Origin of the sequence: Saprospira grandis (assembly GCF_027594745.1) — a bacterium.
Taxonomy (GTDB): Bacteria; Bacteroidota; Bacteroidia; order Chitinophagales; family Saprospiraceae; genus Saprospira; species Saprospira grandis.
This window is the reverse complement of the sequence record NZ_CP110854.1, coordinates 1,652,501-1,710,171: the sequence shown is the minus strand read 5'-3', so window position 1 is coordinate 1,710,171 and position 57,671 is coordinate 1,652,501. Positions and strand designations below refer to the sequence as shown.

Sequence of the window (57,671 nt, the reverse complement as noted above, 5' to 3'; positions counted from 1 at the left end):
CGCCTTTTTTAGCATCTTTTCGCTCATGCTTTTAGGGCCCTTTCTCGATATTCTGTTTAAGGAGGAAATGCCTAGCCTGCCCGCCCAAGATCCTACGGCAAGTTGGAGCGATCAGTGGGTAATTTTCTTCAATCGGGAATTGATTATGTATATGCAGGAGCATGGGCGACCCGCGGCCCTTTTTTGGGTTTGTGGGATCATGATTGGGGCCTTCTTTTTTAAGAATATATTCCGCTATTTGGCCCTTTTTGTCATGGCCCCCGTAAGAAACGGCATCGAAAGAGATTTGCGGCAGGCCGTTTTTGGCCAATTGATGAGTTTGCCGCTTTCTTACTTTTCGCAAGAGCGCAAAGGCGATTTGATGTCGAGACTCAGCTCGGATGTCAAAGAGCTACAATGGAGCGTGCTGCGTTCGGTAGAAACTTTGGTCCGCTCGCCCCTCACCTTAATTGGTTCGGTAGGTGTGATGCTCTATATCAGTCCAGAACTAACGGGTTTTTCTTTTGGGCTTTTCCTTTTTGTGGGCCTTATTATTGGCCAATTGGGTAAGGTGTTGCGGAAAAACTCGGCCAAGGCGCAGGCCAGTCTGGGCCGCATCCTCTCTCAAATAGAAGAGAGCATTGGGGGCTTAAGAGTGATTCAAGCTTTTGGGGCCGAGGGCTTTCAGCGAGAGCGCTTTGCCGAAGAAAATAGCTATTATCTGAATGTGAGCAATCGGATTCAGTGGCGCAAGGACCTCTCTTCTCCGCTAACCGAATTTTTGGGCATTTGCGTCATTGCGGCCCTTTTGCTCTATGGTGGACATCTGGTTTTTGATGGCGCCTTTGATGCCTCCACCTTTGTGATGTTCATCTTGATGTTTTACAATATCATTGATCCCGCCAAATCCTTTGCCACCGCCCTTTATGATGTGCAAAAGGGCCGAGCTGCAGCCGATCGCCTCAACCAAATCCTCAAAGCGCCCAGAGAAATTGATGAGCAGCCCAATGCCTTGCCCATTAGTGAGCTCAAAGAAGCTATAGAGGTAAAGAACATTCAGTTTGGTTATGAAAAGGACCAAAAAGTATTGGATGGAGTGAGTTTTCGCTTAGAAAAAGGGAAAACCATCGCCTTGGTGGGCGTATCGGGTTCTGGAAAATCAACCATTGCCGATTTACTTCCCCGTTTTTATGAGCCCCAAGCTGGCGAAATCCTTTTGGATGGCGAGCCTCTTTCGGCTTACCGCTTACAAGATTTGCGGGCCTTGTTTGGGATGGTTTCTCAGGATGCCATTCTCTTTAATGATACCATATATAACAATATCGTTTTTGGTCTGCCCGATGTAACAAAAGAGCAAGTAGAAGCGGCGGCCAAAATTGCCTTTGCCCACGACTTCATTATGGAGCAAGAAGAGGGCTATCAAACCAATATTGGGGACCGAGGCATGAAGCTCAGTGGGGGACAGCGGCAACGGCTGACCATTGCTCGAGCGGTACTGCGCAACCCACAGGTTCTGATTTTGGATGAGGCCAGCTCGGCCCTAGATGCCGAATCGGAACAGGCTGTACAAAAAGCCCTAGATGAGCTCATGCAAGAGCGCACCGCCCTGCTTATTGCACACCGCCTGTCTACGGTCCAACAAGCCGATGAAATCTTAGTCATGCAAGAAGGCAAAATTGTAGAAAGAGGAAGCCCCGCGGCCTTAGTGGCCCAAAATGGGGTTTATGCGAAGTTGGTGGCCTTGCAGCGTTTGTAGCCCCCCATTTTCATAGTTCTTAAATAAGTTCTATTGAAAAATAGCCTCAAAAGTCGTAATATAGCAGCGTTCTTTGCGAAAAAGCTGAGCAACAGCTTCCTTTCCAACCTTATAATTACCATTTAAGCTATGCAAGAAGATATAGATTTAGCCCTAGAAGCTGCCGAAGAAGGCATGCAAAACAGTATTGTCCACTTTCAGCGTGAACTCCTCAAGATTCGCTCAGGAAAAGCTACCCCTCAAATGGTAGCCGACGTAAAAGTAGAGTACTACGGTATGCCCACCCCACTCAACCAAGTGGCTGGGATCAAAACAACCGATGCTCGTACCCTCGTTATCCAACCCTTTGAAAAGAAAATGGTCTCTGTGGTAGAGCAAGCTCTCTATGCCGCTAATTTGGGAATTACTCCTCAAAGCGATGGAGAGGTGGTCCGTATGGTCGTGCCACCACTTACCGAAGAACGCCGTAAGCAATTGGTCAAGCAAGCTTCTGGCTTTGCAGAAGATGCCAAAGTGAGTATCCGCAACGCCCGCCGCGATGCCATCCAAGAGGTAAAAGCCGCCGTTAAAGAAGGCTATCCCGAAGATGCTGGGAAACGCAGCGAGCAAACGGTCCAAGACCTAACCGATAAGTATAGCAAGCAGGTGGATAGCATCTTTGCTAAAAAAGAAGAAGAACTCATGACGGTTTAATTCCCTCAAGAGCCTAAAGCAAAAAGAGCAACTGTTTTTCAGTTGCTCTTTTTTTGTGACCAAAATCGCCATTTGGGTCTATAAGAGACAAAAAACTAAATCGCTTTTGTATCTTGATAGTCCATTTCAAAATTGCATACTATGCCAAATACATTTACCTATTTGCTCAAGCGTCTCTGGGATGAGATTACCCGCTTGTTTAGCTTGCATCTGGATACCGATGAAGCCGGAACCACCGAGAACGTGAAAAAGAGCATCGAATTTAGAGGAGGAAACCTTTGGGCCCTCATTTTTGCCTGCTTGATCGCTTCTATCGGACTCAATACCAACTCTACGGCAGTAGTCATCGGGGCCATGCTTATCTCGCCCCTTATGGGCCCGATTGTCGGGGTGGGCTTTTCCGTGGCAACCAATGATTTCGGTACGCTCAAATATTCTTTGCGCAACCTGGTCCTGATGATTGTCCTCAGTATCGGTGCCGCAGCTTTCTACTTTTTGCTCTCTCCCCTCAAAGAACCTACCGCCGAGCTGATCGCCAGAACGCAACCCTCCCTCTATGATGTGCTGATTGCCGTTTTGGGTGGGGTGGTCGGTATTGTGGCTAGCTCTCGCCGCGACCGAGGTAATGCTATTCCAGGGGTGGCTATCGCTACCGCCCTTATGCCTCCGCTTTGTACAGCGGGCTACGGCTTGGCCACCCTGCAAGTGGAGTTCTTTATGGGCGCCTTTTATCTCTTCTTTATCAACTCTATTTTTATTGCCCTGACGACCATGATTGTCGTGCGCTCTTTGCAGTTTCCCCAAATTGAGTTCCTCGATAAGAAGCGGGAAAAACAAATGAAATGGGCCATTTTACTCATCGTTGTGGTGACCGTAGTGCCCAGTGTCTTTACGGCTATTCATGTGGTCAATGAGGCGATTTTTACCCGCCGAGTTAAAGACTTTGTTAGCGAAAACCTCATGATGATGGAGAAAAGTGAGGTCCTGCAATATAAGGCCAAGTACGCTAGCGATTCCTCGGTCATTGAGGTGATTATGTTTGGTGAAGAACTTAGCGATGAACGCATTGCAGAGTTTAGCCGAAAACTGAAAAACTATGAGCTAGAACATACCTTTCTCGATATCCATCAGTCTACCGAAAAACGCCCAACTGATCTCCCTCAACAAAATTTTGATGTGAGTAAATATGAGGAGATTTATCGCCGAAAAACCGAGGAGATCGAAAGCCGAGAAAGCCAAATCCGTGAACTAAGAGAGGAGATCGCCCGCATGAAGGCGGCCCAACATCCTATCCATAAGGCCAATCTGGACAATATTTCTCGCAAAATTGCAGCCCTCTATCCCGACATTGAGGCCATCGGCCTAAGTGAGGTGGTCAAAAGTAGCCAACTCCAAGATTCTGTCATTACAGATACCCTGCCCACGGCCCTCATCCACTGGAAAAATAGCCGCCAAGCCGATAAATACACCCAAAATTTAAGCAAATATCTGCAACTAGAATTGGGCTTAGATACCGTAGAGGTGGTAAATTATTAGGATTTGGGGCCTCCGCCTCGCTTCGCTCGTCGGCGCTACGTTTACTCCCTTTGGTCGTCGAACTGGCGCCTCTTCGAGGCTGGTTGTCGCAGCTCGCTGCTCGCTCGGCCCTGCGCAAAAAAACAAGTTTTTTGCTTGGTCTGGCCTGACGGCCACTGCTGCACATCGCTAGGCTGTTTGTCTGCAGCCTAAAGGCCGCAGCCATTCTTGTTGGACCTAGGTATTTCTTGTCGCAGCGGCTTAAAAGCCCCTGCTTTTTTAGCGGAAGGAGCTGGCTGTGCTGTTCCTAAATTGGCTGCTGGTTTCAACCTGCAGCCCATGGCCGAAGGCCAAATGGCCTAGGGGCCTGAAAGGGTGCCGCGTAGCGGCAGACCCAGGGCGAAATGAAATGAGCCCGCAGGGCCGAGCAGACCTGCGAGCCCGGCAAGGGCCCGGCCGCCGAAGGTGGCAGGCCCCAAAATAACAGCAGTTTGGAAAAACAAGCGCTTCTGATGCTTGTAGCTAGGTAAATGTTTTCTATGCGCCGCTTTTTTCTTAATATTGAGCTCATCTATAGCAAAACTGGCTGTAGATGAGCTTTTTTATGATTTGATTGACTTGATGATATGGCAAAAAAGAAAAAACAACAACCGCCTAAAAAGGCGCCCAAAGTCCAGCCAGCCCCCAAAGTAGAGGCGAAAACTGCGGCTAAAGCTGGCTTTTGGCTAAAGACCAATTGGCAAGTTTACCTTTTATTTATTGTCTCTTTTCTGCTTTATGCCAATACCTTGGGCCACCAATATGCCGTAGATGATAGCATTGTAATTCAGAAAAATCAGTTTACTCGCCTTGGCCTAAAAGGGATGTCGGGCATTTGGGGAGAAGATACTTTTGTAGGCTTTTTTGGTGGCAAACGGAATTTGGTGGCAGGGGGCCGTTATCGCCCATTTACCCTGGCCACCTTTGCCCTAGAAATGCAGTTGTTTGGGAAGCCGGCCAAGGATGCGCAGGGCAATCTGCTCAAAGACGAAAAAGGTCGACAGCTCTATGATGGGAATCCCGAAATTAGCCATGCTATCAATGCCATTTTATACGGTTTGTTGGTGGTGGTCCTTTTTCTCTGGATCATGGCCCTTTTTGATCCTCAAATCAAGGATAAAAAGCTGTTGCATTTTCTGGCTTTTGCCACGGCCCTGCTCTTTGCCGCCCACCCCTTGCATACCGAGGCCGTAGCCAACATTAAGGGCCGAGATGAAATTATGGTGACCCTAGGCGCTATTTTGGCGGCCTATTGGAGCCTTAAAGCCGTGGACCAGCCCAAAAAGCGCTTTCTCTATGCCGGCGGAGCAATTTTGGCCTTTTTTGTGGCCCTCTTTTCTAAGGAAAGTGCCATCCCCTTTATCGTTTTGATCCCGCTTTCGTTCTACTTCTTCCGTAAGCAATTGGGCTTCGACAAATTATTGATATGGACGGTTCCCTTTGTGGTGGCCGCCGCCGTTTTTTGGTTTGGCATGCGCAATCCCGCCATTGGTTGGGATGGCAAAACAGAGCCCGCCGTCGAACTAATGAATGATCCCTACCTCAAATTGGCGCCCGCCCCCGATGGCAAAACGCAGGTATATGTCCCCTTTAGCGATTCAGAACGCTATGGAACGGTGCTCTATACCTGGGGCGAATATGTCCGTCTTTTGGTGCTTCCACATCCATTGACCAATGATTATTATCCTAAGCATATCCGTGGGGCCAAAAATGAAATTCCAACTCTAACAGATCCTTGGGTACTCCTGATTTTATTGTTCCATATTGCTTTGGCCGTTTGGGCCTTTATGGGTTTGCTCAAGCGAAAACCCTACGCCTTTGCGCTGATCTTTTATGCGGCTACTTTTTCGGTGGTCTCCAATTTGTTCTTCCCCATTGGGACCAATATGGCCGAGCGCTTTATGTTTATGCCTTCTATCGGCTTTAGTTTGTTATCCGCCTTGGGGATTTTGGCCCTCTTGCGCAGCATGCCTGACAATAAAGAAGAGGTGAAAAACTATTCTATGGGACTTTGGAGCCTGCTCTTTGTTTCGGCCCTCTATGCCTATAAAACCATAGACCGAAATCCGGCCTGGTATGATGATTATACCCTCTTTACTACCGATATAGAGGTTTCGCCCAATAGCGCTAAGCTCAACAATGCGGTTTCTGGGGTGTTACAAGAACGCATTCAAGACCCCAAAATGCCCGCCGCCGAAAAAATGCGCATCTTGCAAAAGGCCCAAGGCCATGCGGCCAAGGCAATCGAGCTGCACCCCAGCTATACCAATGCTTGGCTGTTGCAAGGCAATGCCTTTATTTATATGGGCGAATTGAAGGAGCAACAGAATGCGGCCCAAGAAGCCCTAAAACTCTTCGATCAGGCCATTGCCTGCTTCAATCAGGTCAAGGTCTATCGGCCCGATCATCCCGATGTAAATAATAACATGACCGTTGCGCATCGAGATAAGGCCAGAGTATTGGGCCAGCGACTGAATAAACTGCAGGAGGCCGTCAATGAACTACAAAAGGCCTATACCCTCAGCAATGGCCAAGACTTTGAAACCCTCCGTCTGATGGGCATTGCCTATGGCATTGGTGAACAACCTCAGTTGGCGGCCCGCTATTTTGAGGAGGCCCTGGCCATTATGCCCAACAATATTGCGATCCTCTACAACTTAGAAGCGGCCTATACTCAATTAGCCGAAAATGGGGGAGGAGCTGCCGCCCAGCAAAAGGCCCAAGAATATGGCCGCCGCTGGAAAGCCATTAACCCCAATTACGATCCTAGAAAAACACAGTAATGAAAAATATTTTGGCCCAAAGGCCCCCTATACATCAGATCCGCCAGTTGCCTCTGCCCGCTCCCGAGCGGCAAGAACTGGCCAATGGCCTCATTTTGCACGAGCTGCAAATGGGCAGCCAAGAGGTCCTCAAAATCGAATGGCTATTTCAGGCGGGCCGCTGGTTTGAAGAACATAAGTTGCAGGCCCGAGCTACTGCCGCCCTGCTCAAGGCAGGGGCTGGCCAACGCACAGCCGATGAACTAGCCGATTTCTTTGATTTTTATGGGGCTAAGCTCAAGATTTCTGACGATTTCGATGGTTTGAGTATTCGCCTCTATTGCTTGTCTAAACATTTGCCCAAATTGCTGCCGGCGGTCATGGATTTGCTCCTAGATCCTCAGTTTGAACAAGAAGAACTGGACCAATTTAAGCAGTTGAGCAAGCAAAGACTACGCATTCAGCTCCAACGAAATGAGTTGCAAGCCTATCGCATCTTTACCGAAAAGCTTTTTGGTAGCGAACATCCCTATGGCTATAATAGCGAGGCGGAAGATTATAAATTGCTTAATCGAGAGCTGCTCTTGGCCCATCATCGCCGCTGCTTTTTGGCCAATAATTGCCAAGTGATTGTTAGCGGAAAAACCGATGCAGCAAGCATGGATTTGCTCAAAACAGAGCTAAGCCGCCTGCCTCAAGGGCCAAGCCCAGAGGGTTCTTCCTTGCTTTTGCCCCCAGCCGAAATGGGCGTCTTTCACTATCCCGCCATCAAGGCCGAAAGCCAACAGGCCTCTATCCGCATTGGCCGCCGAGCCCTTTCGCAAAAGTCGGCAGATTATGCGGCCTTCCATTTTACCAATACGCTTTTGGGCGGCTATTATGGCGCCCGCCTGATGCAAAATCTTCGAGAAGATAAGGGCTATACCTATAGCGTCTACTCGGCGGAGGAGCTGATGCGGCATGCCGGCTATTTCTATATTTATACGGATGTGGCCAAGGAGGTGAAAACCGCGGCTTTGACCGAGATTTATAAGGAAATAGAACGACTACAAGAGGAGCCCGTAGCCGAGGAAGAGATGCAGATGCTCAAAAATTACTCACTCGGAATGTTTCTCTCCGCTACAGATGGGGTGTTCAATCTCTCAGAAGTCTGGAAAGAGCTGATTTTATCGGGCCTAGACGCTAGTTTCTACAACCAATTGGTAGAGGCTACCCTAGCTATGCCCGCCTCCGAGGTGATGCGCATTGCCCAAACTTATCTCCAAAAAGAACAACTTACTGAGGTGGTTTTTGGCTAGTTTTTTTTGGGGCCTCCGCAGCAAAGCTGCGGCGCTACGGTTACTCCCTTTGGTCGTCGAACTGCGGACTAAAGTCCTTGTTGTCAGGGCTCGCTACTCGCTCGGCCCTGCGGCCTAACGGCCTAGGTCTGCGGCTTCGCCGCCCCCTTTCGCATCGCTAGGCCTGCGGCGGCTTCGCCGCCTATCTGTCTTTTTCCTAGCTTAAGGTTCTTCTTCGGCGAGTCTGTTTAAAGTTTTGTAAGGGCTCTTATACTAGTAGTCGGGCTGAAGCTGATTATAGCTATGGGCTGAAGCCCATGGTTGCGGGTCTATGCAAACTAGCGGGCTAAAGCCCTTGTTTGCTGCTGGGGCTTGGGTTCATTTTCTTGTTTAGTGAATAGCCTTAGGAGTTGAAAAGCGAACAAGGACTTTAGTCCGTCCGTTCGCTCAGTCAATAACCCTGGGCTTCAGCCCAGGGCCCCAAATACCTTCTTGTTACTTAAGAACTTGTCCCTATGCGCCCTTAGAAGGATAAAACTATTTATAGCGGCTAAAGGCGGTTACTCCTCCTTATGATAATGGTCATCCCAGTTTTTTACCTCAGGTTCTTTGAGTTCGCCCAAGCTAGCGGCTACAGAAGTGGCCACCATGGCATCTCCAGTAACATTGGCCACCGTTCTACACATATCGAGGGGGCGGTCAATAGCGAAGATGAGGGCAATACCTGCAGAGGGGACCCCAATAGACTCAAGGACCACCACCAGCATGAGCATACCCGCACCGGGCACGGCAGCGGAGCCAATAGAGGCGAGGGTAGCGGTCATCACAATGCTTAGTTGGGCGCCCAAAGTGAGCTCATAGCCGAGCACTTGAGCAATAAATACGGCGGCAACGGCTTGGTACAAACTGGTCCCATCCATATTGATGGTAGCGCCAACGGGCAAAACAAAACTACTGACCTCCTTGCTCACGCCAATATGCTCTTCTACTCGCTCCATGGTAACGGGGAGAGTAGCAGCACTAGAGCTGGTCGAGAAGGCAAGTAATTGGGCGGGGAGAATATTTTTAGTAAAAAAGCTAGGCGACTTTTTGGCAAAGAGCATAACCAGCAGCACATCAATAGCAATAAGGCTAGCTAGGCCAAGGACCACCGTTAGGGCGTACCAAATCAGGGCGTAGAAAATCTCGGCATCGGGGGCTTCGGCCACAAGAGAGGCCATAAGGGCCAAAACGCCATAGGGAGCGCCCAACATAATGAGGTCAATCAGTTTGAGGACCACCTCATTGGCCCCATCAAAAAAGGCCTTGACGGGTTCGGCTTTTTTGGGGTCGATTAGGATAATGCCGATGCCAAAGAAAATGACAAAGAAAATCGTTTGCAGCATCAGCCCATTATTAGAGAGGGCCACAAAGATATTGGAAGGGACCAGATCAATTAGGGCTTGGAGAGGGCCCTTGCCTTTTTCGGCGGCGGCGGCCATAATCTTGCTATCGGCATCGCCTTTAAACTGGGCCAAAAGGCCGTCTCGGGTGGCTTCAGAAACGCCGCCGCCGGGCTCAATCAGATTGACCATAATCAGGCCGATGCTCACGGCGATAATGGTGGTACAAACATAAAAGAGGATGGTACGGCCGCCCATGCGGGAGAGCTTAGAAATATCTTGGAGATCGGCCACCCCTTTAATGAGCGAAGTGACAATAAGAGGGACCGCAATCATTTTGAGCAGGTTAATAAAAATGGTCCCAAAGGGTTTGATCCAGTTTTGGATAAAGATGGCGGCGGTATTCTCCCCATTTTCTAGGGTGGTTCCAAATTGCAGGGCGATGACTGCTAGGACAATACCGGCTAACATGCCTAATAAAATTTGCCAGTGTAGGGCTAGTTTTTTCATGTAGATAATTTTTTTTGGGCAAAATTGCAGCTTGCAAACAAAAAGGCCTGAGCATCCTTGTATCTTTTGAGTAATTTTGTCTTAATGAATGTGGAGAGACTTTGTTTTGGGCCAGGCGTTTATTGGCCTAGCGCTGTGGAGGGGTGGCCGTCAGGCCAGACCGAGCTTTTTTGAGCAAAGCGAAAAAAAGCGAAGGGCCGAGCAGACCTGCGAGCCCCGCAACATAGCGCCGCAGCTTGCTGCGGAGGCCCCAAAAAATAAATAAAGTCTGTCGATAAATTAAATTCTTTTTTTCATGATGCGTCTTTTGCTACTTTTTTCTGCTTTGAGTTGGGGGCTAAATGCCCAGCTGCTGCAAGATAAATTTGCAGAGGTTTATCCCGAACGGCCCTATTCTGTAGTGGCTTTGCAAGAGGCTGGTGGCTACAATGACCTATCTGTTTGGTTGGCTATCAATGAGTTGGACAGCAGTTTGTCTTTGGGGGCTTTGGGCAAGGAAGTGCAGGCGGCCTATCAGTTGGAGCGGCATATCCTTCGGGATGGCCGGCCCTACAAAAGTACCTATTATTTGCCAACGGGCGATAAGGAGCGTCGTTTGGACTACTACTATCGGCAGGGGCAAATTTTGGCCATTGATGAATTCGAGTTTGACAGTTTGCAGGAGGAGCAGTTGGTGTATTTGCACAGCTTTTTGTACAAAAAAGACTCGGTTCCTTTGCAAAAAGTGACGGAATATAAGCAGGAGCGGCAGTTTCGGCAACTCTTTGTTTATGACTTTGATGAGCAGGGGCGTTTGTTGCGGCAAAAAGTGGAGGATGTAGGACAAATGAGGGACCTCAATGCCATGCAGTCCATTTGGCCCAATAAAAGCTTACTTTTGTACAGCTATGAGCAAGAGGCCGAATTGGCTCGTCTTTATCATGAGCAACATCGTTTAGTATATAGAGAGCGGGCCCAGCTGAATGAAGAGGGCCAAGTATTGACAAAAACTAGGAAAGACCGAAGGAATCGACTAATTTGGGATGAAAATTACCAGTATAGTAGTCAACGGCTCGCCAAAAAAGAACGCTATCGCTTTAATGCGAATGGCGATCGGCAATTGGAGGAGCGCATTTTCTATGAATACGAGGGGCCAGCAGGGCTATTATCTCGTAAAATTGTAGAAAAAGAAGGGCGACAATACGTCTATGATTTTCAATATTCTATTAGCGAATAGAACGCAGTCCGTTCACAGTAAGAAAGACAGATGAGTACATCTTCCAACCATATTCCAAAAACCCAAGAAGAACTAAAAGCCGAATGGGAGCTGATTCAGCAGGCGCAGCAACAGCCCCGGGCATTTGGGCCACTGTATAGGCGTTATCATGAACCCATTTTTCGCTTCATTTATAAGCGGACGGGGGATGAGAGCTTGAGCGCAGACCTCTGCTCTCAGGTATTTCTAAAAGCCATGCAAAATCTGGGCAGCTATGAGTTTAGAGGCTTAGCTTTTGGGGCCTGGCTGTACCGCTTGGCCAGCAATGAAATTGCCCAGTTTTTTAGAAAAAACCGCCGACATAGAGTGGTGCACATTGAAGAACAACAACTGCAGCTGTTGCAAGACGAAATGGAGATTGAGGATAAAGTCGGTCTAGAATTTCGCTACAAGCAGATGCAAGAAATTATTGAGCAACTCAAGGCCGAGGAGGTCCAAATATTGGAGCTTCGCTTCTTCGAGTCGCGCCCATTCAAGGAAGTAGGAGAGATCTTAGATATTACCGAAAACAATGCAAAAGTGAAGGTGTATCGGCTCTTACAGAAAATGAAAAAAATGCTCAAAAAGCTGGCATAGACCACTAATATAAACTAACTGTCATGAATAACAATTACAAAATTGAACGCGATTTACCTCCGCTTAGCAGCGAGAAAATTGCTCAGTACCAAGACTTTGAGGCCCTGATGGGGCAGTTTGAAGCGCAAACTGGGCAAGCTGAAAAACCGCAGGCAGCAGAGGAGCCCAAGGCCAAAACGCCAGCCGCTATCCGCTATGGATTGGGGGCGGCTATGGCTATTCTCTTGGCCATTTTGACCTGGTGGATGCTGCCTAAAGAAAGCGCAAAAAATCAGGACGTACTCAACTTTTTGCCCGAATATGAAGCTTATGCCACAGCTTTGCCGCCTCAGCTAGAGGCCCAGCAGGGCGAGCTCCCGCAAGACCTTCGCTGCCGCATTATCCAAACGCCTTTGGCGAGCTATCAGGCGGGTTTGCTGCCTTTGGCCCAAGAATCAGGCGATTTTGTTTGGCAAAAAGCCGTTTGGCAATTGCAAACGGAGGCCGAAAATTTACAGCTTTTTTGGTCCGAAAAAGGCAGTTTGGCCCTCTATCGCTTTAATGCCGCCGACCAAAGTTGGCAACCTATGGCTACTGCCGAAACGGCAGCCTTGCAGGCCCAAATTGAAGCGGAGTTCCCCTTGCCCAAAAAGCCTTTGGCTCCCGAAAAACTCAAGGAGAATATGCAGGTCTTTAATGTAGACCTAGATGCGCAGGAGTTTCCAACTTTGGCCCAATATAAGGAGCTGCTCTGGGTGGCCCCTAAATCTAAAATTAAGGGCGAATGGTTTGAGATGAACTGGACGGATATCAGTATCCAAAAACAGGACGAATTGCACTACCAATTGCAACTCAAAAATAAGGACCAAAAGCTGTCTCTAGCGGTGCAGCCCCTCATTCCTTACACCCAAGCTAGCCAGGCGCGCTACCAAAAGGAGTTGGCCCAATATGAAGAAAAATTGGCGGCTCAAAAAGAGCAAAGAGCCCTAGCCCTGGCCAAGGCAGAACAGCAGCTGATCCAAGAGTCAGGCAGCTGGGCTTATGGCCAAAATACCCCCTGGCAAGAGGTGTTGGCTAGCGATAAAACCCTCACTATTCAAAATGAAAATGGGGAGCAACTGGCCCTCAAAGAACTCATTATCGAGACCGAGCAGGGATTGGTTTACCGCAGCAATGCCCAAAAGCCCCTACTGCCCAAGGCCAAGATTAAAAATCTCTGGGGCCTAGATGCCCAAAATCAACTCTGGCAACAACAAGCCAATGGCCAATTTAAAGCCCTCGGCAAATTGAAATAAGCTAAAGCTAAGCCGCTCTACTTTTTGTAGGGGGGCTTTTTTTTGGGGCCCGCGGCCGGCTAGGCTTCGCCTAGGTCGGCCGCCGCTATGCTTCGGGGCTCGCAGGTCTGCTCGGCCCTGCGGGCTCCACTTCGTTCCGCCCTGGGTCTGGCCTTCGGCCACCCACTCCGCAGCGCTGGGCCAAGCCCAGTTTTGGCCAAATCGCCCGCCGCCAAGCAGTAGCCCCAGCCCCAATCTTCTATTTGTAATTGAGGGAAAAAAAAATTACTTTTGTTGGGTATCCAAAAAGACGTTAATAAATGCCCTCGGGCAGTAATCATATGGGAAAAGTAATCGCCATCGCTAACCAAAAAGGAGGAGTGGGCAAAACCACTACAGCCATCAATCTGGCCGCTAGCCTTGCCATCTTAGAGCATAAGGTCCTCCTCATTGATGCAGACCCCCAAGCAAATGCCACCTCAGGAGTAGGCATCTCTCCAGATAGTATCGAACAGAGCTTATATGACTGTTTGGTCAATGAACTGGACCCCAAAACAATTATTCAGTCTACCTCTACGCCCGACCTAGACCTACTGCCCGCCCATATCAATCTGGTCGGCGCAGAAATCGAACTGATCAACCGCTGGCAAAGAGAGTATATCATGAAGGGCCTAATTGCCCCCCTCAAAGAAGAATACGACTTTATTATTATTGATTGCTTGCCCTCTTTGGGCCTAGTTACCGTAAACGCCCTGACGGCCTCAGACTCTGTAGTCATCCCCGTCCAATGCGAGTACTTTGCCCTAGAAGGACTAGGCAAATTGATGAATACCATCCGCCTAGTCAAAAGCCAAATCAATAAACAACTCGATATTGAAGGCATCCTGCTCTCTATGTACGATGCCCGCCTCCGCCTCGCCAAAGAGGTGGTAGAAGAGGCCCGCAAGTACTTTGGCGAAAGAGTCTTTAAAACGGTCATCCACCGAAACTCCAGGATTGCCGAAGCTCCAGGCGAAGGTAAACCCGTCGCTATGTACGACGCTAGCTCTAAAGGCGCCATCAATTTCTTTAATCTGGCCCAAGAAATTCTGACTAAGAACGGACAAAAAGGCGAGGAAAAAGAACTCAAAGCACAGTTGCGCAAACAAGCCAATAAAGACTAAAGGCTTTGGGCCAACAGAAGCGGCTGCGCCCCAAGGGCGCAGCCGCTTTTTTGTCTAGCTCGTTTGGCCACAACAAAGCCTTTAGGCTGCAGTTCGACGACCGAAGGGAGTAACCGATGTGAAAGGGTGGCCGTTCGGCCAGACCTAGGCGGCTTTGCCGCCGCAGGGCCGAGCGACCCGACCAACGGGAGCCGACGCAGCGAAGCAAGTAGTAGCGAGCCCTGACAACAAGGACTTTAGTCCGCAGTTCGACGACCAAAGGGAGTAACCGTAGCGCCGCAGCTTGCTGCGGAGGCCCCAAAACAAAACCCTCTGTGACAAAAATTACGACTAAATAGAAGAATAAACAGCTTCTTCTTTCATCAAAATAATGGAATGGGCTTAAGAGGACTTCGATCAAGAGGTCCAAAAACAAGAAAATTCAATTAAAAGCCAACTGCTTAGCCTGCACAAAATTAGCTTTCAAGCGCAAGGACAGTTGTTTTTAAATGAGTTCACTGTATATTTGCCCAGATTTTTAAACCATAATTATCATTTCTAGGCTATGAATATTGCAATCGTAGGGACTGGCTATGTTGGGCTAGTAACAGGAACTTGTTTTGCCGAAACAGGCAATCACGTAATTTGTGTAGATATCAATGAAGAAAAAGTGCGGCAAATGCAGGCCGGACAGGTTCCCATTTATGAGCCCGAATTGGACCACCTTTTTGAGCGCAATGCTCAGGCTGGCCGCCTTAAGTTTACGACCAATCTGGCCGAGGCGATCAAAGATGCAGAAATTATCTTTTTGGCCCTGCCTACCCCTCCCGGTGGCGATGGCGCCGCCGATCTCTCTTATGTGATGGGCGTAGCAGATGACCTTAGCAAAATGATCACTTCTTATAAGGTGATTGTCGATAAAAGTACGGTGCCCGTAGGTACTGCCGAAAAAGTACATGCCATCTTGGCCAAAAACCTAGACGAGTCTCTCTTTGATGTGGTCTCTAATCCCGAGTTTTTGCGCGAAGGCGTAGCCGTAGAAGACTTTATGAAGCCCGACCGTGTAGTGATCGGAACCAACTCTGAGCGCGCCCGCGGCTTGATGAAGCAACTCTATATGCCTTTCGTCCGCCAAGGTAATCCCATCTATTTTATGGATGAACGCTCGGCCGAAATGACCAAATATGCCGCTAACTCTTATCTGGCTACCCGCATTTCTTTTATGAACGAAATCGCTAACCTCTGCGAGCGTGTAGGCGCCAATGTAGATGCTGTCCGCAAAGGAATGGGCTCAGATAATCGCATCGGTAAGCGCTTCCTATTTCCAGGTATCGGTTATGGCGGAAGCTGTTTCCCTAAGGATGTAAAGGCCCTGGCCAAAACAGCAGAAGAGTATGATTTTGACTTTAAAATTCTAAAGTCGGTCATGCAGGTAAACCAAAGACAGAAAAATCGCCTAGTCGAAAAGCTAGAAAACTATTATGGCGACGAAATCAAGGGCAAAACGATCGCTCTTTGGGGCCTTTCTTTTAAGCCCAATACCGACGATATCCGTGAGGCGCCCTCACTTTTGATTATTGAGCAGTTGCTAGAGCTAGGCGCAAAAGTACAGGCTTTTGATCCCGAAGCGATGAGCCATATTCAACAAATCTTTGGCGATAAAATTACGCTTTGCGAAAATAAGTATGAAGCCTTAGAAGGTGCAGATGCTTTGGCTATTCTAACCGAATGGAATGAGTTCCGTACACCCGATTTTGAGAAAATTGCCAGCCTCCTCAATAGCAAAGTTATCTTTGATGGCCGCAACCTTTACTCGCTAGAGCAAATGCGTGAGCAACCTTTTTATTACGAAAGTATTGGCCGTGCTACGGTTCACCCTAAAGCCTAATAAATTATGAAACGCGTATTGATTACTGGAGCCGCAGGTTTTCTGGGCTCTCACCTTTGCGATCGCTTTATTGCCGAAGGCATGCACGTGATCGGCATGGATAACCTCATTACTGGCGATATCAAAAATATCGAACACCTTTTTCCCCTAAAACGCTTCGAGTTTCATCATCATGATGTCTCTAAGTTTGTTCATGTAGCCGGAGAACTCGATTATATCTTGCATTTTGCCTCTCCCGCTAGCCCTATTGATTACCTCAAGATTCCAATCCAAACCCTCAAAGTAGGCTCTTTGGGTACGCATAATCTTTTGGGCTTGGCTAGAGCCAAAAATGCCCGCATTTTGGTCGCCTCTACCTCAGAGGTCTATGGTGACCCCCTTGTTCACCCCCAAACAGAAGATTATTGGGGCAATGTGAACCCCATCGGCCCCCGTGGGGTCTATGATGAGGCCAAACGCTTCCAAGAAGCTATTACGATGGCTTATCATACTTACCACCAACTGGAAACTCGCATCGTACGGATCTTTAATACTTATGGTCCCCGTATGCGCGTAGATGATGGCCGAGCACTTCCCGCTTTCTTCTCTCAAGCCATGCTGGACCAAGAAATTACGGTCTTTGGTAAAGGACAGCAAACTCGCTCTTTCTGCTATGTAGATGATTTGGTAGATGGCATTTTCCGCCTGCTGATGAGCGATTATGTAATGCCCGTAAATATTGGTAATCCCGACGAAATCTCTATTCTCGATTTTGCCAAAGAGGTGGTCCAAATGGTGGGCAAAGGAAGCATCGGCTACCGCCCACTCCCCAAAGATGACCCCCAACAACGCCAACCCAATATTAGCCTAGCTAAAGAAGTGTTAGACTGGGAACCCAAGGTGAGCCGCGCCGAAGGGATGGCCAAAACTTATGAATACTTCAAAAAAGTACTCCTCTAATGAAAAATCAAAAAACTTTGCTCATTACTGGGGGCGCCGGTTTTATCGGCTGCCACTTAGTGGAGCTGCTCGTGAATAAATATCCCAATTATCAAATTGTCAATCTAGATGCCCTCACTTATGCCGGCAATCTAGAAAATCTCAAATCGGTAGAGCAAGCCCCAAATTATAGCTTTGTCAAAGGCAATATTTTGGACCAAAATCTGCTCGACCAACTTTTTGAGCAATACCAGTTTGATGGCGTGATTCACCTGGCCGCAGAATCTCATGTGGACCGCTCTATCGAGAATCCTCTCGCTTTTGTGGAAACTAATGTGATGGGCACGCTCCAACTCCTACAAGCCGCCCGTAAGGCTTGGGCCAATAATATGGAGGGTAAATTATTTTATCATGTCTCTACCGATGAGGTGTATGGCACTCTAGGCGAAACGGGCCTCTTTACCGAGGAAACTGCCTACGATCCCCGCTCGCCTTATTCGGCCTCCAAAGCAAGCTCCGACCATTTTGTGCGCGCCTACCACCATACCTACGGCCTGCCTGTGGTCATCTCCAATTGCTCCAATAATTATGGCCCCAATCAGTTTCCCGAAAAACTGATCCCGCTCTGTATCAATAATATCAAAAAGCAGAAAACTTTGCCCATTTATGGCGATGGGAAGTATACCCGCGACTGGCTCTGGGTAAAAGACCATGCCGCCGCTATTGATAAAATTTTCCACCAAGGAAAATTGGGCGAAACCTATAATATTGGAGGGCATAATGAATGGAAAAATATCGACCTGGTCCGCCTGCTCTGCAAAATTATGGATAAACAACTGGGCCGAGAAGCCGGTAGCGCCGAACAACTCATTACCTTCATCAAGGACCGCCCCGGCCACGATCGCCGCTATGCCATCGATGCCAGCAAATTGCAAAATGAACTGGATTTTGGCCCCTCTCTCCAATTCGAAGAGGGCCTAGAAAAAACCGTCAAATGGTATCTCGATAATGAAGACTGGCTGGAGCATATTGTCTCTGGTAGCTATCGCGATTACTACGAAAAACAATATCAATAGATTATGCAAAGCCTCCTTTTTGGGGGCTTTCTGCTTTTTTAGGGGCCTTTTCTCCCTTTATTGTCGTTTTGGGGCCTCCGCTGCGGCTTCGCCTTGCGGCGCTACGCTTTGGGGCTCGCAGGTCTGCTTGGCCCTTCGTTTTTCGCTGCGCTCAAAAACTCGGTCTGGCGCTGCGCGCCACCCCGCCGCATCGCTAGGCCTGCGGCCCTACGGGCCTCCCCGCCGAATCGGTTACTCCCTTTGGTCGTCGAACTGCGGCCTAAAGGCCTTGTTGTGGCCTGCGGGCCTTCGGCCCTGCAAAACCCAATTGGACCAATTATTTTCTCTCCCCACTAATCTTATTCGCATGCAACTTTATGGCTTATTGGGCAAATCCCTCCAACATAGCTTTTCCCCCAATTATTTTAATCAGAAATTTGCAAAAGCCGGCCTCCCCGCCGAATATAAGGCCTTCCCTCTAGACCAAATTGAGGCCCTGCCCGAGCTTTTGGCCCAATACCCCAATTTGAAGGGACTCAATGTAACGATTCCCTATAAACAGGCGGTAGTTCCTTACCTTTCGGTTTTAGCGCCTACGGCCGTGGCCGTGGGGGCCGTCAATTGTATTCAGTTTTTGCCCAATGGCCAACTCATGGGCCATAATACCGATGTGATGGGCTTTCGCTTAGGGCTGCAAGAGCTGCTAGGAGAGGGGCCCGCCCTACAAGCCCTCGTTTTGGGCCATGGCGGAGCCGCCAGAGCTGTGGCCCACGCCCTAGAACTAGAAGAGATTCCCCATAAGGTGGTGTCCAGAACCCCAGAACGCTGGCAACTGAGCTACAGCGACCTCAGCCCCGAACTCCTAGAAGATTATCAATTGATTGTGAATACAACGCCCCTGGGCATGTACCCCAATATAGATCAGGCCCCCAGCTTGCCCTATGAAGCCATTGGTCCAAATCATTATTTATACGACCTCGTTTATAATCCCGCCCAAACCCTATTTTTGCAAAAAGGGGCCGAACAAGGCGCCAAAACATTAAATGGCTTGCCCATGCTCATTGGACAAGCCGAAAAATCTTGGGAAATCTGGAATCGAGATGTGGTATCCTAAATATACGCCCCGCTTTTGGCAACGCTTTTTTTCCACTATGCGCACGCATTATCCGCCTTCTGTTACTGGGCCTTGCCTTTACCTTACTTTTGATGATGGTCCCACGGCAGAACATAGCCGCTGGATTTTGGACCAACTCGCTAGCTATCAAGCAAAAGCTAGCTTTTTTTGCCTAGGCAAAAATGTAGCAGCCTTGCCCGATTTGGCCCAGGCCACCCTAGCCGAAGGGCATTGTTTGGCCATGCACGGCTACGCCCACCTCAATGGCTGGAAAAGCAGTACGGCCGACTATCTAGCCGATTTGGAAAAAGCCGAGCAGTTTATCCAATCTCGCTATTTTCGCCCAGCTTATGGCCGCATTCGGCCCAGCCAAGCTAAGGCGATTCGGGCCAAAGGCTATGAAATCATTGCTTGGGAAATTATTCCCGGCGATTTTGATGCCCAAAGAAGCCCCCAACAATCTATGCAGCTGCTCAAAAAAAAGGCCCAAGATGGAAGCATTATCGTCTTGCATGATAGCCTGAAGGCAGGCGCTCATCTTCGAGCTTTGTTGCCGGAGCTCTTGGCTTATTTTAGCGCAAAAGGCTATTCTTTTAAGGCCTTGCCCTAAAAGAAAAAAGGAGCAAAACCGAAGTTTTGCTCCTTTTCTACGTCTAGCAGGCCCAGAGGGCCGCAGGCTGAGGGGCTGTAGCAGGGCCGCCGCAGGCGGCAGACCCAGCGGGCGCAGCCCGCGCAGGGCCGAGCGAATAGCGAGCTGCGCAATGGCCCGACCCGCCCGCAGGGCGGGGCAGCCCCAAAAAAATTAAATTCCCTCGCCCAAAATGAAAGAAGTCATATTGAGGCTACCGCCTAAAAGCTCATCATTGAAGAGGCGGATTTGATCGTTTTTGTCGGCCAAGCCGATGCTGTAGATCATGGGAAAATAGTGGTCGGGAGTGGGCACGGCCAATTCAAAGGCTTTGCCGCCCTTTTTATAGTCGATGAGGGCCTGATAATTTTGGTCCTTGAGGTATTGGCCCGTTTTGGCGTGGACCTCCTTGGCCCAGTCGTAGCCATAACCAATCGTATTGATTTTAGAAAAATTGACTCGGCGGAGGTTATGAATAATATTACCGCTTCCTACGATCAAGACGCCCTTATGGCGGAGCTGCTGTAGCTTTTTGGCCAACTCAAAATGGTAGCTGGCGGGTTTATTATAATCAATGCTCATCTGGATGACGGGCACATCAGCCTTGGGATAGAGGTGTTTGATAACCGACCAAGAACCGTGATCGAGCCCCCAGCTGTGGTCCAAATCGCCACCGACCATATCGCGGACCTCCCGGGCCAGTTGTTGGTCGCCAGGAGCGGGATATTGCACATCAAAAAGGGCCTGAGGGAAGCCGCCAAAATCGTGAATTGTTTTGGGCGGATCAGAAGCCATGATTTTGGTCCCTTGGGTGAGCCAGTGCGCCGAAACGCAAAGAATTGCCTTAGGCTTGGGCAATTTTTTACCCAAATCTCTAAAGTTGCGCACAAATTGATTCTCTTCGATCGCATTCATAGGGCTACCATGGCCCAAAAAGAGGACGGGCATTTTGGCGCTATTGTCGAGCGAGTCGCTCCAATTGCCTAATTTAGATAGTGGTTGCATAGCAAATAAGAATGGGCTAAGGGCTAGCCATTTGACAAAATCTTTCCGTTTCATATTATATATGTATATACATTAAATGTATAGACTTTGTTTTGGTTTTCCAAGTTTTCCGCCAGATTTTAACGGATATTTTAGGGCCAAGGCAGAAAGTGCTGGGTAATCTTTAGGGGGCTTAAATCGTTAGTGCTGCTATAGGCGGGGCTTTTCGGCCTTTATTCCTTTTTGATTATCTTGTTGAACAAACTAGGCAAAATTTTATGCGCAATATTTATTTATATTTTTTTGGTCTCTTGCTTTTCCTTTGTCTTTTGCCCGAGCGGGGGAGGGGGCAGGCGGCTGTTTTTGATCTTTGTGCTCGGCAATTGACGGGCAGCAGCAATGATTCTCTGACTTGGTCTTCGGCCAATCTTTGTACAAATTTCACGGGCTATGTAGTTTTTTCTGGTCCTACGGCCAGCAACTTGCAGCCCATAGACACGATTACGGACCCGGCGCAGTTGGGGGAGTTGTATATCTATACGGCTTCAGCTAATCGCTTTTATCAAGTTGGGATGCTTTGCGGGGCAAGTATTTTAACTCGCTCTACGGTTATTGATAATGCTCGGCCCATTACGCCCAATATTCAGTCGGTAGATTTGCAGACGGGCGTACCTGTTTTGCGCTGGTCGGCTAGTCCGAGCCCAGGTATTATTGGGTACCAGATATACAAAGAGAATCCTTATGGATCAGGTAATTTTTTTCCATATCCAGCCAATAATCAATTGGTTAGTGGGACGCAGTTCACGGATGTGAATTCTGCAGATTTACTGGTGCGTTATGCGATTGTAGCCGTGAGTAATTGCAATAAAGGGCCATTGGGAGAGGGGACGCTCAATGATGGAACTACTGGTCCACATAGCTCTATCTTTTTATCCTCTAATTTTGAGCCTTGTAGCCGCCGTTTAGATTTGAACTGGAACGCCTATGAAAATTGGGCCGATGGGGTAGCGGGTTATTTGCTTTGGATGCAAGAAAACGGCGGCAGTCCGCAGCTGATTGATACCGTTCTGACGACTACTTATAGCTACCTAGGGGCCGAGGATGGACAGCAGTTGCGTTTTTGGGTAGAAGCCATGGAGGAAAATGGCAGCTATCGAGCGAATAGCAATGTATTAGATTTTAATATTTCGGCCAATCGGCCCATTGATTTTTTAGAATTGACGGACTTGAGCTATGCCCCAGCCAATGCGGGCATAGAAGTGAGTTGGCGTTGGGATTTGGATAGTGATTTTGCAGAAGCCCGCCTACAGCGCTCTACGGATGGGCAGCAGTGGGAAGACCGATTGGTTTTGGCCAGTCAGTCGAGTCAACAAAATAGCTATTTGGATGTCAATATAGACAGTGCTGGGGGCCCCTATTATTATCGGATTATTGCCAGAGACCTTTGCGGCCTAAGCTATTCGAGCAATCAGGCCCTAAGCTTAGAGTTGAGTGGAGAGGCCTTGGCCAATTTTGAAAACCGCCTAGATTGGTCGCCTTTGCAGGGCGATAGCCTACAGGCCGAGTTTTATCAGCTTTATGCTTTGGAGCAGGGCCAATGGCAGCAAATTAGTTTTTTAGATAGCAGTCAGCGAACATTTTTAGACCCTATAGATTTAAGGAATTCGGAGCAGGCCAACCGCTGCTATTATGTGCAGGCTGAGGGCCGTCTAAAACTGGCCAATGGGCAGTACTTATTTTGGTCGAGCCGCTCCAATGAGTTTTGTCTGCAGCAAAAGCCCCTGCTTCATTTTCCCAATGCCTTGGCCCCCGATGGCCGAAACCCGATCTTTAGACCTCGGGCTGCCTTTGGCCAAAATATAGGCAATTACCACCTACAAATTTATGATCGTTATGGCGCCCTAATTTTTGAATCTGTCGATATTATGCAGGGCTGGGATGGGAAAATTAAGGGCCGCCCCGCTCCCCAAGGCGTATATATTTATTTGGCCCAATATCAATTAGAAGAAGGCAAAGACAAGCAGCAAAAGGGCTCGCTCTTTTTGTTGCGCTAAAGTAATTACAATATGAAAATTCGATTTTTAGGAACAGGGACCTCTCAGGGGGTGCCTGTTATTGGCTGCGATTGCGAGGTTTGTCAATCCAAAGACCCCCGAAATCAGCGCCTGCGGGTCTCTATTCTTGTAGAACATCAGGGCCAAAGGGTGGTCATTGATAGTGGTCCCGATTTTAGGGCCCAAATGCTGGCCGCCCAGGTAGATCGCCTAGATGCCTTGGTCATTACGCATGAACATCGAGATCATGTGGCGGGCCTAGATGATGTTCGCCCCTTTAATTTTCGGCAGCAAATGGATATGCCGCTCTATGCCACGACCCGCGTCCAAAAGGCCCTCAAAGAGAGCTTTGCCTACATTTTTGCCGCCGATTATCCTGGGGTGCCTAGGGTCTTATTGCAAACGGTAGAAAAAAACCAGCCTTTTTCGCTCATCGGCCTAAACTGGATGCCCGTGGAGTATAGCCACGGCCGCCTGCCCGTGATGGGCTATCGCATCGGCAATTTTGCCTATCTAACCGATTTTAAGGCCATGCCTGAGGACCAATACGCCTATCTGCAGGGGCTCGATACTTTGGTCATTAGCGCCTTGCATCATGAGGAGCATTATTCTCATATTACCCTGGCCCAAGCCCTAGAGGAGATCAAACGCATTGGCCCAAAACGAGCTTATATCACGCATATTAGCCACTATATGGGCCTGCATGAAGAACAAGAGGCCCAACTGCCCAAGCATATTCGATTTGCCTATGATGGCCTAGAAATAGGAGTGGATTAGGGTTGTTTTTTCTTTTTGGGGCCTCCCGCCTGCGGCGGGCGCTACGCTTCAGGGCTCGCAGGTCTGCTCGGCCCTGCGGCCTGACGGCCTTGGTCTGCGGCTTCGCCGCCCCCTTCCACATCGCTAGGCCGCTCAACGGCTATGCTTTCGCCAGGCTTCCCGCTTCGGCCGCCTAAAAGGCGCAAAACTTAGGTTTTGCGCCTTTTTTATGCCCAACTGTTACCAATAAGTTAAAGTACTGACTTAGTGAACTTATCGCTAAGGTCCAATGAGCTAGCTTTTTGTTAGCTCGACCTAGCTTTTTGCTAGCTCCAGCTAAGACTTTCCTAGCTCGAGCTAAGAGGCTACTAGCTCCAGCTAGGGTTTGGCTAGCTCGACCTAAGCTATTTCTAGCTTGACCTAGTTTTTTGTTAGCTCCAGCTAAGACTTTCCTAGCTCGACCTAAGAGGCTGCTAGCTCCAGCTAGGGTTTGGCTAGCTCGACTTAAGTTATTCCTAGCTCAACCTAGCTTTTTCTTAGCTCCAGCTAGGGGGCTACTCCCTTTTTTAGGTCCATAGGGGGACTGTTCAGGATTTTCTGTATCCAAATAAAATTGACCCCTCAACCTACTGGCCCATATAGCAGGCCCGAAGGGCCGCAGGCCTAGCGATGTGGAGGGGGGGCCGTAGGCCAGACCGAGCCAGCGGAGCTGGCGAAGGGCCGAGCGAACAGCGAGCCCCGCAACGTAGCGCCGCAAGGCGCAGCCGCAGCGGAGGCCCCAAAACAACAGCAAGCTGCGACAAGCAGCCTCAAAGAGGCGCCAGTTCGACGACCAAAGGGAGTAAAGGTAGCGGATGCTGCAGGCAGGAGGCCTAAAAAAACGCCTAGCCTTCTTTAGAGAAGACTAGGTGTAGTCATTTATATAAGGGTTATAGATTTAGCCACGGTGATTAAAGCCAATAGAGCCGGGGCGTTGTTCGTCTTGTTCGATCAGGCGGAAATCTTGTAGGTCGGCGGCCTTGATCGTTTTGACCATTTCGTGGCTGCGTTCGGCATGTGAGATGCTGGCCAAGCGGAGGTTTTGGCGGCGCACCACCTCATCTACTACCTTGCGGATGCTACGGGCATTGCCAAAATACTTATGTTTGTGGTCCAGTAGGTCTTGAATATAATTTTGGAGCAATTTGCTGGCCTCTTGATCCAGATAAAGATCTTTTTGCTCGCACATATCTGAGGCAATTTGAAAGAGTTCCTCAGCGGTATAATCCTTAAACTTGAGGGTGCGATCAAAGCGAGAGAGCAGGCCGGGATTGCTTTCTAGAAACTGCCGCATTTCCTTGGGGTAACCAGCGACAATGACCATAAACTCCCCTCTTTTGTCCTCCATGCGTTTGAGCAAAGTATCTACGGCTTCCTTACCAAAATCGCCTTGGCCGCCTTGGGTAAGCGCATAAGCCTCATCAATAAAGAGGCCGCCGCCCATGGCCTTCTCGATAGCTTCATCGGTTTTGATGGCCGTTTGGCCAGTATAGCCAGCCACCAGATCCTTGCGGTCGGTTTCTACCAAATGGCCACGTTCCAAAACGCCTAGGGCCTTATAAATCTTGACCAGAATGCGGGCCACGGTCGTTTTTCCGGTACTGGGATTACCGACAAAAACGGTATGTAGCGAAAAGGCCTTTTTCACATCTCGGCCAATTTCGGTATAGTAGCGGACCAATTTGGCCACCTCATCCACATCTCTTTTGACATCTTCTAGGCCGACCAAGCTATGCAACTCATTGAGGGCCTCTTGCAAAAGGGGCTCATCAATGGGAATATGCACCTTGGCTTTATTTGTTAGGCCAAAGGCTTTTTCTACATCTTCTAGAATTACGGTAGACAATTGTTCGGCCTCCATTTTTTCCATTTCCTCAACGCCTAGGCGCATCAGGCGGAGGGCCATATTCTGCTTACATTCCTCAATTACGCCATTGATAAAGCGGGCATTGCCAAAATTATCATTGCGGCCGCGATAAGCCTCGACCACCTTGCGGTTAAGAAACTTGAGGGTCTCTTCATCCAGTTTGATGTCGCGTTTTTCGGCGGCATAATCGGCAATTTGCATCAGCTCATCGGGGCGATAATCGGGGAAGTGAATCGTAGACTGAATGCGAGAGCTCATGCCTGGATTCTTATGGATAAAGAGGTTCATCTCTTTGGGATAGCCGGCAAAAATGATCGCAATATCGCCGGGGCCATCAGACATCTCCTTAATGAGGACCTCAATGACTTCCTTACCAAAATCTTTTCCATCATCGCCACGATCGGAGAGGGCATAGGCCTCATCGACGAAGAGGATACCGCCACGGGCCTTATCAATTGCTTTTTTGACCTTGGGAGCGGTTTGGCCGATATACTCTCCGACCAAATCTACTCGGCCCACCTCATGCACTTGGCCTTTAGATAGGAGGCCAAGGCTGGCATAAATCTGTCCGAGCATTTTGGCCACCGTTGTTTTACCTGTGCCGGGATTGCCCATAAAGACCGTATGCAAATTGATCGCGGCATTTTCCTTAAAGCCTTTCTCCTTACGGATTTGGATAAACTTGAGGTAAGTGGCCAGTTCATCAATTTGTTGTTTGACGGATTCTAGGCCAATCAGTGCATTGAGTTCGGCCACGGCCTCCTCATAGCTAAGTTTTTTCACTTCTTCCTCGCCTTCTTCATTTTGTTGGCCTAGGGTGGTTGTTTTGCGGCCAGTAATTTGGAAAGGCATTTTACCTTGTAGGGCTTCTTCTTCTTGGCCCACTTCAAAGGGGACCACCCCAATGAGTTGGTCCATAAAAATAATTTCTAGGGTATAGCGATCCTCGAACCAATAGCCGCCTTTATCGAGACCATAACCGGTATCGAAGCTCAGTTGCTGTCGCTTATCGGTAATTTCGGAGAAATACTCCATATAGGCCTTATGTTGGCCAGCATCATTATAGAAATTAAATTGAAACTCTAGGGGGAGCAGTTCTTCCTCTTTGAGGAGGTCCACGGCCATTTCGATATTGATATAGCGAGTTTTGGCTTGAGAAAAGACCTGAAGATATTGGCGCTTTTCTAAATCGAGGCCATCGCCATCGCTTTCAAAGAGGCGGACCTGTTTAATTTTGAGGTAAGGATTTTCTGTGGGCGTCACTAGGCCGCCATCGGTAACATAAAAGTGGCTAGTCCCAATAAAATCGTCGCCGATATAGGCATCCCAGCGGTACTTGCCTTTTTTCCACCAGCCGGGCTGCGGGGTTCCCCAGCCTTCGCGCACATAAAAGACATTAGTATCCTTACTGACCTTAAAGTCTTTTTTGAGTTCGCAGAGTTGTTCTTCGGTGGCTTCATTGGTACATATTAGGCGCAGGCTAATATTCCAATCTTTTTCGTCGAACAACTTATTATAGAGGGCCATTTCTGCATAGATATAACGAGCTTCGGACTCATCATAGACCCTTCTGTATTTCTTTACATTTTGGTAGAGGTTTTCTACCGAGCCAAACACCTTGAGGTGCTTGAATTTATAGTTTCCGCCTAGGGCACTCATATTCTTGGATTAAAAATTCGGTTAATTTTGGGGACTTTTGCGTCCTTAAAAATACAACTTTTTCAAACTTTTGCTTGCTATCTCTGCTAAAGAGTTTGCCAGGGCCTTTTTAGGGCTTAAATTAGGGCCAATTGGCGGGCTGCGGCAAGGCGGCAAAGCCGCCTTGGGCCCGAAGGGCCAATGGCCCAGCGCTGCGGAGGGGTGGCCGAAGGCCAGACCCAGCGGGCGAAGCCCGCGCAGGGCCGAACAGACTTGTGAGCCCCGCAGCATAGCGGCGGCCGCCCCACTAATTAGGGCGGCCGCGGGCCCCAAGAAAAAACAAAAACTATGAACTATCCACTACAACTATCGGCGGCTTGGATCCTGCTTTTGCTTTTGGGCTATTTTATCTTTTTGAGTCTGCTCTCCTTTTGGCAGAGTCGGGGAAACAGCAGCAATGCGGCCTTTTATCGGGCGAATCGGGCGGCGCCTTGGCCCTTGGTGGCTTTTGGGATGATTGGGGCCTCTTTGTCGGGCGTAACTTTTATTTCGATACCAGGCGTAGTGGGGGCGGGGGGGCTCAATCAGGGCTTTTCCTATATGCAGGTTGTTTTGGGTTATTTGGCGGGTTACTTGGTCATTGCGGAGGTTTTATTGCCGCTATATTATCGCTTGCGTTTGACCTCCATTTACAGTTATTTGCAGGGGCGATTTGGGGAGCGGACGTATAAAACGGGGGCCAGTTTATTCCTTTTATCGAGGACCTTAGGGGCGGCTTTTCGCTTATATCTGGTGGTGTTGGTTTTAGACAGCATTTTGCGTTTGGGCGGTTGGGAGATACCGCTTTGGGCCATCACTTCAGGCTCGGTGCTTTTGATTTGGACCTATACGTTTCGCTCTGGATTACAGACAATTATCTGGACCGACAGTTTGCAAACGGGCATGATGTTATTGGCCTTGGGCTTTAGTTTATACTACCTATTGTCGGGCATGCAGTTGGGCGCAGCCGAGAGTTTTTCGGCCTTAGATGCGGCTAATTTGGGGCAATTTTTCTTTTGGGAAGATGGTTGGAGCAACCCCAACAACTTCTTCAAACAGTTTTTGTCGGGTATGTTTATCACGATTGTCATGACGGGTTTGGACCAAGACATGATGCAAAAAAACTTGGCCTGCAAAGACCTGAAGTCGGCCAAAAAGAATATGTATAGTTTTAGTGCTATCTTATTGATCGTCAATTTTTTATTCCTTTGGATGGGTGGGCTTTTATTCTTGTATATGCAGCAAAAAGGCCTAGATTTTCCGATGCGGGGCGATAAAATTGCCTATGATTTGATTTATCCGCAACTCGCCTTAACCCAGCTGCCGATTTTCATGGGCATTTGCTTTTTGTTGGGTTTGGTGGCGGCGGCCTACTCTAGTGCAGATTCGGCTTTGACGGCCCTGACGACCTCCTTTAGCATAGATATTTTGGGGATGTCGGAAGAGGATGAAAGTGCGGAATCTAAGCAGCGTCGGCAGCGGGTGCACCTCTTTTTTTCGGCCTTATTGGTGGGGGTTATTTTGTTGTTTGCCTACATCAATGAGCAGTCGGTGATCAATCAATTATTTAAGGCGGCGGGCTATACCTATGGGCCATTATTGGGCCTTTATAGCTTTGGGTTGTTTAGCAAAAGGACTGTCAAGGACCAATATATTCCCTTTTTGGCGATTGGGGCCCCTTTGCTCAGTTTTGTCATCAAACACTACGCAGAAGCTTGGGGCTACAAATTTGGCTTTGAAATCTTGTTGTTGAATGGGGGATTGATGTTGTTGGGTCTGTTGCTTTTGTCGAGGCGGGAAGAAGTTTAAAGCCATTTATTTACTTTTATTTCTGGTTTCGCTGCTGTATATTTACATGAAATAGTAGAAAACTTATGGTTATAGAATTTACAGTAGAAAACTTTGGTCCCATCCAAGAAGCCCAAACCCTATCGTTTGAGGCGAATAAGGCGGAGCATTTAAGTGAATATTATATTCATCGGCCCAATAGTAAATTGAAGCTGTTGAAGTTGCTGTATATTTTTGGCCCCAATGCTTCAGGTAAAAGTAGTTGGTTGAAGGCCTTAGAATTTATGCGTAACCTACAACTAGAGGCGGCTAACGATAAAAGCGATAAAATTGACTATCAACCCTTTTTGTTTTGTGCTGATCCGCTAGAAAAGGATAGTGCGCTGAGTATTCGCTTTATTCATGAAGGGATTGAGTTTGACTATTATTTTCGCTTTAATCAAGAAGCAATTTTAGAGGAAAGTCTACATTATTATGAACCTCGTCGGGCGCTTGTTTATGAGCGAAAAACAGATTTAGCCAAGCAGTTGAGTGAAATCAATTGGGGCTCTAAGATTAAACTCTCTAAAATAGAGCAGGAAAGTCTAAAGACGCATGTACTCTGGAACCGCACTGTTTTGGGGGCCTTTCATAAGGCCAATACAGATTGTCGAGAGTTAAGAATTGCGCTTTCTTGGTTTAAGGAGGTTTTGTATGGGATGATTAACCCTGACTTAGATTTGACTGGTATTGTTTCTACACTCTTGAGTAAAGGAATTTTAGATAAAAATCTATTAGTATCTTTTCTAAAAAAAGCAGATCTGAAAATAGAGGATGTGCTTTTTGAGGAGCAAAAAGAAGATGTTCCAGCTTATTTTAACGACTTTGTCGCTGCTAACCCTGAATCTGAATTGGCTCAATTTGTAGTCGATGGAAAAATAGTTCGTAAAAAGTTAATGATTAAGCATCAGGTAAAAGATGAGAATCTATCTAGCTATTATGCCTTACCTTATTCTCTAGAATCTGAGGGCACAAAACGCTATTTTGGTTTTAGTGGCTTGCTCGCTATTCTGGCCAGCCAAGCAGCTATTTTTTCTATTGATGAGGTAGGCAGCTCCTTGCATCCCGAACTATTAGAGCATTTTCTGCTTAGCTTTTTACTCAATAGTCAGCCCAATTCACAGCTTATTCTCAGCACCCACCAAAGAGAGCTTTTGCGCTCTAAGGATATTCTGCGGGCGGATGCCATTTGGTTTACAGAAAAACAAGCCAATGGGGCTTCAGAGCTTTTCTCTTTAGCTGATTTTGAGGCTAAAGATTTTCGCTCTTCAGAGGCCTACTATCATGCCTATGAAAAAGGGCGACTTGGTGCAATTCCCAATTTAGATGATCCCTATAATCCCTTAGCCAATGCGCAAAAGACCGACTAAAGCCCGTAAAAAAAGAAGTGTAAAGAAAAAGTTAGTCTTCTTTGTGGATGGAGATACGGAGAAGTGGTATCTGGATAGCCTAAAAGGTTTTGAACGCTTAGATATAGATATTGCGCCTCGTCTGCCAACTAAAAAAACACTTAAAGATATAGAAAAAGAGCTAAGCGAAATTTGTCAGGAAGCAGATGCTAAATTAGGAGATAAGGTGATCTGGATTGTTGATTTAGATGTGCCCTATAAAGAGGATAGAGAGGGGAACCCTAAGAAATTAAATGATTATAAGCGTATCAAAACTAATTTACTAGCTGACTTTCCTGAAATTTTTGAAGTTTGGGAAAACTTTCCTTGCCTAGAGTTTTGGCTGTTGTTGCACTACAAACAAACACAAAGGTGTTATTTGAGCTATAATGACTTACTGCCTGATTTGAAAAAGCACTTAGTTAGTTATAAGAAAACAGAGAACTACTACAAAAGCTCTAAGAAGGGGGCCGCAAATCTTTATGCTTTACTCAAACCCAATCAGAAAGCGGCTTACGATAGAGCAAAGCTACTGAAGAAAGTAAATGAGCCCGATGCGGCTGCAGATATTTATAAGCTGATCGACTTAGTCGGTCTCTAACTAGGCTCCCTTTTCCCTAATTTCCCTATCTTTGCCCAAAAGCCACAAAATTATGAGAGTTATTGGATATTTAGAAGAGGTCACCGACATGAAGGTCACCTTTTTCGAGCAGGGATTGCGCTACAGCATCAAGTTTGAAGATGGCCTCTACGAGCAAACCTATAAGTTTAGACAAGGCGAGGGCATGAGCAACCTCAAAGAGCTCAAAGCCTTGGTCGATCAGCCTTTTTTGGAGGCCGTTCGGGCCCAATTTGAGCAAATGCGAGAGCAGGTCACTGGCCTACTCAGCCGCCAATTTCCCGCCCAAGATGAAACCGAAACCATCTTCATTATCTAAAGGCTAGCCCTAAGGAAAAGCCTTTCTGAATCGCTCCTAATATGCTGTTATTAGGGGCGATTTTTTTGGGGCTGCCGCTACGCCCTTCGGTTGTCGAACTGGCGCCCCTATAGGGGCTGGTTGTCCCTTTGGTCGGGTCGGGCTATGTCGCAGCTCGCTGTTACTTGCTTCGCTGCGTCGGCTCCCGTTGGTCGGGTCGCTCGGCCCTGCGGCGCTAAAGCGCCTGGGTCTGGCCCTTCGGGCCACTGCTTTCTATCCCTCAGCCAGCGGGCCTGCGGCCCTACTAGACGCAAGAAAATGAGCTTAGCCCACTAATTTCTAATAAACTAGGCGATCCAAGCGGACAAGCCAAGGCCCAAAAACGTTTTTTAACTGCATCTGTAGGGATAAGAATAGAAAATTATTCTTTTCCAAAACTTAAATGCTATTTTTGTGAGGGTTTGGGCCAAAAAATACAGATGCTTTGGCCCCCCTGGCAAAATGACTTTCCTCTTAATAACAATTGACCGATATGAGCGCGCGTATTTTATACACTTTACTTTTTAGCTGTTTGCTGAGCCTAAGTATGCAGGCCCAGCAAGATCCTATGTTTACCAAATATATGTTCATGCCCATGACCTATAATCCCGCTTATGCAGGAACGGCCAAGGTACTGGATATGGGCGTTTTACATCGCCAACAATGGTGGGGCATAGAAGGGGCACCCATGACGCAGGCCATTAACTTGCACTCTCCCGTAGAAGGTAAAAACATTGGCTTAGGGCTCAATATGTCTTTGGACCAAATTGCCAACTCTCGTCAGTTTAATGTCTATGGCTCTTTTGCCTATCATGTGCCGATCAATAAGGCCGTAAAACTGTCTATCGGTATGCAAGGTGGGGTCTCTAACTGGGCGGCCGATTGGACCGATCTAGAACTAGAGGACCTCAATGATCCCGCTTTCCAGAATTTACAGCCTAACCTTTGGTTACCCAACTTTGGTGGCGGACTCTATCTCTTCTCTGAAAAATGGTTTGTGGGCCTTTCGGCTCCTATGCTCATCAATAATGCGCTGCGCCAAGAAACCAATAACCCCAATATTCCTGTGGCCCAACAATATCGCCACTATTATGTATCGGGTGGAGTGGCTATTCCCCTCAACTCTACTATGGTGTTTCGCCCCTCTTTGCTCGTGAAACATGTGGGCCTCTTTGAGAAGAATGAACTGAATAATGTGGCGGCCCCCACCGAAATGGATGTGGACCTCTCCCTCTTGTTTAATAATCGCCTCTGGGTAGGGGCCTCTTTCCGTACCGCCCTACAAGTGATTGACCAAACAAGTACCTACGACTCTGTCGATTTCTGGATTTCTATGCGCTTCGAAAATGGCCTCCGTATCGGTGCCGCCTATGATTATACCCTAACCGAACTGCAAGGACCCGCCCAAGGATCTTATGAAATTATGCTGGGCTATGACTTGATGCGCTATAAAGGCAAAACCAAGCACGTCCGTTATTTCTAAAATTAAAGTTGAACCCAAGGAAAGAGCAGCAAAATAAAACGACTAAGTACAGGACCTTTTATGCTGCTCTTTCTGCGTTTGGCAGGCGGCAAAGCCGCCGCAGGCTGAGGGATGGATAAGGGTGGCCGAAGGCCAGACCGAGTTTTTGAGCGCAGCGAAAAAACGAAGGGCCGAGCAGCCCTGCGAGCCCTGACACAGCCCGACCCGAGCAAAGCGAGGGGCAGCCCCAAAATAAAAGCGTCTTGTGCTTAAATAAAACATATATGCGTTATAATAAATCCTTTCTTCTACTACTTTTATTTAGCCTTTTGGGCACAGGCCTAATGGCCCAAAAAGGAAAGTTGCGTAAGGCAAAACGCCTGATGGAGGACTATAATTATCAGGCAGCCATTGATGTCTATCTAAAGGTATTGGAGAAGTATGATGAATCAGAGGCCAAACTCAATATTGCTGAATGTTACCGCATGCTCCGCAACTCGGATGAAATGGAGTATTGGTACGGACAAGTGTCGCTGATGCCGCAGGCTCCACCTATTACTTTGCTTTATTATGCGCAGGCCCTACAAATGAATGGCAAATGCCAAAAGGCCACCAAATGGGTGAGAGAATACCTCAAACTTATGCCCGATGATACCCGAGCTCGCTTTCTAGAAAAAGCCTGCGAGGAATCTATGGTAGATAATCTCAGGGCCTCAGGAGACCTCTACGACCTAGAGGTACGGCCAGAGCTGAGCAGTAATGCCGATGATTTTTCGCCCGTATTATATAAAGATGGCGAAAAAGAAAGAGTGATTATTAGCTCGACTAGAGACCGCGTTAAGTCGAAGTTTCCGACCAAAATTGTAGAAGATAAATGGACCGAAGACGGCTTTGCCCAACTCTTTGACTTTGAACTGACCCTCAAAGATGAAAAGAAGTATATCTATGATTATGGCGAACCCGAAAAATACGCCAAAAAGATCCGTAAAACGCCCCGCCATATTGGCCCAATTACCTTTAATGCCGACCAAACGCAGGCTTATTTCTCGGCTACCGATTTAGATGGTAAGGCCGGAAATGAAGATGGCGTGCTCCGCCAAAAAATCTATCTGGTCAATAAAAAAGGCGATAAATGGGATAAACCCGAAGGGGTCGACTTCAATGATGAAGGCTATAATGTGATGCACCCCTCTTTGTCTAAGGATGGAACTATGCTCTTTTTTGCCTCCGATATGCCCGGGGGATTTGGTGGACTAGATCTCTATGCCTCTTATATGGAGGCCGGCCGCTGGTCGGTGCCTGTCAATTTAGGCCCCACCGTAAACACAGAAGGCGATGAGGCTTTCCCCTTTGCCCATGGCGAAGGCGTAGATATGACCCTCTATTTTGCCTCGAATGGCCTAATCGGCCTTGATGGACTAGATATTTATAAGGTGACCGAAAGCTATGGCGCCTGGCTAGATCCCGTCAACCTCGGTTACCCGATCAATAGTAATAAGGACGATTTCTCGATTACGATGAATGAAACCAAAACTTACGGACTAATCGCCTCTAATCGCGATAATGGCGAGGGCCAAGGCGATGATGGCGTAGGCGACCAAATTTATAGCTTTACTAAGCTGTCTATCTCTGTAGAGGTGATCGTTTTTGATAAAACAACCGAAATGCCCATTGAAGGCGCTACGGTCTATACCGCCTGTAGCTCCGTAGATAGCTATACCACCAACCGAGATGGTAAGGCATTTTTGGAAGTAGGACTCGATAATCCCTGCGATTTTGCCGCAGAAATGCTTAACTACCGCCCCAATAATGTTCGTACAAAGGCCGCAGATATCAAACCCGGCCAAACGGTGGTCATCCAAATTCCTCTAGACCTCGAAAGAGTATTTGATGTAGGAGGTACCGTAATCGATGGCTATTCTGAACAGCCCCTAGGCAATGCTTTGGTCCGCCTAAAATCAGATTGTGAGGGAACACTCAATGAGCTCTCTACCCTAACCGATGAAACAGGTTATTATGAGTTCCTCGAAATCAATGAGGATTGTGATTACCAACTGATCGTTTCTAAAGATGGCTATACGAAGTCGTCTTCTACCTTTACGACCAAAAATATCGGTAAAGGCGATGAAGCTATCGAGGTGGATTTGGCCATCAACTGCCTGCCCGGCACCGCAGATTGCCCCGACCAAAAGAAGTTTCCCGAAGATTGCCTGCCCACAGGTAATCAAGATGAAAATGGCTATGATGAATGTGAGGACCAAGAAGGCAATAAGAATTATATCGATGTTAATGGCAACAAAATCTATATGGTCACGCCAGAAGGCGATACGATCTGGTTCCAACGCCCAGAAGGCGTTCCCGAAATCGTACACATTTTCTACGATTTTAATAGAGCCAATATCCGCCCCGATGCCCGACCCGGCCTAGATTCTTTGGTGGCATTTCTCGAAATGTTCCCACAAGCTTCTGTACGCTTTACTTCTCATACCGATGCCCGCGGAAAAAGACGCAGTAATCAACGCCTCTCTAACCGCCGCGCAGAGTCGGTGGTCCGCTACCTGATGAGAAAAGGGATTCCCAAAAAACGCCTCAAAGCTAAAGGTATGGGCGAAAAAGTGATGCTCAACGATTGCTATGATGGCATCCCTTGTACCGAAGAGGAACATCAGGAAAACCGCCGCACAGAGTTTACTATTATCGATTGGAAAGAGGACGGCACCGAGCTGAAATCACTCAAACGTATGGATGGCATTAGTGTAGACCCCTGCCAAGGTTGCCCCGAAGCTCCCGCCGTAGAAGAAGAAAACGGTAGGAACGAATCCACTTCTAGCACTAACTAAAAGCAGCGGCATAAGCACAAAAAAAGACCACTTTCTCTACAGAAAGTGGTCTTTTTTCTTCCCCAAAACCTAGTCTCGGCTCCAGTTCTCTAAGGCCTCTGGCTCCAATAATAATTCAATTTTATTGCGGCCCAAACGAAGCAGCTGCTTGCGCTCCAGCTTCTTGAGCAAACGAGAAACGGCCTCTCTAGAAGCATTTAGCTCTCTGGCAATTTCCTGATGCGTGGTGTTGAGCATCTTCTGGCCCAAAGAACGCGACTTGCTGGCCAAATAACGCAGCAAACGTTCGTCCATCTTCAAAAAGGCAATGTTGTCTAAAGCACTAAATAGTTCCTCAAAACGATTGTTGTAAGAGGTCATCACAAACTCTCGCCAACTCCGATATTGGCCCATCCAATCTTCCATTTTTTGCAAAGGAATGAAAATAACCTGACTGGGCTCCTCCGTAATGGTCCGAATCTCACTCTTCCTGCGCATCATGCAACAAGTAAAGGCCATCGCACAGGTGTCGCCCCCATTGAGGTAATACAAAAATAATTCATTGCCATCATCAGACTGACGCAAAACTTTTATACTCCCCTCTATCATCAAGGGCACATAGCGAATGTAATCGCCATAGTCCATTAAGGTCTCATTGGCATCAAATGCTCGCAAGGTCGAACATTCTACAATTTCATTTTGCAACTCTAGTTCCGTGAGTAAGGGAAAAGATTTGCGGATTAGGTGTGTCGTTAATTCCATCTTAGTAGGGCTTGTTTTTTATTAGCGTATTATTTTTTTTAGGGGCCTCCCCTGCGGCCCAATGGGCCTTGGGGCGGGCTGTGTCGCAGCTCGCAGGCTTGCTAGGCCCTGCACCGCCTGCGGCGGCTGGGTCTGGCCTTCGGCCACTGCTTTCCATCCCTAGGCCGCTCAACGGTTTTCTTGCTATTAGCTGCCGCCGCTGGCCCGCTGTCACTTAAAAGCGATTTAGGTAGCCAAAATGAATTTTTGCATTCCGAAACAAAATAGCATTTTCCCAATAGTTTCCCAAAGCATAACTTATTGCAAATACCCCCACTGGGGTTTCTAAGGCCAATCCTGCCCCAAAAGCATAAGTTTTACGTTGATTATTAGACTGCTCAAACTGAGCTAGCTCCCCAAATAGGTAGCTGTAGCTGTTCTGTCCCAAAATATAACGAACTTCTAAACTGACCAAATGATAATATTCAGAGAGTATGCTTTGTTCATCAAAGGCTCTTAAAAGTTGTTGCCCCCCCAAACGAAATAACTCATTATCATACTTTTCTGCTGCGCCAAGTAGGTAGCCCATCCGATGCCGCCCCATAATAGTCAGCCGACTAGCTAAGGGTAAAAAGTATTGTAGGTCTGTACTCAGTTGGTATTGGGCCGCAGCACTAAGGCTATCGTAAAGCTGCCCAAAATCAAAGTCCAAATCAGCAGGGTCCCTTAAGTTCAATATGGCCGAATTGGGCCTGACGGTTTTCTGCCCCAAACTCCCCTCTAGCCCCAAGATAAATCCCCGCCTAGGGTTCCAACGATAATCTACCCGCCTCAACTGATAGGCTAAACCCAACATATTTTGCCGACTATCTACCAAATTAGGCAGTTTCCGATTTTGTAAAACCGCTAAGGTGTCCATCTGCTGCACGCTTGTACTGCTGTTTTTCCAAAAAGCAGTCAGTTCCTGGTTCCCATCAAATAGATAACTAATCCCCAATTCCCCAATGATGTCGATATAAGTGCTGTCTCTCCGATATATAGAGAAGTCGCCCGCCAAACCCAATGGCGTTCTAAAGATATAAGGGGCCGAATAGGCTAGGTTCAATTCCGAACGGCCCGTCTCAAATTGTTGCCATTTACCCGAAATCCGCTGCCCCCGCCCAAAGGGATTTAAGAGCTCTATGTCTACCTGCCCCGTGAATTTGAATTTTGGTGCTGGAGGAATCGCATTGTCATTGGGCAATAGACCAAAGATGACATCAAAGCGACTGGCGTTTTTCTTCTGCACAAATAAAATGGGCCGAGCCAAATTCCCCTCAAATAGAATGTAGGGGTCGGCCGTTAGGGCCAAAAAAGGAAGCTCCGCTATCCGCTTGCGAATAGCCTGTATTTTCCGCTCATCATAGAGCTGGCCCTGCTTTAGGCCCAAATAGGGAGACAAAAACCCCTTGCGAATAGGAGGAGGACCTTTCTTTTTCCCCTTCCGCCGAATGTCCAAACTATCTAGGCGAATCAATGGCCCTTGGTCCAATAGCAGCTGGGCCGAAATATCCTGCCCCGCTATTTTGTTCAGCTGCCAATGGGTCTGTGCAAAGGGATAACCATGACGCTCGGCATATTTTAATAAGGCCAGTTCTAGCTCGTCAATTTGGGCCATAGAGAAAGCCCGGCCCTCCAAATCCCAATACTTTGGCCCTAAGGCCGCCAACTGATAAGGCGAGATGCTATCTAAGGCCAAAGCATCTAGCCGATAGACCGGCCCCAAGATAACTGGCAATATATAAGTCTGACTATCCAATTGCCTCGGCAGACCCAATTGGGCCTCCAAATAACCTAACTGATGTAGCCTCGCCAATTGTTTGGGCCAGTATTGCTGCAAGGCCGCAGCCGTTAACCCCTCAGGCGAAGTCTGCTTCTTGAGCCAGCGCTTGGGCAAACTATCCAAGGGAAAGGCTAAGGAAAACTGCTGCCCATAAACAACAACAGTAGAGAGTAGGCAAAGCAAAAATATAAGCAAAGAAGGCATAGACTAAGCTGTTTTGAAGAGGGGGAGCATGAGGTAATTTGCGAAGGGCTTTAGCCCGCCCCTATGGCTGAGGGATGGTAGGGGGTGGCCGAAGGCCAGACCCAGCTTTTGAGCGCAGCGAAAAAGCGCAGGGCCGAGCAGACCTGCGAGCCCCCGCACAGCCCGACCCGAAGGCCCAAAGGGCCGTAGGGGCAGCCCCAAATAAATAATAACAAAACTTTTAAGCGATTTAAAGTAGGGGACTTAGGCGAATTGAATAAAGATTGTAATTTCGTCTGTACAGAAAACAACAACTATGCAAGAGGATTCATTAAGCGTTTTTGATATGTTTAAGGTGGGCGTTGGCCCCTCGAGCTCGCATACGCTGGGCCCCTGGAATGCCATGCTGCACTTTATTCACAAACGACTTGGGGCCGAGAATTGGCCAAAGGTAAGACAAATTAGGCTGGAGCTTTATGGCTCTTTGGCCAAGACGGGTATTGGGCACGGAACCGATATTGCAGTGCTGATGGGCCTGCTCAATGAGGACCCCAAAACAACAGATACCGATCTAATCGGGGCCCGTATTCAAGATATTAAGGCGAGTAAACGCATTTTGCTGGGCGGCCAAATAAAGGTCCCTTTTTGCTATGAACAAGAGCTGCAGTTTTGGCCCGAAAATCTGCCTTATCACCCCAATGGACTAAAGGTGAAGGCCTTTTTGGCCAATGAAACCCTAGAGGAAACCTATTATTCGGTGGGCGGCGGCTTTATTGAATGGGCCTCGGCCCTAGATCATGGCCCGATCCAAGAAGAGGAGGATTTTCCAGAGCTGGTCACTAGCTATTCGGTCCGCAAAGCGAAGGATATTCTCAATTATTGCCAAGCGATGAATGGGGCCTCAATTAGCCAGTTTGTTTTGGAACGAGAGAAGCAATGGCGGCCCGCCGAAAGTAGCCTGTTGCAGGCCTGGGAAATCTGGGAGGTCATGAAGGCCTGTGTCTATAAAGGTTGCCATCAAACGGGAATCTTACCCGGTGGTTTGCAGGTGCACCGCCGAGCCAATCGCATGATGCAGCGCCTCTTGGGCGAGCAAGCCAGCTATAGCAATGCCCAAGAATGGATCGGCCTGATCCGAAGTAAACAACATGCACATCAAGATATTTTTAAGTGGGTCAGCTGCTTTGCCCTCTCTGCCAATGAGGAAAATGCGGCCTTTGGCCGAGTGGTGACCGCCCCTACCAATGGGGCCTCTGGCGTGATTCCCGCCGTGCTGATGTATTATATTTGCTTTGCCGATAATTTTAAGAAGGAGAATATCGCTCGCTTTCTTCTAACGGCTGGACAGGTGGGGGTTTTGTTCAAAATCAATGCGACCATCTCTGCAGCTATGGGCGGCTGCCAGGCCGAGATTGGGGTCTCTTCGGCCATGGCCGCCGCTGCCCTGACCGAATGCCTGGGCGGTAGCTATGAGCAGTCTCTAATTGCTGCCGAAATTGCCATGGAACACCATCTGGGCCTTACCTGCGACCCCATTGGGGGGCTGGTCCAAATTCCTTGTATCGAGCGCAATAGCATGGGGGCTATTAAGGCCATCAATGCGGCCTATTTGGCCCTAGAAACGGAGCCGGGCCAAGCTAGAGTAGCCCTAGATGAGGTCATTTTGGCCATGTGGGAGACTGCCCAAGATATGAACTTTAAGTATAAGGAAACCGCAGAGGGTGGGCTGGCTGTACAGGTGCCTATTGGCCTTTCTGAATGTTAGGAGGAGGGTTTGGGGCTGCCCCTACGGCCCGATGGGCCTTCGGGCCGGGCTGTATCGCAGCTCGCAGGTCTGCTCGGCCCTGCGCGGGCTTCGCCCGCTGGGTCTGGCGCTTCGCGCCACTGCTGCCCATCCCTCAGCCGATGCGCTGGCCGAAGGCCAGCGCAGGCCCTCAGCCCTAGGCTATACCTTATAGGGGAGCATTATAGTGAAGCAGCCCTATCTATTTTTGCTCTGTTCTAGAGGATTAAATAGGAGCTAAGGCCTAGGGGCTTTGGCTCTTTTTTTTGTAAATTCTGGCTAAGAGGGGCCTAAAATAAGGGAGAGGATTATCAGAGGTCCTCCTTAGGAGGTGCAGAGGTCCTCTTTAGGACTACTGTAGGTCCTCGCTAGCATCAAGAGAAGTCCTCGCTAGGATTTGCAGAGGTCCTCGCTAGGGTTACCTTAGGTCCTCAGGAGGACCTAAAGACCTCCTCCTGAGGATTAGGAGAAGTCCTCGCTAGGATTAAGGAAAGTCCTCAAGAGTATTTTCATTGGTCCTCTTGAGGACTATTATAGGTCCTCGCTTGGGGGTATAAGACTCCTCCTGAGGACTATGCGACCCCTACAGAGGGGTATGGGAACCCCTCTGTAGGGCTAGGAGAACCCCTCACTAAGACCGCAAAGAGGAGCAACTACTACAGTAGTTGCTCCTCTTTATTATTTGGACCAAGGGTTGATTTAATTAAAGCAAAAGCCTTTATAGACGGCCTTTTGTTGCATCAGTAAGAGGCCCAACTGCTTGACCTCATAGTGGAGTAAGGCTTTGCGGGCCTTGCTAGCTGGGGGCAATTGTAGATAGTGTAGTTTGGCCTTATCTTGAATAGGGAGTTGGCTAAGGAGGTCAAACTCGCCCATATCATTTTGTAGGGAGAGCGGAAGTGCGAGGGGGTGTTGGGCTTTGAGTAGGCGAAGCTGTTGCATCAGCCAGTGGTCCTCAAGGCGGGTATTTTGGGCATTGAGTACTTGGACCTGACCGCCGGGATAGGGTTTGTCTAGCCATTTGGGGCTATAGCTATCTAATTGTATGAGATCAATGACCTCTAGGTAGATATCAGCACGGCCATCTGGATGGGTCTTAATAATAGACTTTAGGCGGGCTAGGCAGCCTAATTGACCTGCTTGGGCGGGTTCCTCTATAGTGCAGGGAATTCCGATAAGCGGCTGCTCTCCTGTTTTGAGGTCCTCTAGTAACTTGCGGTAGCGGGGCTCAAAGATATGGAGTTGGAGGAGTTCGCCGGGCATTTTGATTAGGGGGAGGGGAAAGAGTGGCAGCGCTTGAAGCATAGGCGGTTTTATTTATAGTAACAGCATAAATATAAAAACAGTTGAGCAATATGTTTGTGAGCAGAGTAGACTGGGCCAAAAAAAGGGGACAAAACCGAAGTTTTGTCCCCTTTAGGGCCGAAGCAGACTGCCCCGCCTGAAAAAGAAAGATGAGCGGCCTAGGGATGGATAGCAGTGGCCCGAAGGGCCAGACCCAGCCGCCGAAGGCGGCGCAGGGCCGAGCAGACCTGCGAGCTGCGGCACAGCCCGCCCCAAGGCACATCGGGCCGCAGGGGAGGCCCCAAAAAAGGAGCTTATTTAAAAGCGTTCCCAGCTTTGTCTGTTGCCATTGCCGTTGCCAGCCACCTTAACATTGAGGTAGAGATAATCTGTAGGGCCACTTTTATCGAGCGTCATTGTGCCATCATAAAACTCATTATTGCTGCCCTTATCCTCATAGCTAAAGTTGGGGCCATCGGTTGGTTTGATGCGGCGCCATTTGCGTTGGCCGAGCAAAAAGTAGGGGCTATTGCCATTGGTGGCTCGAATAAAAGCATCGGTACCCTCCACTTCTACCTCCATAGCATCTAGGCTTGGTTTATTGCTATCGATGCGGCGCCAATTTCCGGCCAAGTCTTCGGGGCTATAGAGCGGGTCTGCGCTAGAAGACTGGCAGGCGGTAAGGCCGAGCAGCAATAGGCTGAGGGCTAAGAATTTACTGATAAAGTTTTTCGATAGCATCTTCATAATTGGCTAAAATGACTCTTCTTTTGAGCTTCATGGTGGGCGTGAGTTCTCCTGTTTCTACGCCCCAGGGGGTAGGGACCAGATGGAACTTCTTAATTTGCTCGACCTTAGAGAAGCGGGGGTTATAGCGGTTGACCACCGCTTGGAAGTAAGCGAGGACCTTAGGGTTTGCGAGGACCTCCTCGGGCTTGGTCCAGGTAATATTTTTATCTTGGCACCAATTCTTGAGGCTTTCAAAGTTGGGTTGAATAAGGGCCGAGACAAACTTGCGTTTTTCGCCAACCACCATGACCTGCTCCACCAAAAGATCTTCTTTGAGCGTGCTTTCGATAGGGGTGGGGGCGACATATTTTCCGCCAGAAGTTTTGAGTAGTTCCTTTTTGCGGTCGGTAATTTTGAGGAACTTGATGCCCTTTTTGTTTTCTACGATCTTGCCAATATCGCCAGTGAGGAACCAACCTTCTTCATTGAAGACCTCGGCGGTTTTATCTTCTTTGCGGTAGTAGCCCATCATGACCGAATTTCCTTTGACCAGGACCTCGCCTTCGCCGGGGCCATAGCTATCGTCTTGATCAATTTTGACCTGCACGCTAGGGAGAATAGGGCCAACGCTACCGATCATGGCTTGGTAGGGCTCAAAAATATTGATAGAAATAGCGGGAGAGGTTTCGGTCAGGCCATAGCCTTCACGGATAGGGACGCCCACAGCGGAGAAGAGTTGTGTCATGCGAGGGGGGCAGGCGGCGGCACCGGTTACAATTCCTTTCAAGCGGCCACCGAGGCGATCTCTAACCTTAGAGAAGACTAGTTTATCGGCAATCTTCCATTTGATGGCTTCTAGGCCAGCAGCCTGCCAATCGAAATCATACTTTTCGGTTAGTCCGAGGGCCCAATTAAATATTTTTTCTTTGAGGCCGCCTTCGGCTTGGACCTTCAGCATCATTTTCTCATAGACCTTTTCGAGGAGTCGGGGGACCGTAGTAAAGAAATGGGGGCGGACATCCTGCAGGGTTTCCGAGAGCGTATCGAGGTCCTTAGCATAGAAAATTTGTGCTCCTTTGGCCATATAGCTATAAGTAACGGTTCGTTCAAAGACATGGCAGAGCGGCAGGAAGCTCAGGGCGATATCTTGGGGTTGAAGGGGGATAAAGGGGAGCACATCGCGGACATTGGTGGCAATATTATTATGGCTGAGCATCACGCCCTTGGGTTTGCCTGTAGTTCCGGAGGTATAAATAATGGTCGCTAGATCTTCGGCTTTAATTTTATCCTTATGGGCTTGGATAATGTCCATATTGGGGTTTTCGCCCCAGATATGTTCCCAGAAACTGACCTCTTGGCCATTGGCATCTACTTGTCCTTGGGCATCGGCCTCATCAAAGGTAAAGATAGCTTGAAGAGAGGGGATATCACTTTGGGCGGTACGGACCTTATCGAGCAGGTCGCCATGGCCAACGACAGCATACTTAATGGTAGAGTCATTAAAGATATAGACATAATCATCGGGGCTAATTGTGGGATAGACGGGGACGTTAATCACCCCAATTTGCTGCATACCCAGGTCCATGATATTCCATTCTGGGCGGTTATTATAAGAGATCAGGGCAATTTTATCGCCGGGTTTCATGCCCATTTGCAGCAGTCCCCAGCTTACTTTATTGATGAGCTCTAGCACTTTTTCTGTACTATAGTAGTACTTTTTGCCACTAATATGCTGGCCTCCGATAGCTTTGGGGAGGGGATAATGGGCAGCTTGATAATAAGGGATATCAAAAAGACGACGAATTTCCATAAGGTTGATTATTTTTGGCCTAGAGCGATAAAACGCATACTAAATCATGGCTTGAATGTAACAATTTGGGCCTTTTGGCCTTCTTGTTTGGGGAGAGCGGCTTTAGGGCTGCTGTTCTAAATTTAGAAAATATCTTAGATATAAATATCCTCGCTTGCAAAATTATCTTAAAAAGATGTTATATCTAAGCAGCTATATAAAAATATAATTTGGTCCACTAGCATCTTACTCTTATGCCTATTTTAGCACTTCTTCTGATTCCTTCTGGTATTGGCACCTTAATATTTATCTATTTACTCCTCAACGACTTGATTGCTGATGAGTGGAAATGGTTGGGAGCGATCCCCTTAGGCATTTTTGTGGGCACCTACTTAATTCGTAGAGGAATTTACGAGTGGTGGGCGGTAAAGCATCCTCCGGGATTGGCCAAGGTAGAGCAAGATATATTGGGGCAGTTTTTTCCTTATTACCGTAATTTGGGGGCAGAGCACAAGCGCTTTTTTGAGCAGCGCTTAAGTATTTTTAGAATGCAAAAGCAGTTTCAGATGAGAGGGGCGGAGAAGCTGCCTGGTGATATACAGCTATTGGTATCTGCTCGGGCCATTCAGATGACGATGGGCAAGGCTTTTCAGAAAGAGTTTTTTCCTAAGTTGGGGATGATTGTATTATTTCCTCGGACCTTCATCACGCCTAAAATCAATGAGAAGATTCATGCGGTAGAATTTGAGGAAGAAGAGCCATTTAGCAGCTTGTTCATTTCGGTCAATATGTTTATCCGAGGGCTAAAGGCTCCGCATCAGTATTATGATGTTTGTTTGTATGGCTTTGCCAAAGCCTTTAAGGCCGAGCATCATATTCATGATGAAGATTTACCGATAGGGGACCGCATGGACTTTTTGGCTCGGCTGCATGTTTTGCGTCAGTTTAAGGTGGGCTATAGCCTAGAGTATACGGGTTTGCCAGACTTTGAGCTCTTTGAGTTGGCTTCTGAGCACTTTTTTACTTATCCTGAGGCCTTTAAGGGAGAGTTTCCTGAGGTCTATGAGTTTTTGGTAAAGACCTATGGGCAGGATCCCCTTAGTTTTAGTGCGCCAGCTTTACAGGATGGGGTGGGTAATCCAGCCCTAGAGGAAGAAGATGATTTACATTAAACTATAGAGAAAATGATTGCGCTAAGCCTTTCTGACATCCAGTTGATTCAAAAAATTGCCCAAGAGGCAGGGCAAGCTATTATGCAAGTCTATGAGCAGCCTACGGCCAATTGGCAGCTAGAGCAAAAAGCAGATGATAGCCCTTTGACTTTGGCAGATCAGCGCTCGAATGCTATTATTTGCCAGGCCTTGGCTTGCCATTGGCCAGAAATTCCGATCATCTCGGAAGAAGAGCAGATCGCGCCCTATGAGGAGCGTAAAGATTACCGCTATTGCTGGCTGATTGATCCTTTGGATGGGACCAGAGAGTTTGTCAACCGAAATGGAGAGTTTGCCATTAACATCGCTTTGGTTGAGCGGGGCGAGGTTATTTTTGGCTTGCTCTATGCCCCCCTAAATCAGGATGTATATTGGGCACAAAAAGGAGAGGGGGCTTATTTGCTAGACAAAGGCGAGTATAAACGGATTTGGGCCAGCAGTTTCTCTTTTGAACAAGAGGGGCTGCGGGTTTTGGGCTCTCGCTCACATCTTCGGCCTGCTACAGAGGCCTATATTCAGTCTCTAAATCAGCCGCAATTTATGGCCAAAGGCAGCGCCCTAAAGTTTATGGCCCTAGCCCAAGGCCAAGCCGATATTTACCCCCGCTTAGGCCCCACTATGGAATGGGATACTGCCGCTCCTCAAATTATCCTGCAAGAAGCTGGGGGCCAAATCCTCGATTGGGAGAGCCGAAAACCTCTGCGCTACAATAAGGCCGATTTGCATAATCCGCATTTTATGGCCCAAGGAAAAGAAGAGCAATAAGCAGCATAAAAAAAGCCCTAGTTCTTTAAAGAACTAGGGCTAAAATTTAGCGTCTATATTAACTTACTCGATCTCAATGATCTCATCACCGATTTTGATATCACCAGTTTTGAGTTCAATCTGAGCATCAGACTTAAGTGTTGTTTTAAGAACAGGCTTGATTACGATAACAGTCTCAATGTTGCGCTTCATGTTACCACGAGCGGCTAGACCTGCATCAGGCATGAGGCGGTTTTCGCTAAGTACGTAGTAGCCAGGTGTTTTTACATTGAAGTTGATCACTTCTTCCAACAACTTACCACGAACAGTAACCTGCTTTTCCATCTTAGGCGCATTCACATAGAAAATACCATCTTCTGTGCGACCTTCGAGCTCATAACGGCCCGCTTTTACCAATTGCTCCAATACAGAAACAGGCATATTAGAAATAACTTCGATTTCTACGCGCATTCCTTTCTGGTCCCAAGGTTCGGCGCCAATAGTGGCATTTTTGGTTTCAAAAACCACTTCCGAGCTTTCTTCGGGCATTAGGGTTTTTACCAAGGTTTTTTCGCTATTGTCTTGGGCCTGAACCAAAAAAGCAAAAGACATAAATAGAGCAATAAAGGCAGAGATTCTCATGATTGTGTGTTTTGTAATCAAAATAAAAATAAGAGCAGAGGGAATGGCTATCTGTAGTCGAGTTCGTCTTCTACCAAAATCCAAATTCCTCCATATTGGCTTTTAAATTCTTCAGCAGTCATGTTAGGCTGCATCGTTCCACGACGGCTAGCCCCAACAGGCTCCTCTTCAGATAGACCATGCACGCGGCTTTTGGTCTTTTCATCTTTCTTCTTAAAGCGGTCTTTCATATTGGCTTTGGCAGCTGATTGCTCATTCACGCCAATCCAAACAAATTCTACTTCCACTTTGTCCTCAATGTCTTCCTTAATCTGGCGCATCTTTTTCAAAGCAGCCTGATTTCCTCTAGCATTAACCACCAAAGCCGGATCTAGCTTTTTCTTAATGGTTTTGCCTTCTTTCTGAAAGTAGCCGGGCGTTTGTACCGATACAAAGATCTTTTCCTCCAATAACAAGTTACCAACCGTAATCATCTTATCCAAATTTGGCATCGTGATATAGTAAGTGTCTCCATCCAATAAACCTTGCATTTCATAACGACCCGCCTTGAGCAGCTCTTTCATGATTGATTCTGGATAGTTAGAGTGCACCAAAAGACGAATGCGCAAGCTACTTTGATCCCAGGGCTCTAGGTCTAGCTCTTCAAAGTTAAACTTAAAGCTGATGTTTTCGGCACCCTCGGGGTCCAAGGTCTTAATTAGGTTTTTTTCTGTTGCCTGAGTTTTCTGCGCCTGTACTGCGCCAAAACCAAAACTTAGGAAAAGAAATAGAAATGCTAATTTTTGCATGTATGTAGAGATAAAAGTTGGTGATGAATAAATGAAGGGCTTGTCTTGTATTGGTTTTTTTTATTGGGCAAACTACTTGCCAAGCTGCCTTTTGCACCTCCGCTTTTTTATTCTTTTACGCAATTCTTCTCTAAAAGATTGTTTTTCTACAAAAATATTTCGGTCAAGGAGATGTTTTTTTGCCGCTCTTCGCCTGCTTCCCAAAGGTCTACAATGGCTTTTTTTGGCCCTTCTGTTACCTTGATGTTTTTGTCGGTCCCCAATTGGCGAACTAAGATGGCATTCATTTTTGGCAAGACAACATCCCACTTAATAAAGGGCCGCACAAGGGACGGAATCTTTTTGAGCTGTTGCTGTATGGCCTCGTCTTGCAGCAGTTGCTGGGCGGTCATCCGGACCAAGTTTTCTCCCGCCAAGTTGCGCAGACAAACAAAGGGCAGGCCCTGTTCTACTTCCACCCACATATATAGGTTGGGGTCCTCAAATTGCTTTTTCCGATAAATTAAGGCCTCGTTTAATTCCTCTTGGGCCTTCCCAAAGACCATTTCCAAGACTTTGGGGTTCTTCAAAGGGTTGCTAAATAGTCCCATCTGTTTTTGTTTTATATTGTTTTTTGGGGCCTGCCGCCTTCGGCGGCCGGGCCCTTGCATGGCTCGCAGGTCTGCTCGGCCCTGCCTCGCCTTCGGCTCCTTGGTCTGCGGCTGCGCCGCACCATTTCAGGCCCCTAGGCCTGCGGGCGCTCCGCGCCCTGTCCACCGCAAAATTATTGGGCCGCTATCCATTTGGCCAAAGCTTGGGCCACTTTCTGCCCATCCATAGCTGCCGAAATGATGCCGCCCGCATAACCCGCTCCCTCTCCACAGGGAAATAGGGCCGCTAGTTCTGGATGCATGCAGCTATCTGGCTCTCTCGGTATCCGAATAGGGGAGCTGGTTCTACTCTCTACCCCAATTAATTGGGCTTCTTCGGTATAATAACCCCGCATTTTTTTGCCCATCTGTTGCAAACCAAGCTGCAAACGACGGCTAATTCCCGCAGGAAGCAATTGGTCCAAACGGGCCGAGTAAATTCCAGGGATGTAAGAGGTTTTGGGCAAGCTACTAGAGGTTTTCCCCTTGACAAAGTCGGTAAGGCGCTGAGCTGGCGCCGCCTGGCTCCCATCTCCCGCCCGAAATAGGGCTTGTTCTACCTCTTGCTGAAAGCTCATGGCCGCAAATGGACCTAAATGCGCATACTCTTTCAAGTCTTCCATATCTACGGCGACCACCATGCCCGAATTGGCAAAAGGAGAGTCTCGTCTAGACATCGACATCCCATTGACGACTAATTCGCCTGGGGCCGTAGAAGCGGGCACAATCAATCCGCCCGGACACATACAAAAGGAGAATACGCCTCGGTTTTCTACCTGGCAAACTAGGCTATAGCTAGAAGCAGGCAGTTCTTTGGGCCGCTCTTTTATGCCATATTGCAATTCATCGATTAGGGCCTGAGGGTGTTCTATCCGCACGCCAAGGGCAAAGGGTTTGGCCTCAATGGCCACCTTTTTTTGGTCCAATAAACGGAAGATATCTCTGGCCGAATGGCCCGTAGCTAAAATAACGCCTTGGCCCCACCATTCTTTGCCATCAGCGGTGCGCAAGCCTTTTAGGCTTCTTTGGCCCTGTTTCTCCTCAATCAGAAAGTCGGTGACCCAAGCCTCAAAATGGATTTCTCCGCCCTTGCTTTCTATGGTCTCTCGCATGGCGGCCACTACCTTGGGCAGTTTGTTGGAGCCAATATGCGGGTGGGCATCAATGAGAATATCGCTGGGGGCGCCATGTTCTACAAACAAGCGCAAGGATTTTTCTATGCTTCCTCTTTTTTTGGAACGAGTATAGAGTTTTCCGTCAGAATAAGTACCGGCTCCACCTTCGCCAAAGCAGTAATTAGAATGTGGGTTTACCTCGCCAAACTGCTGAATGGCCCGAAGGTCGCGGCGGCGGGCCCGCACATCTTTTCCTCTTTCGAGGATAATGGGTTTTAGGCCAAGCTCAATAAGTTCTAGGGCGGCAAAGTAGCCTGCGGGCCCTGCCCCAACGATTAAGACTTGGGGGCGATTTTGGACCTGCGGCAAGGCCGCAATAATAGAAGGCGTTTCGGGAACAAGCTCTCCCGTTTTATAGGCGACAATACGGAGGCGGAAAAGTGGCTGCCGCCCTCTAGCGTCTAGGCTTCTTCGGCGGATATACCAATGGGCCAATTCTTGGTTTTTGGGCCAGCGCAACTTTTTGCGCAATTTTTTCTCGATCAGGGCCTCTTGCTCCAGTTCTTGGGGCAAAATGCTAATTTCTACTTCTTGAGGCATGACTACGATTTAGGTAGTAAATGATAAAATAGGGGCAGGGGAGGGGCCAGGCTTGGGCCTCGGCCTAGCGATGTGCAGCAGTGGCCCGCAAGGGCCAGACCCAGCCGCCTTTGGCGGCGCAGGGCCGAGCAGACTTGCGAGCTGCGAAACGTAGCGCCGACGAGCGAAGCGAGGCGGAGGCCCCAAAAAATAATTTAATAAGCGGTCATATTGGGATCGATCTCCTTGGCGTAGGCGATAATGCCCCCATCTAGGCTATAGAGGTTATCGAAACCGTGTTGTTGTTGTAGGAAGAGGGCGGCCATATAGGAGCGGCGGCCTGTTTTGCAGTGCAAAACCACGGGTTTATCGCGGGCAATTTCTTGGGCGCGGACATCAATTTCTCCTAGGGGGATATGCGTCCCATTGATATGGCAAATCTCGAGTTCATCGGCCTCTCGAAGGTCGATGAGTTGGAAATCGAATTGATCGTCTTGCATCCGTTTGAGTTCTTGCACATTAACGGCTTTTACCTGCTCCATAGTGGTTTGTTTTGCTGTTTAGATAATGACATTTTTATAGTCGGGCATTTCGCCTAGGGCATCTTGGAAGAGTTTCCAGATCTGCTCATTGGGGATAGGGGCCCAAATATCGATTGCTTCTTTTTTGACGGGGTGAATAAACGAAAGGCTGGCGGCATGAAGGTGAATGCGGCCATCTTTGTTTTTATTTTTTGCGCCATACTTCACATCGCCACGGATAGGGCAGCCCATGCGGGCGAGTTGTGCGCGGATTTGGTGGGGGCGGCCCGTGTGTGGAATCACCTCTAGCAAATGGTGCTCTCCGATGCCACCAAGCAGGCGGTAGTCGAGTTTAGCGAACTTATAATGTTTATTTCGGGCGGTATTAGAGACCGAAACGATATTGCGTTCTTTATCTTTGGCGATAAAATGCAAGAGGGTGCCCGATAGCTCCTCGGGGCGTTTTTCTACGATTGCGAGGTAGCGTTTTTGGACCGCTCTTTCCTTGAAGAGCTTATTCATTCTTTCGAGGCCCTTAGAGGTGCGGGCAAAGAGGACCGTACCGCTAACGGGGCGGTCGATACGGTGAATTACACCTAGAAAAACGGCGCCTGGTTTTTGGTATCGGAACTTGATATAGTCTTTGGCATATTCAGAGAGGGGGCGGTCGCCAGTTTGGTCGCCTTGGACCAACCAGCCCGCGGGTTTATTTAGGGCAATCAGGTGGTTATCCTCATGGATAACGGTATAGTTTTCTTCTCGCATGATATTATTTTAGGGCACAAAGATAATCAAGTTGTTGAAGAACTCATATTCAATTGGCTGGAAAGCAAGGAAAGGGCGGGGGAGTTGGGGGCAAATTTCTTAGGAAAAGATTAAAGGCTGGGGGCAGCTAGTCCTCTAATTTTTCAGGACCTTTGGGGGCAACAAAATAGAAAAGCTTTGAGAAACAAATCTGCTATTCGATTATTATTAGGGGCCAATTTTATTTCGGGGGTGGCCCAGGGCATTAGTATGATAGCGGTGCCGCTTTACTTTGCCGAAAGCGGTCAGTCGGCTTGGTTTGGCTTGGCCTATACCCTAATTACTTTGGTGACCTTATTTTGGGCGCCTTATGCGGGCAGTTTGGTAGATAAGCACGACCGAAAAAAGCTATTTTTAGTCTTGATGGCCTTTATGGCCTTGGCTTTGGCGGCCTTATCGGCTTTAGGGTTTAGCCAAGGGCTGAACAACTATATTGCGGTGGGGGCTTTTGCCTTGACCTTCTGGAATTACAGTCTGCATTATCTCTGTTTTTATGCCTTTATGCAGGAAATTACGGAGCGGGAGCATTATAGCAAAATTGCCTCTTTGTTAGAGGTACAGGGGCAGTTGGCCTCGGCTTTGGCTGGGGGGCGGCGGCGGTGCTCTTGGACCCCGAAATGGCGGATTATTGGGGTTTTGAGGCCTGGGAGCTCCCTCAAATATTTGCCCTAGATGCCAGTACTTATGTCTTGGGCCTACTGATTATCTTTTTCATGAAGTTCGAGTCGCTTACCCTAAGAGAAGCCGAGAAGGGCAGCCTTTGGCAACGCCTCAAGATTGGTTGGGATTACCTAAAGGGCGAGCCCTATGTCTTTTTGTTTGGGGTCTTGACCCATGCCGTATTTATTACGGTTCTTTTGCATGTTTTTGAGCTTTCGCCCACTTATGTCAAGCAGTGTTTGGCGGGAGAGGGCGATAGTGTGGCTAGTATTTTTGCCATTTCGGAGGTACTCTATTCGGTAGGGGCCGTTTTGGCGGGTTTGGCCATACAGCGCATTTTCAAGGGCTTTAGCTTTTTATCGGCGATTATTTTGCTCACGCTCATTACGCTTTTAGAGTATGGGGCGATGTTTTCGTTTTACTCTGTTGGGGTCTTTTGGGCCGTGAGTTTGCTCTTGGGCCTAACCAATGCGGGGGTGCGTGTGATTCGGGTTTCTTATTTGTTTGAGGTGGTGCCCAATCAGGTGATTGGTCGGGCCAATAGCATTTTTGGCATTAGCAATACGCTTTTTCGGCTGGGGTTTTTGGCCTTATTTAGCCTGCCTTTTTTTCATGAAAAGGGCCAAGTGGTATTTAGCTTCCTCATTTTTATGGGCTTTTTGGGCTTGTCTGCGGGCATTTTGGGAGCCTATTATGGCCCAATTGTGGGCAAAAGAGAAACTGCCGAAGAAGAGGAGGAGTAGTTATTTTCTTTTGGGGCCTCCTGCCTGCGGCAGGCGCTACGTTTCGCAGCTCGCAGGTCTGCTCGGCCCTTCGTCGCTTTGCTCCTCGGTCTGGCCTTCGGCCACTGCTGCACATCGCTAGGCCAAAGGCGGTATAGCTGCGCTAAAATTCCTGTTCATTGCCACGAACTTGCTGCAGGGCGCTATTAAAAACCTGGACCAGATATTCGCTTTCTTCTTGAGAAATGGAGAGTAGGCTAGCATCAAATAGCTGTTGGCGTTCTCCATTTCGGAGTTGGACCGAAATGGGGTAAATATAGCTTATAGAGGTTCCATTCTTTGTTTTGTTAACTACTTTTTCCTCTACAAAGTCCCAGTATTCAATATCTTGGATAGGGATACGGATTTTTTTGCCAGCTCGGAAAGGGCGGTGTCTGAGGCTGAAGAAATCGGTATTTAGCTGAAACTGGCTACTATTGACAAGGTTGATCAGGGCACGGCGAAGGAGCCAGAGGCCAACAGCGACAAAAATCATGAGAAAAGCAATGGCGAAGAGTGTAATGCTATGGGGTTGTTCTAGATAAAGCTGGAAGAGAAAAAAGGCAATATTGCCCGTGATGCCAGTCCAGATAAGGCCAAAAATCAAGTGAAAATAGCCAATAGGGTTATACCAGCTTTTGACCAAAAAGAGGCCATCTTGATTAAAGTCGGTAAGGATGCTATTGGGGCGAGCTTTTAGTAATTTCTGCAGGTCAGAGAAGCTTTGAGGGCTGTTTGCTCTTTCCATTTCTGGGCTCTTTTCGCTTGCATCTTCTTCCAGAAAGTAGGGAAACTCTTTTATCTCTGTATTTGGACTGTGTTTGGGCAACTCATTTTTAACGGGAGCATCTTGGATGCCCCAAAAATCTTCGATGAGCTCTTCTAGGGTTTGGGCTTCTTCTAGGGTTAAAAAGCAGGGGTTGGGCAGGCTGAAGGTTTGGCCAAAAAGGTATTGGCGTTGGCCATCTTGGTTGAGATAGGCGGGCAGTACTCCCTTGCTATTTTGCTTAGCAGAGTCGATGATAAAAATCTGTTGGACCTGATTTTTCCAGATTCGTTTTTTATTAAAGCAGGGGATAGGGCCGCTAGAGATAAGGAGTTCATCCTTGGAGAGCTGCAGTTTGGTGGTGTTCAGGATATTGCCGAGGGCTGTATAAAGCAGGCCAATACCAATGAGGATAAAAAAGCTAGGCATAATAATAAAGGGGAGATCTAGGGCCGAAAACTTATCCTTTAGTTGGCTATTGGCTATATATAGGAAAAAGCTGCTGAAGCTGGTCCAGATAAGGCCAAAAATGAGGAGGCCAATGCCTGAGAAGCGGCTCCAGGGGTTGCTAATGAGGTAGCCTTCATTTGTTTTTTGAATATTCATGAGGGTAGCGTTAGAGTTGATATAAGGCCTGTTGTAGCAATTGGGCTAAAAACTGGCTTTCTTCTTTGCTGATGGATAGGGCCAAAGGGGCGTGAACTTCTTGGTATTCTTGATTCTTAAGGAGAAGGCTGAGGAAATACTCCTCATGAGAAACCCTTTCTCCTCCTCCTTGACGATCATAAACAAAGTAGCCAGATCGTTGGTCGGGAAGTATGGCTTGAATTTGTGTTTTGGGGATGGATAATTCTTGCTTTCTTTTTTGTCCATTGTATCGAACCCTCAGGCTATCTTGGCTAAGATGAATTTGGAGGCTGATTTGTTTATCCTGTTTGTTTTTTCGGAGAAGAGTTATGGCTACAGCGATAAAGGTGAGGGGTAAAATTAGGATGAGAAAAGGAAGCAGGTTGCTAAGAGAAGCTTGCAGAAGGAAGCCGGTCACAACTAGTAGTGAAAAGACGCCAATAAGGCCAAAGGCCCATCCAAAATAGGCAAAAATAGGCAGTTGATCTTTGGGGCTTGTTTTAAGGATAAAGAGCTCATTTTCTTGGAGGTCAATAGTGAGGGGGTAGTTCTGGTTTTGGACCAGCTCGCTTAAAGAAGTCTGTAGAGGAGGTTCAGTGCTAGCCGACTCCAGTTGGCTAGAGCGCTTTTGTTGGTTTTGGAGCTCTTCTTCAAGGGGAGCATCTTCAATTTCCCAAAACTCTTCGATGAGTTGTTCTAGTTTTTGGGCTTCACGGAGGCTGAGTTGAAAGTAATTATGGGCTTGCCCTAGAAAGTCGCCAAGCAGAAAGCGGTGCCAGTCATCGGTTGTTTGGTAGGCAAGGATAAAATGGCCGCTTTCTATTTGGCCTTTGGGGAGAATATATACCTGCTGAACATTCTTGCGGAGAACGAGCTGTTTAGGGCTTAGTGGCAGAGGGCTGCTCCAGCTAGAGAGCTGGTTTTTTTCTATTAGAATAAAGCTACGGTTGAGGCGATGAGCAAAGCCGAGGTAGAGGCAAAGTCCGCCAATAGCAAGAAAAATAGCGATAAAGAAATAAACAAGGCTGAGGAGGTCATTTTCTGCAAAGGGGAGATAAAGCAGGAGGAAGGGGCAGCTAGAAAAAAGGAAGCCCAAGACAAAGAGTTTAGGTTGTTTATCCCATTTCTTTTCAATAAGTAGGTTAGGGGGTTGTTTATGGGAGCTAATGTTCATTCTATTGGGCTTATAGGTATTGGTTCTGTAAAGAGAACAGAAAAAGGATTGCTGACTAAATTAGTCAACAATCCTTTGATATAGTAAGTCTTGAGTAGAAAAACTTCTTATTTGTTTCCGAAGGTCCAGCTATACTTACGACCTTTATCTTCAGCGGTTTGACGCTTAACAAAAGTTTTCTCTTTCACGCGGCCAGCTTTTCCGATAGCATTGCGAAGGTAGTAAAGGCGAGCGCGACGAACGCGGCCTTTTTGGTGGTTCACGATGCTCACCAAAGTGGGGCAGTTGAAAGGGAAGATACGCTCGATGCCTACACCGTGCGAGATTTTGCGGATCGTGAAAGTTTTAGTAACACCAGTTCCTTTAACTTGGATAATGGTGCCACGGAAAGTTTGTTCCCGTTCTTTTTGACCTTCAATGATTTTATAAGTGACAGACACAGTATCACCAGCCTTGAAATAATCGAACTGGCTCATCTCTCTGGCTGTCTGCTCTTCTACGTACTGAATCAAGTTTTTCATCTCAAAAATATAATTGATAGCGTTTTTTATCTATAAAGCGAGGCAAAGATAATAAAATATCTAACTCCCAATAAGAAAGGAGCCTTTTTTATTGCAAAATTGTGCTAGATGAGGGCCAGTTGCTGCCTGCTTTCAGATTTTTAATATCTTTGGTTGGCCCACTAAAAGAATGGAGGGCAAAAATAGCTAATTTTTATGGAATATCTAATCTTTTTTGCTCCAGGATTGATTTTGGGCTTTATTTTAGGCCATTTATGGGGGAAAAGGGGGCAAAAGCCGACTAATCAGCCAGATAGTGGGGGGCAGTTGTTGCCCTTATTGCAAGAAAAGGAGGCCGAGTTGAGGGGAAAGAACGAGGAGTTATTAGAATTGCATAAGGCCCTATCGGCCCAAGAGCCGCTTATTGATCAGTTGCGGGAGCAGAGTCAGGCACAGGAGTCGGAGTTGCAGCGTTTGCAGGAAGAGATGTATTTGCGCTTTGAGCAGATGGCCAATCAGTTATTGGAAGAAAAGGGGCAGCGGCTAAAGGCACAGAGTCAGGAGCAGTTGCAGCAGTTGTTGCAGCCCTTGGGGCAGCAACTGCGTCGCTTTGAGCAAGATTTGGTACAGATGCACCAGCAGAGTCAGCAGAAGCAGGCGCAACTAGATGAGCAGCTTCGGCAATTGTTTAGCTTAAACCAAACGATAGGGCAGGAGGCCAAGGAGCTTTCTCAGGCCTTGAAGGGGAACCTCAAGTTGCAGGGCAATTGGGGCGAGCAGATTTTGGAGCGTTTATTTGAGGCTTCGGGTTTGAGTAAGCGGTATATGATAAAGACGCAGGCCCATTTTGTAACGCCTGATGGCCGGAAGCGGCAGCCAGATTTCATTGTGCAGCTGCCCCAAAATCGGCAATTAATTGTGGACTCTAAGGTGAGCTTGCGGGCCTATTTGCGCTATATGCAGGCCGAAGAGGGTTCTGCCGCGGCGGCCAAGGCCAAAAAAGAGCATCTTCAGGCCATTAAGCAGCATATAAAGGGCTTGAGTGAGAAGAAATATGAGTTGTTGCCGCAGTTGAACAGTTTGGATTATGTGCTTTTGTTTATTCCCGTAGAACCTGCTTTTTTATTGGCCTTAGAGGAGGAAGAAGAATTATTTTTTGATGCTTTGCAGCAAAATATTGTCTTGGTGAGTCCGAGTAGCTTATTAGTTAGTTTGCGGACCATTGCGCAGCTTTGGCGGCAAGAACAGCAAAATGAAAATGCGCAGCAGATTGCTCGGCAGGGGGGGCGTTTGTACGATCGCTTTGTGCTTTGGGTAGAAAAGATAGAGAGCTTGGGGAAACAAATTAAGACGGTGCAGAACAACTACGATAAAATTCTGTATGATTTGCGGGACCAAAGAAACAGCCTGATTAATGAAAGCGATAAGTTGAGGAGTTTGGGAAGCCAAAATAGTCGACAATTGCCCGATAGCATGCAAAGCAAGGAGGAAGAGCTGTAGGGGAGGAGCGAAGCAGGGCCAAATTGGCCTAGCGATGTGGAGGGGTGGCCGTTAGGCCAGACCGAGGCGGCGCAGCCGCCGAAGGGCCGAGCAGACCTGCGAGCCCCGCAACGTAGCGCCGCAAGGCGAAGCCGCAGCGGAGGCCCCAAAAAAATAAAGTATTGCCACTTTTTAGTGTTATTTTTCGTTTTAAGGAAAACAAAACCAATACCCTATGAAAACTATTTTACCCTTTTTGGGACTCTTTTTTTTGAGTCTAACGCTTTGGGCGCAGCCATCTACGGGCTATCATGCCAGTAATTATGCGGGCATACAATCTATTTCTGTAAATCCGGCCAATATTGTAAATAGTCGGTTTCGGCAAGATATCAATCTGTTTAGTTTTGATGTGAATATTAGCAACAACTATTTGGGCTTGAATACCAGCATGTTTAACCTGAGTAAGTTGAAAAATCCGTTATTTGATAGTACTTATAGTGGAAACTTTCAGTTGTTTCGGGACCAGCAGTTGCGGGAGAAGCCTAAAGATGAGGCGAGGATGTATCAGGAGGGTTATACCTTGGGGCCTTCTATCGGTTTTGAGGTTGGGCGGCATTCTTTTGCGGTGACGACAGCCTTGCGGCAGTATTTCCATATTGATAATTTGGATCAGGATATGGCGCAGATGATTTTATCGGAGTTGGAGAATCCGAGTTTGCAAAATATCAATATCAATAATGGCAAGTTTCAGGCTTTGGCGGGTTTTTGG

46 protein-coding genes (2 of these 46 running past the window's edge) are annotated in these 57,671 nt (G+C 47.9%); 29 read left to right on the top strand and 17 right to left on the bottom strand.

Annotated elements, in window-relative coordinates; translation table 11 throughout:
* The 5 genes from OP864_RS06775 to OP864_RS06755 form a co-directional block, all read left to right on the top strand.
* Positions 1 to 1,735, top strand: the 3' portion of a protein-coding gene (locus OP864_RS06775; RefSeq protein WP_270100488.1) for an ABC transporter ATP-binding protein. Its footprint begins 83 nt before the window's first position; only the last 1,735 of its 1,818 coding nucleotides appear in the window; the start codon falls outside the window, past its left edge; the stop codon is at positions 1,733 to 1,735.
* A 129-nt stretch (positions 1,736 to 1,864) separates the two neighbouring features.
* Positions 1,865 to 2,428 carry a ribosome recycling factor gene (frr, locus tag OP864_RS06770; RefSeq protein WP_270100487.1) on the top strand — a complete coding sequence of 188 codons (564 nt, stop codon included), beginning with the start codon at positions 1,865 to 1,867 and terminating at the stop codon, positions 2,426 to 2,428.
* A 141-nt stretch (positions 2,429 to 2,569) separates the two neighbouring features.
* Positions 2,570 to 3,964, top strand: coding sequence for a DUF389 domain-containing protein (locus OP864_RS06765; RefSeq protein WP_270100486.1), 1,395 nt, complete (start codon positions 2,570 to 2,572; stop codon positions 3,962 to 3,964).
* A gap of 605 nt (positions 3,965 to 4,569) precedes the next feature.
* Positions 4,570 to 6,765 (top strand): tetratricopeptide repeat protein, encoded by a 2,196-nt coding sequence (locus OP864_RS06760; RefSeq protein ID WP_270100485.1) that lies wholly within the window; start codon positions 4,570 to 4,572, stop codon positions 6,763 to 6,765.
* The gene (locus OP864_RS06755; protein WP_270100483.1) at positions 6,765 to 8,042 is read left to right on the top strand and encodes a M16 family metallopeptidase; all 1,278 of its coding nucleotides are present in this window, start codon (positions 6,765 to 6,767) and stop codon (positions 8,040 to 8,042) included. The genes OP864_RS06760 and OP864_RS06755 overlap by 1 nt, the downstream gene beginning before the upstream one ends.
* A 539-nt stretch (positions 8,043 to 8,581) precedes the next feature.
* On the opposite strand, the gene OP864_RS06750 is transcribed toward OP864_RS06755, so the two are convergent.
* Positions 8,582 to 9,913 carry a dicarboxylate/amino acid:cation symporter gene (locus tag OP864_RS06750; protein ID WP_270100482.1) on the bottom strand — a complete coding sequence of 444 codons (1,332 nt, stop codon included), beginning with the start codon at positions 9,911 to 9,913 and terminating at the stop codon, positions 8,582 to 8,584.
* Positions 9,914 to 10,208: 295 nt separating this feature from the next.
* Between OP864_RS06750 and OP864_RS06745 the strand changes: the two genes are divergently transcribed.
* The 9 genes from OP864_RS06745 to OP864_RS06705 all read left to right on the top strand — a co-directional run bounded on the left by OP864_RS06745 (position 10,209) and on the right by OP864_RS06705 (position 19,724).
* On the top strand, positions 10,209 to 11,129 hold the full coding sequence (locus OP864_RS06745) for a hypothetical protein (protein ID WP_270100481.1): 921 nt from the start codon (positions 10,209 to 10,211) through the stop codon (positions 11,127 to 11,129).
* 30 nt (positions 11,130 to 11,159) lie between these two features.
* Positions 11,160 to 11,744 carry an RNA polymerase sigma factor gene (locus OP864_RS06740; protein ID WP_270100480.1) on the top strand — a complete coding sequence of 195 codons (585 nt, stop codon included), beginning with the start codon at positions 11,160 to 11,162 and terminating at the stop codon, positions 11,742 to 11,744.
* Between the two features lie 23 nt (positions 11,745 to 11,767).
* Complete coding sequence (locus OP864_RS06735) at positions 11,768 to 13,018, top strand: hypothetical protein (protein ID WP_270100479.1); 1,251 nt, start codon at positions 11,768 to 11,770, stop codon at positions 13,016 to 13,018.
* 320 nt (positions 13,019 to 13,338) lie between these two features.
* On the top strand, positions 13,339 to 14,160 hold the full coding sequence (locus OP864_RS06730; protein ID WP_270100477.1) for a ParA family protein: 822 nt from the start codon (positions 13,339 to 13,341) through the stop codon (positions 14,158 to 14,160).
* A gap of 544 nt (positions 14,161 to 14,704) precedes the next feature.
* Complete coding sequence (locus OP864_RS06725; RefSeq protein WP_270100476.1) at positions 14,705 to 16,027, top strand: UDP-glucose dehydrogenase family protein; 1,323 nt, start codon at positions 14,705 to 14,707, stop codon at positions 16,025 to 16,027.
* Between the two features lie 6 nt (positions 16,028 to 16,033).
* Entirely contained in the window at positions 16,034 to 16,966 is a 933-nt protein-coding gene (locus OP864_RS06720; protein ID WP_270100475.1) for a UDP-glucuronic acid decarboxylase family protein, read from the top strand.
* On the top strand, positions 16,966 to 18,021 hold the full coding sequence (gene rfbB, locus OP864_RS06715; RefSeq protein WP_270100474.1) for a dTDP-glucose 4,6-dehydratase: 1,056 nt from the start codon (positions 16,966 to 16,968) through the stop codon (positions 18,019 to 18,021). The genes OP864_RS06720 and rfbB overlap by 1 nt, the downstream gene beginning before the upstream one ends.
* A gap of 346 nt (positions 18,022 to 18,367) precedes the next feature.
* Positions 18,368 to 19,114 carry a shikimate dehydrogenase family protein gene (locus OP864_RS06710; RefSeq protein WP_349294451.1) on the top strand — a complete coding sequence of 249 codons (747 nt, stop codon included), beginning with the start codon at positions 18,368 to 18,370 and terminating at the stop codon, positions 19,112 to 19,114.
* A complete protein-coding gene (locus tag OP864_RS06705; RefSeq protein ID WP_270100472.1) occupies positions 19,101 to 19,724 on the top strand; it encodes a polysaccharide deacetylase family protein in 624 nt (207 codons plus the stop codon). The genes OP864_RS06710 and OP864_RS06705 overlap by 14 nt, the downstream gene beginning before the upstream one ends.
* A 192-nt stretch (positions 19,725 to 19,916) precedes the next feature.
* Here OP864_RS06705 and ygiD read toward each other — a convergent pair whose 3' ends face one another.
* The gene (gene ygiD / locus OP864_RS06700) at positions 19,917 to 20,747 is read right to left on the bottom strand and encodes a 4,5-DOPA-extradiol-dioxygenase (RefSeq protein WP_489886454.1); all 831 of its coding nucleotides are present in this window, start codon (positions 20,745 to 20,747) and stop codon (positions 19,917 to 19,919) included.
* Between the two features lie 257 nt (positions 20,748 to 21,004).
* Between ygiD and OP864_RS06695 the strand changes: the two genes are divergently transcribed.
* Positions 21,005 to 22,780 carry a T9SS type B sorting domain-containing protein gene (locus OP864_RS06695; RefSeq protein WP_270100470.1) on the top strand — a complete coding sequence of 592 codons (1,776 nt, stop codon included), beginning with the start codon at positions 21,005 to 21,007 and terminating at the stop codon, positions 22,778 to 22,780.
* Positions 22,781 to 22,792: 12 nt separating this feature from the next.
* Positions 22,793 to 23,557, top strand: a complete 765-nt coding sequence (locus OP864_RS06690; protein ID WP_270100469.1) for an MBL fold metallo-hydrolase — start codon at positions 22,793 to 22,795, stop codon at positions 23,555 to 23,557.
* A gap of 916 nt (positions 23,558 to 24,473) precedes the next feature.
* Here OP864_RS06690 and OP864_RS06685 read toward each other — a convergent pair.
* Positions 24,474 to 27,101 (bottom strand): AAA family ATPase, encoded by a 2,628-nt coding sequence (locus OP864_RS06685; RefSeq protein ID WP_270100468.1) that lies wholly within the window; start codon positions 27,099 to 27,101, stop codon positions 24,474 to 24,476.
* A gap of 327 nt (positions 27,102 to 27,428) precedes the next feature.
* Here OP864_RS06685 and OP864_RS06680 point away from each other — a divergent pair, with 327 nt between their 5' ends.
* The 6 genes from OP864_RS06680 (at position 27,429) to OP864_RS06655 (ending at position 35,592) form a co-directional block, all read left to right on the top strand.
* A complete protein-coding gene (locus tag OP864_RS06680) occupies positions 27,429 to 28,928 on the top strand; it encodes a sodium:solute symporter (protein WP_270100467.1) in 1,500 nt (499 codons plus the stop codon).
* A 65-nt stretch (positions 28,929 to 28,993) separates the two neighbouring features.
* Positions 28,994 to 30,316, top strand: coding sequence for an AAA family ATPase (locus tag OP864_RS06675; protein ID WP_270100466.1), 1,323 nt, complete (start codon positions 28,994 to 28,996; stop codon positions 30,314 to 30,316).
* Entirely contained in the window at positions 30,297 to 30,935 is a 639-nt protein-coding gene (locus OP864_RS06670; RefSeq protein ID WP_270100465.1) for an RloB family protein, read from the top strand. Before OP864_RS06675 ends, OP864_RS06670 begins: the two co-directional genes overlap by 20 nt.
* A gap of 52 nt (positions 30,936 to 30,987) precedes the next feature.
* Positions 30,988 to 31,272 carry a hypothetical protein gene (locus OP864_RS06665; protein WP_015692081.1) on the top strand — a complete coding sequence of 95 codons (285 nt, stop codon included), beginning with the start codon at positions 30,988 to 30,990 and terminating at the stop codon, positions 31,270 to 31,272.
* Between the two features lie 511 nt (positions 31,273 to 31,783).
* Complete coding sequence (locus OP864_RS06660; RefSeq protein WP_270100464.1) at positions 31,784 to 32,773, top strand: PorP/SprF family type IX secretion system membrane protein; 990 nt, start codon at positions 31,784 to 31,786, stop codon at positions 32,771 to 32,773.
* A gap of 263 nt (positions 32,774 to 33,036) precedes the next feature.
* On the top strand, positions 33,037 to 35,592 hold the full coding sequence (locus OP864_RS06655; RefSeq protein WP_270100463.1) for an OmpA family protein: 2,556 nt from the start codon (positions 33,037 to 33,039) through the stop codon (positions 35,590 to 35,592).
* A gap of 69 nt (positions 35,593 to 35,661) precedes the next feature.
* Here OP864_RS06655 and OP864_RS06650 read toward each other — a convergent pair whose 3' ends face one another.
* Together OP864_RS06650 and OP864_RS06645 are read right to left on the bottom strand one after the other, a co-directional pair.
* Positions 35,662 to 36,333 carry a Crp/Fnr family transcriptional regulator gene (locus tag OP864_RS06650; protein WP_270100462.1) on the bottom strand — a complete coding sequence of 224 codons (672 nt, stop codon included), beginning with the start codon at positions 36,331 to 36,333 and terminating at the stop codon, positions 35,662 to 35,664.
* A 214-nt stretch (positions 36,334 to 36,547) separates the two neighbouring features.
* Positions 36,548 to 38,338 carry a BamA/TamA family outer membrane protein gene (locus tag OP864_RS06645; protein ID WP_270100461.1) on the bottom strand — a complete coding sequence of 597 codons (1,791 nt, stop codon included), beginning with the start codon at positions 38,336 to 38,338 and terminating at the stop codon, positions 36,548 to 36,550.
* Positions 38,339 to 38,633: 295 nt separating this feature from the next.
* On the opposite strand from OP864_RS06645, the gene OP864_RS06640 reads away from it, so the two are divergent.
* Entirely contained in the window at positions 38,634 to 40,082 is a 1,449-nt protein-coding gene (locus OP864_RS06640) for an L-serine ammonia-lyase (RefSeq protein ID WP_270100460.1), read from the top strand.
* Between the two features lie 717 nt (positions 40,083 to 40,799).
* Here the strand turns inward: OP864_RS06640 and OP864_RS06635 are convergent.
* The 3 genes from OP864_RS06635 to OP864_RS06625 all read right to left on the bottom strand — a co-directional run bounded on the left by OP864_RS06635 (position 40,800) and on the right by OP864_RS06625 (position 43,923).
* Positions 40,800 to 41,405, bottom strand: coding sequence for an LON peptidase substrate-binding domain-containing protein (locus OP864_RS06635; protein ID WP_270100459.1), 606 nt, complete (start codon positions 41,403 to 41,405; stop codon positions 40,800 to 40,802).
* A gap of 297 nt (positions 41,406 to 41,702) precedes the next feature.
* Complete coding sequence (locus tag OP864_RS06630; RefSeq protein WP_270100458.1) at positions 41,703 to 42,131, bottom strand: hypothetical protein; 429 nt, start codon at positions 42,129 to 42,131, stop codon at positions 41,703 to 41,705.
* Positions 42,100 to 43,923 carry an AMP-dependent synthetase/ligase gene (locus tag OP864_RS06625; RefSeq protein ID WP_270100457.1) on the bottom strand — a complete coding sequence of 608 codons (1,824 nt, stop codon included), beginning with the start codon at positions 43,921 to 43,923 and terminating at the stop codon, positions 42,100 to 42,102. The genes OP864_RS06630 and OP864_RS06625 overlap by 32 nt, the downstream gene beginning before the upstream one ends.
* 233 nt (positions 43,924 to 44,156) lie before the next feature.
* Between OP864_RS06625 and OP864_RS06620 the strand changes: the two genes are divergently transcribed.
* Both OP864_RS06620 and cysQ read left to right on the top strand, forming a co-directional pair.
* On the top strand, positions 44,157 to 45,074 hold the full coding sequence (locus OP864_RS06620; protein ID WP_270100456.1) for a zinc-dependent peptidase: 918 nt from the start codon (positions 44,157 to 44,159) through the stop codon (positions 45,072 to 45,074).
* A 12-nt stretch (positions 45,075 to 45,086) separates the two neighbouring features.
* A complete protein-coding gene (gene cysQ, locus OP864_RS06615) occupies positions 45,087 to 45,878 on the top strand; it encodes a 3'(2'),5'-bisphosphate nucleotidase CysQ (protein ID WP_270100455.1) in 792 nt (263 codons plus the stop codon).
* A 63-nt stretch (positions 45,879 to 45,941) separates the two neighbouring features.
* Here cysQ and OP864_RS06610 read toward each other — a convergent pair whose 3' ends face one another.
* The 6 genes from OP864_RS06610 to OP864_RS06585 form a co-directional block, all read right to left on the bottom strand.
* Positions 45,942 to 46,499, bottom strand: a complete 558-nt coding sequence (locus OP864_RS06610) for a hypothetical protein (protein WP_270100454.1) — start codon at positions 46,497 to 46,499, stop codon at positions 45,942 to 45,944.
* Positions 46,500 to 46,546: 47 nt separating this feature from the next.
* Positions 46,547 to 47,287 carry a hypothetical protein gene (locus OP864_RS06605; protein ID WP_270100453.1) on the bottom strand — a complete coding sequence of 247 codons (741 nt, stop codon included), beginning with the start codon at positions 47,285 to 47,287 and terminating at the stop codon, positions 46,547 to 46,549.
* A gap of 146 nt (positions 47,288 to 47,433) precedes the next feature.
* A complete protein-coding gene (locus OP864_RS06600; RefSeq protein ID WP_270100452.1) occupies positions 47,434 to 47,877 on the bottom strand; it encodes a hypothetical protein in 444 nt (147 codons plus the stop codon).
* 173 nt (positions 47,878 to 48,050) lie between these two features.
* Positions 48,051 to 49,631 carry an NAD(P)/FAD-dependent oxidoreductase gene (locus OP864_RS06595; protein WP_270100451.1) on the bottom strand — a complete coding sequence of 527 codons (1,581 nt, stop codon included), beginning with the start codon at positions 49,629 to 49,631 and terminating at the stop codon, positions 48,051 to 48,053.
* Between the two features lie 194 nt (positions 49,632 to 49,825).
* Entirely contained in the window at positions 49,826 to 50,152 is a 327-nt protein-coding gene (locus tag OP864_RS06590) for a rhodanese-like domain-containing protein (RefSeq protein WP_002659205.1), read from the bottom strand.
* Between the two features lie 18 nt (positions 50,153 to 50,170).
* The gene (locus OP864_RS06585; RefSeq protein ID WP_270100450.1) at positions 50,171 to 50,896 is read right to left on the bottom strand and encodes an RluA family pseudouridine synthase; all 726 of its coding nucleotides are present in this window, start codon (positions 50,894 to 50,896) and stop codon (positions 50,171 to 50,173) included.
* Positions 50,897 to 51,073: 177 nt separating this feature from the next.
* Here OP864_RS06585 and OP864_RS06580 point away from each other — a divergent pair, with 177 nt between their 5' ends.
* Together OP864_RS06580 and OP864_RS06575 are read left to right on the top strand one after the other, a co-directional pair.
* Positions 51,074 to 51,607, top strand: coding sequence for an MFS transporter (locus OP864_RS06580; protein ID WP_270100449.1), 534 nt, complete (start codon positions 51,074 to 51,076; stop codon positions 51,605 to 51,607).
* Complete coding sequence (locus tag OP864_RS06575) at positions 51,553 to 52,338, top strand: MFS transporter (protein WP_270100448.1); 786 nt, start codon at positions 51,553 to 51,555, stop codon at positions 52,336 to 52,338. The genes OP864_RS06580 and OP864_RS06575 overlap by 55 nt, the downstream gene beginning before the upstream one ends.
* A 142-nt stretch (positions 52,339 to 52,480) precedes the next feature.
* Here OP864_RS06575 and OP864_RS06570 read toward each other — a convergent pair whose 3' ends face one another.
* The 3 genes from OP864_RS06570 to rplS form a co-directional block, all read right to left on the bottom strand.
* On the bottom strand, positions 52,481 to 53,728 hold the full coding sequence (locus OP864_RS06570) for a hypothetical protein (RefSeq protein WP_270100447.1): 1,248 nt from the start codon (positions 53,726 to 53,728) through the stop codon (positions 52,481 to 52,483).
* A gap of 10 nt (positions 53,729 to 53,738) precedes the next feature.
* Positions 53,739 to 54,923 (bottom strand): hypothetical protein, encoded by a 1,185-nt coding sequence (locus tag OP864_RS06565; RefSeq protein WP_270100446.1) that lies wholly within the window; start codon positions 54,921 to 54,923, stop codon positions 53,739 to 53,741.
* Between the two features lie 107 nt (positions 54,924 to 55,030).
* A complete protein-coding gene (gene rplS, locus OP864_RS06560; RefSeq protein ID WP_015692060.1) occupies positions 55,031 to 55,444 on the bottom strand; it encodes a 50S ribosomal protein L19 in 414 nt (137 codons plus the stop codon).
* 195 nt (positions 55,445 to 55,639) lie between these two features.
* Between rplS and OP864_RS06555 the strand changes: the two genes are divergently transcribed.
* Together OP864_RS06555 and OP864_RS06550 are read left to right on the top strand one after the other, a co-directional pair.
* Positions 55,640 to 56,923, top strand: coding sequence for a DNA recombination protein RmuC (locus OP864_RS06555; protein WP_015692059.1), 1,284 nt, complete (start codon positions 55,640 to 55,642; stop codon positions 56,921 to 56,923).
* Between the two features lie 214 nt (positions 56,924 to 57,137).
* Positions 57,138 to 57,671 carry the 5' end (the start) of a DUF5723 family protein gene (locus tag OP864_RS06550; protein ID WP_270100445.1) on the top strand. The gene runs 972 nt beyond the window's last position, so 534 of the gene's 1,506 nt are visible here — the first part of the coding sequence; it begins with the start codon at positions 57,138 to 57,140; its stop codon lies off the right edge, out of view.

Bases quoted from the DNA above. Each gene is read 5' to 3' on its own strand.
- OP864_RS06705 (WP_270100472.1), top strand. From the start codon at position 19,101: ATGTGGTATCCTAAATATACGCCCCGCTTTTGGCAACGCTTTTTTTCC.
- OP864_RS06750 (WP_270100482.1), bottom strand. From the start codon at position 9,913: ATGAAAAAACTAGCCCTACACTGGCAAATTTTATTAGGCATGTTAGCC.
- OP864_RS06605 (WP_270100453.1), bottom strand. From the start codon at position 47,287: ATGCAAAAATTAGCATTTCTATTTCTTTTCCTAAGTTTTGGTTTTGGC.
- OP864_RS06670 (WP_270100465.1), top strand. From the start codon at position 30,297: ATGCGCAAAAGACCGACTAAAGCCCGTAAAAAAAGAAGTGTAAAGAAA.
- OP864_RS06585 (WP_270100450.1), bottom strand. From the start codon at position 50,896: ATGCGAGAAGAAAACTATACCGTTATCCATGAGGATAACCACCTGATT.
- OP864_RS06570 (WP_270100447.1), bottom strand. From the start codon at position 53,728: ATGAATATTCAAAAAACAAATGAAGGCTACCTCATTAGCAACCCCTGG.
- OP864_RS06565 (WP_270100446.1), bottom strand. From the start codon at position 54,923: ATGAACATTAGCTCCCATAAACAACCCCCTAACCTACTTATTGAAAAG.
- OP864_RS06590 (WP_002659205.1), bottom strand. From the start codon at position 50,152: ATGGAGCAGGTAAAAGCCGTTAATGTGCAAGAACTCAAACGGATGCAA.
- OP864_RS06760 (WP_270100485.1), top strand. From the start codon at position 4,570: ATGGCAAAAAAGAAAAAACAACAACCGCCTAAAAAGGCGCCCAAAGTC.
- frr (WP_270100487.1), top strand. From the start codon at position 1,865: ATGCAAGAAGATATAGATTTAGCCCTAGAAGCTGCCGAAGAAGGCATG.
- OP864_RS06740 (WP_270100480.1), top strand. From the start codon at position 11,160: ATGAGTACATCTTCCAACCATATTCCAAAAACCCAAGAAGAACTAAAA.
- OP864_RS06640 (WP_270100460.1), top strand. From the start codon at position 38,634: ATGCAAGAGGATTCATTAAGCGTTTTTGATATGTTTAAGGTGGGCGTT.
- OP864_RS06665 (WP_015692081.1), top strand. From the start codon at position 30,988: ATGAGAGTTATTGGATATTTAGAAGAGGTCACCGACATGAAGGTCACC.
- OP864_RS06695 (WP_270100470.1), top strand. From the start codon at position 21,005: ATGCGCAATATTTATTTATATTTTTTTGGTCTCTTGCTTTTCCTTTGT.
- OP864_RS06650 (WP_270100462.1), bottom strand. From the start codon at position 36,333: ATGGAATTAACGACACACCTAATCCGCAAATCTTTTCCCTTACTCACG.
- OP864_RS06755 (WP_270100483.1), top strand. From the start codon at position 6,765: ATGAAAAATATTTTGGCCCAAAGGCCCCCTATACATCAGATCCGCCAG.
- OP864_RS06690 (WP_270100469.1), top strand. From the start codon at position 22,793: ATGAAAATTCGATTTTTAGGAACAGGGACCTCTCAGGGGGTGCCTGTT.
- OP864_RS06600 (WP_270100452.1), bottom strand. From the start codon at position 47,877: ATGGGACTATTTAGCAACCCTTTGAAGAACCCCAAAGTCTTGGAAATG.
- OP864_RS06745 (WP_270100481.1), top strand. From the start codon at position 10,209: ATGATGCGTCTTTTGCTACTTTTTTCTGCTTTGAGTTGGGGGCTAAAT.
- OP864_RS06575 (WP_270100448.1), top strand. From the start codon at position 51,553: ATGGCGGATTATTGGGGTTTTGAGGCCTGGGAGCTCCCTCAAATATTT.
- OP864_RS06660 (WP_270100464.1), top strand. From the start codon at position 31,784: ATGAGCGCGCGTATTTTATACACTTTACTTTTTAGCTGTTTGCTGAGC.
- ygiD (WP_489886454.1), bottom strand. From the start codon at position 20,747: ATGCAACCACTATCTAAATTAGGCAATTGGAGCGACTCGCTCGACAAT.
- OP864_RS06685 (WP_270100468.1), bottom strand. From the start codon at position 27,101: ATGAGTGCCCTAGGCGGAAACTATAAATTCAAGCACCTCAAGGTGTTT.
- rfbB (WP_270100474.1), top strand. From the start codon at position 16,966: ATGAAAAATCAAAAAACTTTGCTCATTACTGGGGGCGCCGGTTTTATC.
- OP864_RS06730 (WP_270100477.1), top strand. From the start codon at position 13,339: ATGGGAAAAGTAATCGCCATCGCTAACCAAAAAGGAGGAGTGGGCAAA.
- OP864_RS06735 (WP_270100479.1), top strand. From the start codon at position 11,768: ATGAATAACAATTACAAAATTGAACGCGATTTACCTCCGCTTAGCAGC.
- OP864_RS06595 (WP_270100451.1), bottom strand. From the start codon at position 49,631: ATGCCTCAAGAAGTAGAAATTAGCATTTTGCCCCAAGAACTGGAGCAA.
- OP864_RS06630 (WP_270100458.1), bottom strand. From the start codon at position 42,131: ATGAAGATGCTATCGAAAAACTTTATCAGTAAATTCTTAGCCCTCAGC.
- OP864_RS06675 (WP_270100466.1), top strand. From the start codon at position 28,994: ATGGTTATAGAATTTACAGTAGAAAACTTTGGTCCCATCCAAGAAGCC.
- OP864_RS06765 (WP_270100486.1), top strand. From the start codon at position 2,570: ATGCCAAATACATTTACCTATTTGCTCAAGCGTCTCTGGGATGAGATT.
- OP864_RS06680 (WP_270100467.1), top strand. From the start codon at position 27,429: ATGAACTATCCACTACAACTATCGGCGGCTTGGATCCTGCTTTTGCTT.
- OP864_RS06635 (WP_270100459.1), bottom strand. From the start codon at position 41,405: ATGCTTCAAGCGCTGCCACTCTTTCCCCTCCCCCTAATCAAAATGCCC.
- OP864_RS06725 (WP_270100476.1), top strand. From the start codon at position 14,705: ATGAATATTGCAATCGTAGGGACTGGCTATGTTGGGCTAGTAACAGGA.
- cysQ (WP_270100455.1), top strand. From the start codon at position 45,087: ATGATTGCGCTAAGCCTTTCTGACATCCAGTTGATTCAAAAAATTGCC.
- OP864_RS06710 (WP_349294451.1), top strand. From the start codon at position 18,368: ATGCAACTTTATGGCTTATTGGGCAAATCCCTCCAACATAGCTTTTCC.
- rplS (WP_015692060.1), bottom strand. From the start codon at position 55,444: ATGAAAAACTTGATTCAGTACGTAGAAGAGCAGACAGCCAGAGAGATG.
- OP864_RS06645 (WP_270100461.1), bottom strand. From the start codon at position 38,338: ATGCCTTCTTTGCTTATATTTTTGCTTTGCCTACTCTCTACTGTTGTT.
- OP864_RS06620 (WP_270100456.1), top strand. From the start codon at position 44,157: ATGCCTATTTTAGCACTTCTTCTGATTCCTTCTGGTATTGGCACCTTA.
- OP864_RS06610 (WP_270100454.1), bottom strand. From the start codon at position 46,499: ATGAGAATCTCTGCCTTTATTGCTCTATTTATGTCTTTTGCTTTTTTG.
- OP864_RS06555 (WP_015692059.1), top strand. From the start codon at position 55,640: ATGGAATATCTAATCTTTTTTGCTCCAGGATTGATTTTGGGCTTTATT.
- OP864_RS06720 (WP_270100475.1), top strand. From the start codon at position 16,034: ATGAAACGCGTATTGATTACTGGAGCCGCAGGTTTTCTGGGCTCTCAC.
- OP864_RS06625 (WP_270100457.1), bottom strand. From the start codon at position 43,923: ATGGAAATTCGTCGTCTTTTTGATATCCCTTATTATCAAGCTGCCCAT.
- OP864_RS06655 (WP_270100463.1), top strand. From the start codon at position 33,037: ATGCGTTATAATAAATCCTTTCTTCTACTACTTTTATTTAGCCTTTTG.